Source organism: Ensifer sp. (assembly GCF_035999185.1).
Taxonomy (GTDB): Bacteria; Pseudomonadota; Alphaproteobacteria; order Rhizobiales; family Rhizobiaceae; genus Ensifer.
Genome location: NZ_DASYHB010000109.1, coordinates 1 through 55,130 on the forward strand (window position 1 = coordinate 1; position 55,130 = coordinate 55,130).

Below are 55,130 nucleotides of genomic sequence, written 5' to 3' on the forward strand. Positions count from 1 at the left end.
ATAGGACCGCTGCATTTCCTCGATGATGGAAATCGGCTCGATGCCTGGCGGAGTTTTTCCGCCGCCGGGGGTGCTTTGCTCAGTCAATGGTGATCACGATCTTTGTTCAGAATCAGTCGGATATTTATAGCGGATTGCCACGGGAAGCGCCAATTTCCGGCCCTTCGCACCATGTGCCCGCAAACCTGTGAAGATGCCTCTGTAACACGTTGATTCGCTGCATGATTCGCTCGAAAGTCCTGCCCCGGACCCGGTGCGCCATGCAGCAGTTGTGAACAGTCTTTTGCCGTCGGAGCAGGCTTTTCTAGGGCATCGCGCCGCAAATCGGAAGCCCCGCGGCTGCAATCCCCCTTCCGCCACTGAAATGAGGCCTCACCCGCCCACAGACATTGCTCATTAAGTCATTGCTGAGACTTTGTTTGCCGCCCTCTTTCCAACCCCTTGCCGCTTGCCTAACAATGCGCCTCTGTCACCGGGAAAACCCGGGGCGAAATCCGGAAGGGGAAACGGATGTTCAATGTCGACCTCCTGGTCAATGCGCTCACCACGCTTCTCGTCACGCTCGATCCGCCGGGCCTCGCGCCGATCTTCCTGAGCCTGACGGTCGGCCTCAGCCGACAGGAGCGCTTTCAGGTGGCCACACGCGGCTCGCTGATCGCCTTCTTCATTCTCGCGGCCTTCGCCCTCTTCGGCAACAGCATCCTCGGCCTGCTCGGCATCTCGATCGGCGCCTTCCGTATCGCCGGTGGCCTGCTGCTGTTCTGGATCGCCTTCGAGATGATTTTCGAGAAGCGGCAGGAGCGCAAGGAAAAGACCGGCGAGAATGCGACGGTCAAGGACCACATTCACAACATCGCGGTATTTCCGCTGGCCCTGCCTCTCATTGCCGGGCCCGGCGCAATCTCGGCGACGATCCTGCTTGCCGGCTCGTTCCCAACACCCATCGAGCGCACGCAGCTCCTGATCGTCATCGCGCTGTCGATGCTCAGCCTGTTTCTGGCGCTGGTCATCGCCGAGCGCGTCGATCGCTTTCTCGGCGTCACCGGCCGCGCCATCCTCACCCGCCTGCTCGGGGTCATCCTAGCGGCGCTGGCGGTGCAGTTCGTCGTCGATGGCGTGAAATCGGCAATGGCACTCTAGTCCGCCTGTCCGTCTTTACGGGCGGCAAACAGTAGACAACAAAAAACGCCGTGTCCTTCGACACGGCGTTTCGTTGTCTGCGTGATCGCTTTGCGATCAGAACGGAATGTCGTCATCCATGTCGCGCGAGAAGCCACCGCCTTGGCCGCCCTGACCACCCTGGCCACCGCCCGAGCGTCCGCCGCCGGAGGACTGGCGCGGCTGCTGGTCGTAGTCGTCGTAACCACCGCCACCGTAGTTGCCGCCGCCGCCGAAGTCGCTCGAACCGCCGCCGCCACCGCCACGGCTGACGCCGCCGCCTTCGCCACGACCGTCAAGCATTGTCAGCGTCGAATTGAAGCCCTGCAGCACGACTTCCGTCGAGTAACGGTCATTGCCGTTCTGGTCCTGCCACTTGCGGGTCTGCAGCGCGCCCTCGATGTAGAGCTTGGCGCCCTTCTTGACGTACTGCTCGACGACCTTGCAGAGGCCTTCGTTGAACACCACCACTTGGTGCCACTCCGTCTTTTCCTTGCGCTCGCCGCTGTTGCGGTCGCGCCAGGTTTCAGAGGTGGCGATGCGCAGGTTGGCAATCGGCCGGCCATCCTGCGTGCGCCGGATTTCCGGGTCAGCCCCGACGTTTCCGATCAAGATTACCTTGTTGACGCTTCCAGCCATGTTGCTTTTCCCGTGGTTTCACCGGGCCATGGGCCCGGCTTGGAATTTCAAGAGCGCGCATCTTAGCGGCCGGATGCCGCCGATACGCCCCGCCTCGCACATAATCCACAACAGTTTTGGTCGTATTATGGATGATTTGTTCTTTATTTGTTCTAGTATTTGGCTATGATCCTGTCAACCGACTCGAATTGGCCGCCTGTTTTGCCGATTGCGCCTCGACATGGGCGTTGGCGTCATTACATAGGGGGCTTTCAACCGACATGCAAAAGCTGGCTTCCGATGAGTGAACTCAAGACCATCTCCATTCGTGGTGCGCGCGAGCACAATCTGAAAGGCATCGACCTCGATCTGCCGCGCAACAAGCTGATTGTGATGACCGGACTATCCGGCTCCGGCAAGTCGTCGCTTGCCTTCGATACGATCTATGCCGAGGGCCAGCGCCGTTACGTCGAAAGCCTGTCGGCCTATGCGCGCCAGTTCCTCGAGATGATGCAGAAGCCGGACGTCGACCAAATCGACGGTCTGTCACCGGCGATCTCGATCGAGCAGAAGACGACCTCGCGCAACCCGCGTTCGACCGTCGGGACCGTCACCGAGATCTACGACTATATGCGCCTGCTGTTTGCGCGTGTCGGCGTACCCTATTCGCCGGCAACCGGCCTGCCGATCGAAAGCCAGACCGTCAGCCAGATGGTCGACCGGGTTCTCGATTTCGGCGAAGGCACGCGTCTCTATATCCTTGCGCCGCTGGTTCGCGGTCGCAAGGGCGAGTACAAGAAGGAACTCGCCGAACTGATGAAAAAGGGCTTTCAGCGCGTCAAGGTCGACGGCACCTTCTACGAGATCGCCGAGGTTCCCGCACTCGACAAGAAGTACAAGCACGACATCGATGTGGTGGTCGACCGCGTCGTCGTCCGGCCCGATCTTGCCTCGCGCCTGGCCGACAGTCTTGAAACCTGCCTGACGCTGGCCGATGGTCTCGCCGTCGCGGAGTTTGCCGACAAGCCGTTGCCGCTTGAGGAAACGGCTGCCGGCGGTTCGGCCAACAAGTCGCTCAACGAAACCCACGAGCGCGTGCTGTTTTCGGAAAAATTCGCCTGCCCGGTCTCCGGCTTTACGATCTCGGAGATCGAGCCGCGTCTGTTCTCCTTCAACAATCCCTTCGGCGCCTGCCCGACCTGCGATGGTCTCGGCAGCCAGCAGAAGATCGACACGGCGCTGATCGTTCCGGAGGAACACCGGACGCTGCGAGACGGCGCGATTGCGCCCTGGGCCAAATCCTCCTCGCCCTACTACAACCAGACGCTCGAAGCGCTCGGCAAGGTCTTCGGCTTCAAGCTTGGCAACCGCTGGGACGAACTGTCCTCCGCCGCACAGAACGCGATCCTGCACGGAACCGAGGAAAAGATCGTCTTCCACTACGAGGACGGAGCCCGCTCCTACAACACCACCAAGAATTTCGAGGGCATCGTGCCCAACCTCGAGCGCCGCTGGAAGGAAACCGACAGCGCCTGGGCGCGCGAGGAGATCGAGCGCTTCATGTCGGCAGCTCCCTGCCCGGCCTGCGCCGGTTTCCGACTGAAGCCTGAAGCGCTCGCGGTCAAGATCGACACGCTGCACATCGGCCAGATCACCGAGATGTCGATCCGCGTTGCACGCGACTGGTTCGAGGCGCTGCCGGCGCGGCTCAACACCAAGCAGAACGAAATCGCGGTGCGCATCCTCAAGGAAATCCGCGACCGCCTGCGCTTCCTCAACGACGTCGGCCTTGAATATCTGAGCCTGTCGCGCAACTCCGGCACGCTGTCGGGCGGCGAAAGCCAGCGTATTCGTCTCGCGTCGCAGATCGGCTCGGGCCTGACCGGGGTCCTCTACGTGCTCGACGAGCCGTCGATCGGCCTGCACCAGCGTGACAACGCTCGCCTGCTCGAAACGCTCCGTCATCTGCGCGACATCGGCAACACCGTGATCGTCGTCGAACACGACGAGGACGCGATCCTGACGGCTGACTATGTTGTCGATATCGGCCCTGCCGCCGGCATCCATGGCGGCGAGGTCATTGCGCAAGGCTCGCCGGCCGACGTCATGGCCAATCCGAAGTCGCTGACGGGCAAGTATCTCTCCGGCGAACTTTCGGTCGCGGTACCGGGCGAGCGCCGCAAGCCGAAGAAGAAAAAGGAAATCACCGTTGTCGGCGCACGCGCCAACAACCTGAAGAATGTCACTGCCTCGATCCCGCTCGGCGTCTTCACCGCCGTTACCGGCGTGTCGGGCGGCGGCAAGTCGACCTTCCTGATCGAGACGCTCTACAAGGCCGCCGCCCGCCGCATCATGGGCGCGCGCGAAAACCCGGCTGAACATGACCGCATCGACGGCTTCGAGCATATCGACAAGGTCATCGACATCGACCAGTCGCCGATCGGCCGCACGCCGCGATCAAACCCGGCCACCTATACCGGTGCCTTCACCCCGATCCGCGACTGGTTCGCCGGTCTGCCGGAGGCAAAGGCGCGCGGCTACCAGCCGGGCCGCTTCTCCTTCAACGTCAAGGGCGGCCGCTGCGAGGCCTGCCAGGGCGACGGCGTCATCAAGATCGAGATGCACTTCCTGCCGGATGTTTACGTCACCTGCGACGTCTGCCACGGCAAGCGTTACAACCGCGAAACGCTCGACGTGCACTTCAAGGGCAAGTCGATCGCCGACGTGCTCGACATGACCGTCGAGGAAGGTGTCGAGTTCTTTGCCGCAGTCCCCTCGGTGCGCGACAAGCTCGTCACTCTCAACCAGGTCGGTCTCGGCTACATCAAGGTTGGGCAGCAGGCCAACACGCTCTCGGGCGGCGAAGCCCAGCGCGTCAAGCTCGCCAAGGAACTGTCGAAGCGCTCGACCGGACGCACGCTCTACATCCTCGACGAGCCGACAACCGGCTTGCATTTCCACGACGTAGCCAAGCTACTTGAAGTCCTGCATGAGCTCGTCAACCAGGGCAATTCCGTCGTCGTCATCGAGCATAACCTCGAAGTCATCAAGACCGCCGACTGGGTCATCGACTTCGGCCCGGAAGGCGGCGACGGCGGCGGCGAAGTTATCGCCAAGGGTACGCCGGAAGAGGTGGTGAAGGAGAAGCGTTCCTACACGGGCCAGTTCCTGAAGGAGCTGCTCGAGCGCCGACCGATGAAAAAGGTCGAGGCGGCGGAGTAAACGCCTGGACTGGCCAGCGACCAGAAGGAGTTCCCCGGCATGTTGCGGCTTGCTCATCTGGAGGACCTGGCCGCCGTGCAAGGCGTGACGGCGGCGGCCTACGAGCCCTATCGGGCGCTGCTCGGTGGGCCACCGCTACCGGTGACCGAAGACTACGCGCCGCGCATCCAACGCGGCGAGGTCTGGGTGTGGGAGCAGAAAGCTGCAATTTCGGCGCTGGCGGTCTTCGAACGGCACGCCGACCACCTGATGATCTTCAGTCTTGCCGTTGCGCCGGCCTGCCAGGGCCAAGGGCTTGGCATCCAACTGCTGAAGTTCGCGGATGAAAAGGCAGCCGAATGGGGCTTGCCGGAGGTGCGGCTCTATACCAATTCACGCATGGAGCGAAACATTGCGCTCTATTGCGCCTATGGATTTCAAGAAACGGGTCGCCGACCCAATCCCTATCGTCCAGGATGGACACTCGTGGACATGGCGAAAACGATCAAAGACTGAACGAAAGCGGCCATATGCTGGCTGCTGTTGAGGAGGATGGCATGGCAAATTCCGGGAAGATCCGCGTGGGCATCGGCGGCTGGACGTTCGAGCCGTGGGAGGGCACCTTCTATCCCGAGACGCTCGCGAAGAAGCGGCAACTCGAATTTGCCGGCAAGGAGCTGCGGGCGATCGAGGTGAACGGCACCTACTATTCGTCGCAGAAGCCGGCGACCTTCGCCAAGTGGGCGTCAGAGGTGCCGGAGGATTTCATCTTCTCGCTGAAGGCCAGCCGCTTCGTCACCAACCGCAAGGTTCTCGCGGAAGCCGGTGAATCCATGGAGCGATTCCTGACGCAAGGGTTGACCGAGCTCGGCCCTCATCTCGGGCCCATCCTCTGGCAGTTCGCGCCAACGAAGAAGTTCGAGCCCGAGGATTTCGAGAGCTTCCTGAAGCTGCTTCCCGAAAAGCAGGACGGGCTGCCCCTTCGCCATGTGGTCGAGGTGCGCAATCCGACGTTCCAGGCGCCGGACTTCGTGACGCTCCTTGAGAAGTACAAGGTCGGGGTCGTGCTCGCCGAACACGCGGATTACCCGATGATTGCCGATGTCACCGCCGATTTCGTCTATCTGCGCCTGCAGAAGGGCAGCGACGCGATCGAAACCTGCTACGCCCCCGACAAGCTCGATTTGTGGGCCGAGCGCGCCAAGGTGTTTGCGGCCGGCGGTGAGCCGGACGGTCTTGAAAAGAGCGCGCCCGACCGCAAGGCCGCCAAGCAGGCACGCGACGTGTTCGCCTTCTTCATCACCGAGGGCAAGGTCAACGCCCCCAATGGCGCCCGCGAACTGCAAAAGCGGGTCGATTGATTGTGACGGGATCGGCCGCGCGTTCCGCGGCCGTTCCCGTTTATGGCAAGGAACCGGCCATGCCGCTCATTCTGGCGACGCCGATGGGGCCGCCGGGGTCGAGCTGGGTGGCGACACCGGCTGGCAGGCCCATAGCGCGAGCCAAAATGGCGACGTTTAGGGCCTTCTAAAACGAATCACCGCGCCACCCCATATCGCTTTCCCTTACGCAACCGAGCTTGCCGTTACGGTTGGTTTTTATGCTGGTTTTTACCCGTCAAAATTTTGATCCGGCGCCAACCGTTGCGGCAGCCTCACAGGCAACCTTCGGAAGTGCCTGATTTTCATGGTATTGGCCGATGTCCCCGTTTTCCACAGCCGACCCACACAACATCTAGCGCTCAAACTTCCGTCATAAACCACCCCTTGACGCCCCCCGACGATTCACGGTTAATGGATTTCACGTTGCGACGGCGGCGGACCGGATTGTTTAGAGCCCGGTTCATCTCACCAAATCGGCGGTCCTGAAAGGCGGCAAGTCATGGTTTTCACCATGCGGTCGCCGTGAGGATTTCTGTGCGGTTTTTGGGGGCTGCCGGGGCAATATTTGGCTGGCATAAAGATGCTGTTAACACTATATTTAGTGCTTGCAGCCAGCCTATCTCACAAGATACAGGGTCACCCAGCAATGGGTTTCTCTCAAAGCACGGAAGCTGAGACTGGCTGCGGGATACCCTCGCGGCCGGGCGGGGATAACTGCGCCTGTGGCGGGCGCGCGGCAACACGAAGGACCAGGGACAATGAAGATCGAACGTCGTTTCACAAAGGCCGGGCAATCCGCCTATGCGGAGATCGAATTCCGCAAGGCTACGAGTGAAATCAAGAACCCCGATGGTTCGATCGTCTTCCGTCTTGCCGACATCGACGTCCCGGCTCAGTTCAGCCAGGTCGCTGCCGACATTCTCGCCCAGAAGTATTTCCGCAAGGCCGGCGTTCCCGCCAAGATGAAGCGGTTCGAGGAGAATGACGTCCCCTCCTTCCTCTGGCGTTCGGTTCCCGATCAGGACGCGCTGAAGGCGCTGCCGAAGGAAGAGCAGTACGGTTCCGAAACCGATGCCCGTCAGGTTTTCGATCGCCTGGCCGGCACCTGGGCCTATTGGGGCTGGAAGGGCGGCTATTTCGACACCGAGGAAGACGCCTCCGCCTTCCAGGACGAGCTTGCCTACATGCTCGCCACCCAGCGCGTCGCGCCGAACTCGCCCCAATGGTTCAACACCGGTCTGCACTGGGCCTATGGCATCGACGGTCCCGGCCAGGGCCACTTCTATGTCGACCCCTTCACGGGCAAGCTGACCAAGTCCAAGTCGGCTTACGAGCATCCGCAGCCGCATGCCTGCTTCATCCAGTCGGTCGCTGACGATCTCGTCAACGAAGGCGGCATCATGGATCTCTGGGTGCGTGAAGCGCGCCTGTTCAAGTACGGCTCGGGCACCGGCTCCAACTTCTCGCACCTGCGCAGCGAAGGCGAAAAGCTCTCGGGCGGCGGCAAGTCCTCCGGTCTGATGTCGTTCCTGAAGATCGGCGACCGCGCTGCCGGCGCGATCAAGTCGGGTGGCACCACCCGCCGCGCCGCCAAGATGGTGGTCGTCGACATCGACCATCCGGATATCGAGGAATACATCAACTGGAAGGTCAAGGAAGAGCAGAAGGTTGCAGCCCTCGTCACCGGCTCCAAGGTTGTCGCCAAGCACCTGAAGGCGATCATGAAGGCCTGCGTCAACTGCGACGGCACGGACGATGCCTGCTACGACCCGAAGCAGAACCCGGCGCTGAAGCGCGAGATCCGCGCTGCCAAGCAGGCGCTGGTTCCGGAAAACTACGTCCAGCGCGTCATCCAGTTCGCCAAGCAGGGCTACAAGGACCTCGAGTTCAAGACCTACGACACCGACTGGGATTCGGAAGCTTACCTGACGGTTTCGGGTCAGAACTCCAACAACTCGGTCTCGATCAAGGACGACTTCCTGCGCGCCGTCGAAGCCGATGGCGATTGGCACCTGACCGCCCGCAAGGACGGCCGCGTGATGAAGACGCTCAAAGCCCGCGACCTCTGGGAATCGATCTCCTACGCCGCATGGGCGTCTGCCGACCCGGGCCTGCACTTCAACACGACGATGAACGACTGGCACACGAGCCCTGCCGCCGGCCCGATCCGCGCGTCGAACCCGTGCTCGGAGTATATGTTCCTCGACGACACCGCCTGCAACCTCGCCTCGCTGAACCTTATGATGTTCAAGGATGCGGCGACCAAGCGCATCAACATCGCCGACTACGAGCACGCCGTCCGTCTGTGGACCATCGTCCTCGAAGTATCCGTCATGATGGCGCAGTTCCCGTCCCGCGAGATTGCAGAACTCTCCTACGAATACCGCACGCTCGGTCTCGGCTACGCCAACATCGGCGGCCTCTTGATGTCGTCCGGCATTCCCTATGACTCGACCGAAGGCCGTGCAATTGCCGGCGCGCTGACGGCGATCATGACCGGTGTCTCCTACGCCACGTCTGCCGAAATGGCTGAGAAGCTGGGCCCGTTCCCGGGCTTCGCGCCCAACCGTGACAACATGCTGCGCGTTATCCGCAACCACCGCCGCGCCGCCTATGGCGAGACGACCGGTTACGAGGCGCTGTCGGTCAACCCGGTCGCCCTCATCCATGCCGACAACCCGGACCAGGACCTCGTCATCCACGCCATGAGCGCCTGGGACAAGGCGCTGGAACTCGGCGAGAAGCACGGCTACCGCAACGCCCAGGCAACGGTTATCGCGCCGACCGGCACGATCGGCCTCGTCATGGACTGCGACACGACCGGCATCGAGCCCGACTTCGCACTGGTGAAGTTCAAGAAGCTCGCCGGCGGCGGCTACTTCAAGATCATCAACCGCGCCGTACCGGAAGCGCTGCGTTCGCTCGGCTACAGCGAAAGCCAGATCGCCGAGATCGAGGCTTACGCGGTTGGCCACGGCAACCTGAACCAGGCGCCGGCGATCAACCCGTCGACGCTGAAGGCCAAGGGCTTCACCGACGAGAAGGTGGAAGCGGTCAACGCTGCGCTGAAGAGCGCCTTCGACATCAAGTTCGTCTTCAACCAGTGGACGCTCGGCGCCGACTTCCTCAAGGGCACGCTGAAGGTCACCGACGAGCAGCTCGGCGCGATGGACTTCAACCTGCTTGAGCACATGGGCTTCTCGAAGAAGGACATCGAAGCGGCCAACATCCACGTCTGCGGCGCGATGACGCTCGAGGGCGCACCGTTCCTCAAGAACGAGCACCTGCCGGTCTTCGATTGCGCCAACCCCTGCGGCAAGATCGGCAAGCGTTACCTCTCAGTCGAAAGCCACATCCGCATGATGGCCGCGGCCCAGCCGTTCATCTCGGGCGCGATCTCCAAGACGATCAACATGCCGAACGAGGCGACCGTCGAGGACTGCAAGAACGCCTACATGCTGTCGTGGAAGCTGGCACTGAAGGCCAACGCGCTCTACCGCGACGGCTCCAAGCTGTCGCAGCCGCTGAACGCCTCGCTGATCGAGGACGACAAGGACGAGGATGCGCTGGAGGATCTGATCCAGGCGCCCGCCGCCGCTCAGGCCGTGACGATCACCGAGAAGATCGTCGAGCGCGTCATCGAGAAGGTGATCCGCGCCCGCGAAAAGCTGCCGAACCGCCGCCAGGGCTACACCCAGAAGGCTGTCGTCGGCGGTCACAAGGTGTACCTGCGCACCGGCGAATTCGGTGATGGCCGCCTCGGCGAAATCTTCATCGACATGCACAAGGAAGGTGCCGCCTTCCGTGCGATGATGAACAACTTCGCCATCGCCATCTCGCTCGGCCTGCAATATGGCGTGCCGCTCGAAGAATATGTGGAGGCCTTCACCTTCACCAAGTTCGAGCCGGCCGGCATGGTCCAGGGCAACGATGCGATCAAGAACGCGACGTCGATCCTCGACTACGTCTTCCGCGAACTCGCTGTGTCATACCTTGGTCGCCACGACCTTGCCCATGTCGACACGTCGGATTTCAGCAACACCGCGCTCGGCAAGGGTATCCAGGAAGGCAAGACCAACCTGATCTCGACCGGCTGGACCCGCGGCTACAAGCCGACCATCGTCGGTGGTACCGGTGACCGCACGGGCAGCGAGCCGAAGGGCTCGGCAACGACAGCCCCTGCCCGCGCCTCGTCCGGTGCAACCGTAACGGCGATTGCCGGCAACACGGTACGCAAGATCGAGACGACGACGGCCATCGCAACCTCCGAAATCGTCGCCTTCAAGCGCGACTACGAAGAGCGCGCCGCCGAACTTGCCGAAGAGATCGCCGAGGAAACGGCAGAGGCGGTCACGGAAGTGACGGCTCTGTTCTCCGACAAGGCGGCCGCCGAAGCCGCGTCGGCGAAGACCGACGCCAAGAAGGTGGAAGCGGAACGCCGTGCCCGCTCGATCATGCAGGGCTACACGGGCAACATGTGCACCGAGTGCCAGAACTTCACGATGGTGCGCAACGGCACCTGCGAGAAGTGCGACACCTGCGGCGCGACCAGCGGCTGCAGCTAAGTCTTGACGACACCGCCGCCGATGATGGCAGCCAGGCGATTTCGTTAGAAAAGCCTGGTTGTCCCGGACAAGACGTTTGCCCAGGGGCGTTGAGCCGTGCCCCTGGGCTTTTTCATGCGCGCAATCGGCGCGTCCATTGGTGCCTGTGTGGCCAACGTCGCCATTGTGGAAGCCGAGTGCCACACCCGCTCGATCATGCAGGGCCACACCGGCAACATGTGCACGGGCGCCAGACCTTCACGGCGGTTCGCAATCGGCGCCTGCGAAAAACGCGACATTTGCGTCGCGACCAGCGGCTGCAGCTAAGGGATAGAAAACCGGGGGTAGTATTGGCGGTCCGCCGCTCCATCACTCTGATTTCAAGGAGTGACATCGTCATGTTGCAACAAAGGGTCTCCAGCACTTCAACCGGCGCCCGCATGTCCGACGACCGGGAGGCTACTTTTCTATACGCTCAATCATTGGGGCGGCTTCTGAGAAATAAAGACGCCAATGCAACCTTGTGTAGGTCAATGCGGTTGCTAAATACTGTCTTGTACGATCAGCAGAACAAGGTGTCGCAAAGCACTTCGCGCGCGACGCATTAAGTGGGAGAGTGTGAATGGGTTTGTTGGATGGGCTCCTTGGCCATGGCTCGACCGTGGATCCTGCGGACCTGAATAGGCGGCTCGATGGTGTGCTTATTGAAGGAGAGCAGGCACAGCTGGCCTTCAAGGTTATCCGAGACTTCTTCGTCTTTACCCAGTACCGAGTGATCCTCGTGGATGTTCAGGGAATGACTGGAAGCAAGGTCGACTACGTGTCCATTCCCTATAGGGCGATAACCCGGTTCAGTGTCGAGACCGCGGGCACGTTCGATATGGATTCGGAGCTGAAGATCTGGGTTTCCGGCTCCAGTGCCCCGATCGGCAAGACGTTGAAAAAGGGGACGGACGTCCGAGGAATTCAACGAGCCCTCGCGACTGCGGTGCTGCGGTAGCCCGGCCGCCTCACGGGGACTGAGTCGGCGTACCGCGAACACCTCAAACGCGGAATCCCTATCTGGAGCTTCGGTGCGGTTCTCCTAAAAGCCGAGGCCGCAGAAGAAGGAGCGCGGCGCATTCCCGGGTACCCGCCCTGGAAATGCCATTCACCGAGTTGCTTCCCTGAAAGCCCCGGGTTGCGCTCCCTGCCGCATTCGCCATCATCCGTAACGCCGGCTGCCGTTCACGTCCTTGCCGATGATTTCCCGGATGATCGTCAATGTTTCCTTGGCCGCCTCCTTGGGGGCGAGCGCTGTATCGGCGACGTTGCTGACCAGTTTCGTCATGTCGTGGTCGATATCCTTCTCCGCCCAGCGCTTGCCCTTGGCGACGGTGATATAGACCGAGTAGGCGTGGTGCATGGTTCCCGGCCGCTCGCCGATGATGTGGAGAATACCGCGGAAACTGTTGGGATCGGCATTTGCAAACAGCATCTCCCCGATCCGGTAGCCAGCCCGCACCCTGCCGCCGGTGACCAGGATGTCCTTCTCGCTCACCGTGACGCCGGCATCTCCGAGCAACCTGCGCATCTCTTCGAGATAGGGCGCCAGGTGCCCGTCATCCATGATCGCCTTGGCGTTCAGGCCATCCGAAATGACGATCTGACCTTTGGGCATATCGTCTTTCCAGGACGCCCTTAACCGTTCAATCTCGTGGACGGAGTCCGGGCTCAGCGCTTCCCCGGTGGTCGGGTGCGCGATGTAGTCGTTGCGATCCTTCGACAGGGTTCGGACCGAGACGACGTTGGGTACGGCCGCAATAAACTCGGGTGTAAGTTCGGCCCACAGCGATTGTTTGGCGTCGTCGTAGAGACCTTTCACTTTCGTCGCGAGCGCAGGGTTGAGATCCCAAATGTTCTCCCCGTGCCCTGTTACCAGGTCGACGCCTCGTGCTTCGACCTGCGCCATCATTTGCCGGCCCTCTGCGTAGACCGCCTCCCTTGCCCGCTTGTCACCCTTGGCGAGACGGTACTGGTAGTAGACCCAGAGGGGATCGCCATAGTTTGACGTGTAGGTGTCGTCGTTGGCGACGATCCCGATGCGCTTGTAGAAATCCCACATGGCGTCGTTGACCTTGAAGCCAAATTTGTCCCTCACGCGCACATGGTCCTGAAACGCGGTCGTGAGGTAACTCAACATCGGGTCGTTCTTGGTGGGGAGCGCAATCAGATAGGCCGGATTGGCCGGCATGATCTGGTCCTGGCACCAATCGAGGTCGTCGAGGCTGACGGTCATGTGCAGGGTGGTGCATATGTCGAGGCCGATGGTCAGCCCGTGCAGCTTGCCCATCACCATGTCTTCGAGACAGCAGCGCACCAGTTGCTCACGGCTCTTGAACACCTCCGGACCGATGAAGCCGGCTACGTCGTTGACATGGAGCCATGCGCCCTCGGGCTGCACCTTCGCAAGCTCCATGCCGACAGCCCGGCTGAATCCGTATTTTCGCGACTCGAGCACCATCATGTCGACGCCATTGGCCACGCCGTTGGTGAACTCCGAGCCCTGCCCGGTTTCGAAGTAGAGCCCATACCTTTGTCCCGCCTTCGCGTGGGCGTACTTCAGGATCTTCTCGTTCGTGATGTCGAAGATCTTGTTGCAGTCATCCGTCCCGGCAAGGCTCTGGAATACCGTGGCGACAGTGCCCGGATAGCCTTCGTCGACCTCTGCCTGAACGTCGATGTGGGCAAGCACACACCATGGAATGACATCGCCGAGCTTGAACGTGTCCACGACGTCCTTGAGCGCGCGCTCGACGGTGACGACACTGGCGACCGTACTGTCTACCGGGTTCGTGCCGATGACGATGTCGCCCGTGGCATAGGAAAACGCATCGAACACCTGCCACATGATGTCGTCGGGGTGATCGGTTGGCGAATTCGGCTGTATCCGTGCCCCCATGTACCCCTTGGCGCCCAGCTTGGTGCCGGGCATGACATTGAAAATCTTCTGGCTGACGGCGATCAGCTCATCGTTGCTCATCAGTTTTGGCACGCAGCCGATGGTATCGCTGGTCAGGCCATTCATGACGCCCTTGATCTCATCTTCCGATCCGCTCAGAAGAAATTCCTTCAACTGGCCCATGGTCCAGTCCTTGACCTTCTCATGCTGGGCTTCGTCCGTGGTTTGCCAGATCAGTCGCTGCAGATCGTCTTCAAGCAAGGGGTGACGGTAAAGGTCGCCGATCTTCGTGTTTGCCAGAAGCGCCCGAGCATGGCTCCGCGAGCTCTCGTCCCCCGCCCCTACGCCGATGGCCTGGTCGCCCTCCTTGAACGCGTTCGCACAGCCCAGCACCTGCCGATAGGTCGTCTGATCAAAACCGCCCTTGACCCGATTGACGTAGGCGAAGACATCCTCACCCTGCTTCACCCCGTCAATCACCAGGGCGTCCTGAGGCGCGGCGCGTGCAAGGTGGCTCGACGTGGCGAGTGTGGCGGCGGCAGTGCCTGCTACCAACAGCAGGTCTCTCCTCGACAGTCCATCATGCTGGTTCGAAAACAGGCCTTTGCTCATTGCCATTTCCTTTCTGCAAAAGGTCTATCGGCATTTCGCTTAGCGGTGTCGGTAAGGCATGTCACAGCGCCTGCCTGTGTAACGGCGCATGGAAAATCGCGTCGATCGCAACGAGCAATCGGCAAATGGAGCGGCGCAGTAACTATCGTGGTCTGATGGCGATCTGCCCGTCGATCCTGCCCGCTTCGATGCCCTGCACGACGTCGCAAGACCGCAGCGCGTTCGTCAGCTGCCCCTCATGACTGTCAGCCTAAACCTGCAAGCACGGTTCGACAATGGATCGCGCTTCAAGGTGCAACCCAGGGCCACACGCAGCGACTGAGGGCGCTTGCTCTCCTTGGCAGGCGCAAAGGTTTTTTAAGGGGAAGACCTGCGCTTAAGTCGCTGCACTGCGAACGGTCGTCCCTTGCATGGAATGCGATCTGTTTGAACGCCGCAATCTTGCGTCAGCGGCACGCCTTGACGATCTGCCGAACCTGACGTTTCATTGACCGCAAGGGGCCGTAGCTCAGTTGGGAGAGCGCCGCAATCGCACTGCGGAGGTCGAGGGTTCGACTCCCTTCGGCTCCACCACCGTTTCTTTCGTGTCTAATTTGATAGCAAATTCAGCGTCTTGTTGTGAGTGCCTGAAACGTGAGTACCCAAGAAAGTACCCACGGTGAGTACCCAAGAGCGCGGACGGTACCATCCTCGTTAGATGTCGTCGTGCCGTTTCCGCTTTGGCTGGAAGTAATGGTCGATGATCGCAGAGGTGTTTGTAGCGTCCGAGTGACCGCCGCGCACCGCATCCGTCAGAAGAACAGCAACGGGCAGCGCCGGGACGATCTCCAAACCCAACCGCCGCAGGGCTGTCGGTGCCGGAACCACATAGACCCGGTTCACGCTCTTCTCTGTGGCATCCAAGAGGCGCTCCTGTTCCTTCATCATTGCGTCCAGAGGCTCTTCCATGTCGCCGATGATCTCAGGCTCCCAACGTGAGGTGAAGCTGAAGACCGTATCGTAGCCAGCCGGGACAGGCGCATCCTGCCACTCGCTCCAGTCCGCAGCCTTGGCAAGCTCTTGGCTCCATGGGCGCGTCCTGTCGGTCATGACGAGGTGTAGTTCGTGCGGGTTCATTCTAATGTTCTCCATTGCAAATCACTGGGTGTCTAAACCCGGACGTGCATCTATGGAGCGCCTGAGCCGCCGTCAATCCATGAGATAGTAAATTATTCAATTAAATCATTGCGTTAGTGAAATCATCCCGCCAGTGCAACTATCTCAACAACGTCTGAAAGAACCGCAACGCCCTGCTGCGCAGGAGACAGCAGAAGGGACTGCTCATCGTTAGGGTGCGAATAGTTGCACCAGCGGGAACAATTCTATGCGTTGGAAAAAGATGGGGAGGGCTCTGGGTAGCCCGAGAGATTTCCTTGACGATTTCCGAGGCGTACCAGCCCATCATGAAGGCCGGGAGCCAGGACGAAATTCTGGGGGAATGCTGGTTGATGATCACGGGACCGCAGCAGCAAGAGCTGCGCCGAGGTTGCTCATATCGATCTCAAGTTCGACTTGACGTTGAAAGTCTGTGGTGTGAATTGTCATCTCCTAAACTTGGAGCCATTGCCGTTATGGTGCGGTTCAATCTTGGAAGGGAAGTGAGCCACGCATGGAATACGTTCAGAAACTGATTCAGAATCCCTTCGTTTCTCTTGTTTTCGCTCTGGTGATAAGCTTCGGATTTGCAAAATACTCGTACAAGATCAACTACTTTACTAAGGCAAGATACAAGAAGTACCTGATCAGAAAGATCGTACGCACGAAGTTTGTTCTCTTCGGAAGAAGGGATGCTTTCATTGTAGCTGTATTGCTTAGGGCGGCGTTGATCACATCGTCGGCAGCGTTGTTAGCTACGCTCATGACGTGCTTCTATTTGTCAACGCTGCACCAGTCGTCGTTCCAAAGCGAGGGCGCGGCTAAGGTTGCGCGTTGGGGGCTAATGGCCCTCGTTGCGGCGGGCGCCTTCCTACACTTCGGCGGCATAGTCGGCCTCATGAGAGAGCTACAAGTCCTGCTGAATCCAACCCACGCGCTTTATAAGCTGAGACGAGAGATAAAGTCGTCTGACAAACGAGAGTTACTGGCGGACAGTGAAGTCGCACATTTCGACAGACTTCTTGATCTCATGGAAGCCGATCTTCCCAAACTAAGCCGTATGAGCATAGTTCCGGGGGCGGAACCGGATGAAGCCACACTTCCACCTATCCCAGAGGGGGAAAGCGTGGCCACCGTGCCCCGAAGCTCGGCCGAGGATCAGGTCGTGTCCAAGCTATCGTAGGAAACCTCCATGGCCTTGAACACCAGCTCGTCCTCGGTCATCGCCCCGGAGACGACATGTTCTTCGCCGTGGATGTAGCCGCCGTCCTTGCGGATCGCGGGGAGGACCACCTTGGTCACCCAGTTCTGGAAGTCCTTGGCCTCGCGCTTGTCAGACCGCATGATCAGCTTGAAGAGGCCGCTTTCGGAGACAAACTTCGAGCCGGTCCCACGGTTACCACTGATCCGGTGAGTGGTAACTTCGTCAGCGTCGAGGGTCCTCAGGGCGTTGTAGACGTTCACGCTTCCGTCCGACTTAACCGAGTAGCCGATGGACAGGCAGACATCAGCCGCCACGAACCACGGCTCGCCCCCGATCTTCGCCGTGCGGACTTCGTGATCCTTGAACATGAAGAGGGTTGTTTCAGTCATTGGTGCTCCAGTGGTCGTTCGTGTCGTTCGCCGCCGATGGCAATGGCGAGGGTCCGAGCTGCGGATGCAGCCCGGGGCGTGTCGACAATGATTTCGAAGAGAAGTTGCTTGGTGTCGCGATAGGACAGACCGGCACGGTTCGCGAGGATGTGAATGCCGGTCCTGTTCTCGGCCATCAGTTCGTCGGGACGGCTGCGGTCGGGTTCGGCGTCGGAACCGGAACCGTGGCCGGAACCTGCGGCAGCACCTCTTCCTTCTTCTCGGTGATGTCCTCGACGATGTCAGAGGCGAACCAGCCCATCATGAAGGCCGGGAGGAACGACGACATCCCTCCCCGGACCGGACTGCTACTGGACCATAGACCGTTCCCTCAGCAGTCTTTAAGTTGCATCGTGCAGCCGCGCTATATCGTTAAAGAGTGATCAAATATGCTGACTGAGAACGAGGAAGAACGCGAAACCGTATCCAGCTATTTCCTTGGACAAGCGCCTGACCTCGAAATCACGTTCATGCAAAAGCTCTACTCTGAGCATGTCCTGAACCACGTTCACGATGTCTGGGATGTACACACCAACAAGGACAGGTGGTGGGTGATAACGAACCCCACGAACCTTTACTCGCAGGAGCAGTTTCCCAACCTCGATTACGCATTGACCTTTCATATCGGCTTATGTCTGAGGATACCGAGAACCCTGAAGCAACGCCGTCAGGATAGACGGGTTCTCCCGTTTGGCGCTGTCTTCAAAGAGCTTGAAGCAGCAACTTTGGCACTGTCTCAGGCCACAAATGTATCCGGCTATCAATCCGTCGGGATGCGCAGCCGCGAAACTCTGCTCTCGTTTATTGCTATAGCTCAGGATTGGTTCGAGCCTGAGGACGGCGCCGAGACGCCAAAGAGGGCCGATTTCAAAGGGTGGTCGGAACTTATCTTCGATACTCTTCTACCGGGGAGAGATCAAAAGGATCGTCGCCGCCTTTTCAAAACCTTGTCTAAGGAGGCTTGGGATTTCGCGGCGTGGCTCACCCACGCAAAGTCTGCGACTTGGCGGGACGCTGAAGCCTGTCTCTCGACAACAGAACACGTCATAGGTTTGGCGAGTTCATTGTTGATCTTGTGGATGAGGGAAGTCCCAGAGGCTTGTCCAGATTGTGCCTCCCCCAATCTCGAACCCGAAGAAGGTCGAAATCTTGAGACACCGGAAGTGGTTTGGGAGCGACCAACCTGCGCTGACTGTGGTTGGACGGGGAAGGCTGTACCGATAGATGAAGAGGAGCCAAGTGAACAACTGCGGGAGATCATCCAAAGCTACAGCGCGATTGAGCAAGGAGACGAATGCATCATCCCCACGGTGCCGCTCAGGAGCCTAACAAGACCCGGCGATAACTGAGTGGAAAATGACACCGATGCAGACGCCAAGGGACAAAACAAGCTGATCCAGCGGCTGTGGCCCCGGGCCGGGAGGCCAGCGTGTTACTGCCGGTCCGCGCCAAGGAAGCGCTTCAAGATCTTCTGATGTCCTGTGCCCTCCGAAAGGTGCTAACCCCTCTGGAAAGCGCCTTCCGCGTCAGGATATGGGCGATATTCCTGGCCCCGCACCCAATAGACCGTCAGGCCACTTTCGACGTGACGGCGCTGACACTTTATATGGAGAAGGGTCACTTCATCGCCTCTCAGGGGGCAAACCTCGTTGCCGGTGTTCACACCCACGGCAAACATCATAATTCTATGTGATCTTACGGCGAAATTCGGGATCCGGCCCTCGCCACGCTGAGGGATGAAGATCATTGCGCGTCCGGTGCGAGCCATCCGCCCTAATCATCGTAGCTATTGCTGGGAAAGCAACGTGCGTCGGAAAGCGTTGACAGGCTTCCCTCAGGACCTCATACGCCCAAGCATCCCATTCAACGTTTCCATCCGCTGATCTCACGTTGTCGAGACATCTTATGGCATACTGTTGCAACCAGACACTGTCGGGGCCCATGCAAGACAGGCCGTCTATTTCGCGGCTCTCATCCACGGGCAGTTCGTGGAGTGTAAGAGTACAGACCTCTCCGGAACCCTCCGCGTACCAGCTGATTAGCCTCTGAGGCTGCTGGACGCCCAATTCCTTTTGTTTCGCCAGATTTTCCGCGAATAGCTGGGGAGCGATAGATCGTGCCGCTGCTAAGTAATCTGAGCCGTTCTGCCGCGCAGTCACCATCTGCTTCGCGAACTCGGTACGGTCGATATTTTGGCCACCGACAGCAAACGCCGAGCCATCGAAGGGTGAGTGTAATTTTACAATGGGACCGAGGTTTTTCTGGAGGATAAAGTCCCAGCGACAGCTATCCGCCGCAAGAAAGATGAAGGCAGAGGAACGATAACTTAAGATGACGGTCATGCGGGGGGCCCAATTTTCGCTCGAATTTATGACAGACCCAGCGGCGACCGCAAGGGAGCGTCAAACGCTCTCACGCCGATTGCCACGCATTGACGCAACCTCTCAAACGGACCGGCAGCCGGGTGCCTGAACGCACAGCCTGTAATGAGCATATGCCAGTGGCTGGAGCGACAGGAGACGTTGCCGTAGGCGGCAATGAGGCGGCACCTGAGTCTCCCGGCACCAATGTAGCCCCAAGCCGCTAACCCATCTGAGATGCCCCTACCGCATCAGGGAATGGGCGATGCTTCAGCCCAAGTCTTCAACGCTCGATCTCTCTGGAAGACGGGGATGTGTCCGTCCCTGACGAGGGCCTTGCGGATGACGTGGACCTTCCCGCTCGGGTCGTGCCCAAGGTCAACGAGCTTCCGGCACAGCGGGGAGATCGGCCCCTTGGTGGTTCTGCGGTTCCGGTTGGAGGTGAGATCGACCGTGAGGCCGCTTTCGACATGACGGGCGACAAACGAGCCGATCAGTTCAATTGTGTGCATGGCGGTGATGACCGCAGGGATCAATTCAGGATACCTTTCCTGTTGGTGATGTTGATATGGGGGCGCACTCGACATCGCCCCGAGACCGGCATTCTTTGTGATGCGGTAGAGCCGATTTACGAGCGCTGTGGGTTTGGCTGGGCGTTGACACCAGAGACGAACCGGAGCGCGTCGATGGTCACTACCGACGCCAGTGGCTGGAAGCATTGTCGGAGGCTGTCACAGATCGCCCTGGGCAAAGACGAAAGCGTAACTCCGGGTGTCCTCAGGCCGACTACTGGTCAGGAGGGGATCGCTGATCCTCCTCATTACGGATCAGACCTCGGTGTGGACGGTGGAAGGCTCTCGCGTGGATGCCACGATGGACCACCTGCGAGAGGGAGCCTCAGGACAGCCCAAGGCAATGACGCAGGTGTGGACCGTGGTTCACTGCGGTGGGGCTCTGGTCAGGGGAAGGAGTGGTGATGACACCCTCCTCGGTATCAAGGGAACCGTAGTCAGGGACCCTCAGGCCACCAAGGCTCTAACCTAAGTGTATAACTATAGATGAACCCCCGGCGTACCTACTGTTGTCCCTATTGCCCGGAGCGGTGCCAGCCACTGGCGTTGCGGTACGCCTCTCGCCGCTCGTCGAACTTTGCCCCGTTGATCTCGACAAGCTCCATCCGGTCGGCATCAGGTGGCATGTTTGATCGGGCGATCCGCTTGGCTCGGCACAATCGTTTTGAACGGAAGATGGACTGACGACCATCGCTCAGGGTCTCGTCTCCGTCGAAGTACGTCACCGCGAAGTAGCGGACTGGTCGGTATTGCTTGATCTTGTTGGTCGGTGTCATGGCGGCGGTTTCTTTCGGCGAGGTCGATGGGATGGAAGGCGGTGCGACATCAAAATGTGGCACAGATGACCCAATGGCCCTCGCTTTCGTGACGGGCGCAAAGGACACAGCAGCCCTTACTGCGCCAGAACCGGGATATTTCTGCATCCCAAAAGGCGTCACCAATGGCCAAATCAAAGACGTCGTCTGCAACTGGCTCGGGAGCAACCCAGCGGAACGGCACAAGCCCGCCGCCTATTTGACGATCACGGCGCTTCGGCAAACCTGGGCTTGCGATTAGGCGGCGGCAGTCTCCGCGTAGTTGGTCAAATCCGGCAGCTTCACGGCCTCGACACACTGACGGGCCTGTTCCAATAGCGGTCCAGCGGAATAGACGCCCAATGTGATACCGTTTCGCTTATGGCCGATGACAGCGGCGATGATGCTTTCTGGCTGTCCCGCCTGTTCTGCCTTAGTCGCGAACCATCGGCGAAACGAGTGGAAGTTGACGAGGCTCCGGCGCTTCCCTTCCCGCTGATCGTCTACGCCAACGTCTCGCCTGTAGTCGGTGAATTGGTTCGATGTCTTGAATGAGCGCTCCCGGAGTGAGCTGGATTTCTTCGGCCCGGGCCACTCGGGAAAGATGTCGTCCTTGTCTTCCTTGCCCTCAGACCTCCTCGCAACGATCTCTGCCAGATCAGGATGGATTGGACAAAGGCGTGACCCCGGTTCCTTCTTCTGGGGCTTGAAGGTGAAGCTGTCATTCTGGCAGTCTTTCACCTTGAGGCAAACGATGGCATCCAGTCGCGCTCCTGTAAGCGCGCCAATTCGCATAACGTCGTGCATGGCTTGGGGCGCGGGTCCCAAGAGCAGCTTCCGCATCTCCTCGTCCGTGAACGGGCGTTCCTTGTCGTCGGTCGTCTGTAACGGCATCTTAAATCGACGGCCTCGCCATATGTTGGCGTCGACCTCATGTCGCCCTTCCAGCCAGCCCCAGTAGACGGAGAGGCGACCAATGTACTTGTTCAGGGTCGCAGGGTGCGACTTGCCAACGAGGCCGGGAAGATCGTCACAGAACCGGACAGCCTCCCGTTTCGTGATGGCCTGAAGGTATGACGGCACACTATTCGCCTCGCACCAATCCTTCAGATACTTGATGGCCCGTTTGTCGTCGGCGGCTGTTCGGGCTTTCACCTGAGACGCAGACATGTACTTCGTATGGTGGAAATCGATCGGCGTCCTCTTTCCCTTCGCCACGACGAGGAACTCCATCGCGAGGGCGTCACGCTCCGGCTCGTAGATGGGGGTGCCATGGTCCCCGGTCTCTACTGGATCGCCAGCCAGAACCTCGGCATAGTCCTCAATCGCGTCATCCACCCGTTCGCGCTGCTCGGTACCGAAAGCTACCAGTCTTTGCAGAGAGAGTCGCCGCGCCTCCTCCATGGCTTTCACCCGGGCGCTGGCAAGAGCTGCTTCCTTCGAGACATTCAGACGCCTCGCTTGATCGATGGTCGCTCTAAACTCTGCCACAACGTCCCACTTCAGGCGGTTGGCCTCGCTGAGGCTATCCGTCCCCAAAGACCGCTTCAGTTTCGTCCCGAGCTTTCCCTGGAGTTGCCTCGGCACGTTGAAGACCACCCGCCACTTGCTGCCGTGTACTTCGAGATATCTGGTATCGGCTGACGATGGGGCTGGCATGAAATCCTCGGTGAGTACCCAAAAAAGTACCCAGACTTAGTCCCAAAGACTGTTGAAATTCAACAACAATTTGAAAAGAAACGAGAAAAGAGGTGGAAAGGTTGCCCTCCCTTCGGCTCCACCATTCGCGCAAATGCCGCCAGATCCATCGCAGGACCAGACACCGCCTACCCCGCAAGTTCAGCGGATCGAGCTGATCGCGTACCGCGAGATAGGACCGGAGGTCGCGCCCGACCGGACGCCGGTCAAAGGCTGAACGGATCGCGGGACGAGCGCTTTTCACTTGGTGCGCCGAAGGGGTCGCTCTTCTTTTCTTTCGACTTGCGCCCCTCGTCAGCGATGATCTCGTCAACGGCGCTTTGGCACTTCATCAGTTCTTCGGCCGCAGGGCCGGTGCCACGCAAGCTCAGATGCGCGATAACTCGATCTTCGAAGGCGATTGCAAGCGAGCGCTTGCGCACGAAGCCGGACAGGAATTCAGCGTCGGTGATGTTCACAAACAGGAATTTTCCATTCTCGTTGCCAGCGGCGGTGGCCTCGGCGCTCCAGGGATCGCTCTTGTCGAACCGGAACGTCAGGTCATAGTCCTTACCGGCCTCCAGAGACTTCCAGTCGTCACTCGCAAAACTCATGTAGAGCGGCGCCTCCGACCCCTTGGGGTAGAACCCCAGTCGCAGGCTGACCCCGCCTTCAAAAGACGACGTGATAAAACAGGAGCCCTCCATCGATCGATCGGAGGCCACGCTCCATTCACCGACGTCCTTCCACTTGATGATCTCGGACTCTTCGGCCACGGCAGGCGCCGCAGCCATCAGACAGACCGCCAATCCCATCAACAACTTATGCATGTCCGCCCCCGATTGCCCGTCCGATGAAGTCGCACGCACCCTTCCAGCGTGCAATCTTCTTCCATCACCAGTTTAGGAATATTCTCACAACAGTCCAGCCGCAAGCGTCCGTCTCACATTGCAAAGGGGTCCTTCGACGATTTCGTGTCGCCTCCCCCGGCAAAGGGATCCTTGCTCGGCGTGTTGTCTCCGGTGCCGGCAAAAGGATCGGCCGGTTGCCCACCGTTCGGAATGAGCGCATTCACCGCCTCCTGGCACTTGAACATCTCGCTGACAGCCTTCATCGAATCACGAAGACTGAGGCTGGTGATCACCCGCCCCTCGAACGACAGCGCCAAGGTGTTCCGGCGCACGAACTCGGTAAAGAATTCCGTGTTGGAGAAATTGACGACGAGCGCCCTTTGACCGGTCAATTCGAGACCGAAGGCGACGGTCGGCCACTGCCGGCCGCGATCGAGCTGCAGCACGACCTCATACTCTCTTTGCGGTTCGATCGATTTCCAATCGGCGCTGCCGACGGAAAGAAACGCGAGATTCGCCGAGCCCCTCGGATAGAACCCAATTCGCAGGATCGCACCGGCATCATAACCTGTCGCGGCGTAGCAGGAGCCTCCAAGGGACGGATCCGATCCGATGGTCCAGGCGTTCACCCGTTTCCAAATGTTCGACCGCCCCTCTTCAGCGGATGCAGCACCCGTCGTAACCAGCAGACCAAGAAGAACAAGCGACAATCTATACATGTAGGCACCCCATTTTCCCTGCAAAGTATAGGATTCGCGTGCCCTGTCGAGACGGCAACCGAGATGCACGACTGGCAATTGCACCATGCGCGCCGATGCCGCTTCACGGCCATTGTGGCCCCGGGGTCACGGCGCCACCGCAAAGAGCTGTTGAACACGCTGGTGTGACCGGCATGCTTGCTGGACTTCGGAACGAAAGCACGGTTCACATCGTTAACCGTCGTCGATCCCCCACCAATTGGACTGTTCACGTGCTAGCCGCTCTGCTTATCGCTTCGATCGTAGCCTCACCGAACATGCCGGGTATCAAGCTCAGCGCCGCTACGGTGGACGAATTGCAGACAGATTTCGAATCGGCCGTGCCCTGTCACCAGATCGACGGGCGCAACGTCTGGAAAGGCGCGCTTGCCTATTACATCCAGTCCTTCATCTATGAGGGCGACAAGCCAGTGGCGACCGACGCGGCCGATGCCGTGCTGCCCGAAGACAACAGCGCCGAGACGGTCAAGGAATTCGAAGACGCCTGCTCAGGCAGTCAGCCGGTCTGAGCCCACGTGATTCGCGGGACGCGAATCACGGACCTGCAGCGCCGTTTCCCGCGGAACAGCGGTCGCCAACCTAATCCCTCGTCCATCCCAAAACAGGCAAAACGCTCACTTCTTAGCCATTTCGGCTGCCACCGGCACCGATCGGCGCTCCAGCCGCCGCCATTCACGGAATTTTAGGCACTTGCAGAACACATATGGAACAGATAGTGTCTGTTCTTGATTTGTTTCATGCCTCTCTGGAGCGTGCCATGCTGACCCGCAAGCAACAGGAATTGCTTCTGTTCATTCACGAACGAATGAAGGAATCGGGCGTACCGCCATCCTTCGACGAAATGAAGGATGCACTCGACCTTGCATCGAAGTCCGGTATCCACCGGTTGATCACGGCGCTCGAAGAACGCGGCTTCATTCGACGCCTTCCAAACCGGGCACGCGCGCTCGAAGTCATCAAGCTTCCTGAGGCCTATGCTTCCAGCCAACAGCAGCCGCGTCGCGGTTTCTCGCCAAGCGTGATCGAGGGCAGCCTCGGCAAGCCGCCTGCAGCACCCCCTGCCCCGCCGAAGCCGGCGCCTGTCGCCGACAATACTTCGGTCTCCGTGCCGGTCATGGGCCGGATCGCCGCCGGCGTGCCGATCTCAGCGATCCAGAACAACACCCATGACATTACCGTGCCGGTCGACATGATCGGCAACGGCGAGCATTACGCGCTTGAAGTCAAAGGCGATTCGATGATCGAGGCCGGCATTTTCGACGGCGACACGGTGATCATCCGCAATGCGACGACGGCCAACCCCGGCGATATTATCGTTGCGCTCGTCGATGACGAGGAAGCCACACTGAAGCGCTTTCGTCGCAAGGGCGCATCGATTGCGCTTGAGGCGGCCAACCCGGCCTACGAGACGCGGATATTCGGACCCGATCGCGTGAAGATCCAGGGCAAGCTTGTCGGGTTGATCCGGCGCTACCATTAAGCCCACCAATTTCGAGTGCTAAAAAAACCTCGCTGCAAGGATGCAGCGAGGTTTTCTTTTGGCCGGGCCATACGGGCCTTACTCGTGGATCGTGTATTCGCCGAGCTCGCACAGATCCTGCGTATCCTCGGTCGTGTCGAGGCCCGAGCCTTCCTCGAACTCGAAGCGCATGTCGTATTTGCAGACGTCACGGCCGTCGGCGATCGTGATTTCCATGTTTTCGCCGGGGTTCAGAACCTGGCGACCGAAGACATCGTCTTCCCATTCATTGACGCCCACCGGGGACGTGTAGAAGTTCGTGAGAACCGCACCTGTGTTGTTCTTCAACTTGAAGACCAGGTCTTCCGCGCGCGCTTCCAAGGTGGTCGTGGCGAAGCATGCCAGGGCCATCAGGACAAGTTTCGTCTTCATATATGCCATTGCCTCCGTTTTTGATGTGGACGGACGCTACCGGTGCGGCTGATATCAGCGGAGTCATCGTTCCCCCTCTACCGATTCACCGAGCGATAATATCCGACCGGAACATTGCAGGCCTGGCTTGCGCGGGCGTGTGGAGTCGTCGTCGCATCGCATGGATTGCAGTGGAAATCGGGTTTGGCTGACCGCATCGAGGGCGGCAACCGGCCACACGCGGTCGACGCCCGCTACACGTGGCGATGTTATCGTATGACGAAAGGCCTTCGCTGTGGAAAGCGCACGCCCGAGAAATCTGCTTTGTGTTTTTCCGGAAAAGCCTCTTGCGGTTTTTCTGCAATCATTCTAAATCCGCGCCAACGCTCGGTTATCCAAGCGGTGAGGCCTCGTGGCGGAGTGGTGACGCAGAGGACTGCAAATCCTTGTACCCCGGTTCAATTCCGGGCGAGGCCTCCAAAAATCTTCACCTTACATAAAAGAGTATCGCAGTCGCCCTATGGCGACGCGTCGAGCAGCAGCGCCTACTGGGTCAGCACCAGGGCGTCGCGTGCCCTGTCCATGGCCGCACGAGCCCCTCGGATACAAGCTGCCCCCCGATCGACTGACTACCGCGGGTGACGAACCGCAGCTTTTCGCCATCCTTGCCACTCGGCCTGCCGCTGGCTGCAACCAGCCTGAAATCGCCTGCATTCAACAGCTCGCGCAGGCGCTGCTTGGCGTAGAAGCCGCGCGAACGCTCCTTGTCGCAGCTTGCCTGGCGAATTCGTGGCGCGTCGATGTCCGCCACGCGGATCGTCTCACCATGGTAGAGGAAGGTGGCGCCGTCGATGACGCAGTTGTCGGTGCGGATCCCGCAGAAATAAAACTGGTCCGTCCGGATGGATGCCGTGCTCACGACCTCGTTCGGCCGCACCACCGGCGTCGGAGCCGTGACGCCGACGTTGACGGCCGGCACCGGCGCGGCAAGTGCTACTTTCGTGGCCGGTTTGGCCGCGTGGCTTTCCGCTTGCCGCCCGGGACGCTCGTCTGCCTTCTGAGCGGCACGAACGGGCTTCGGCCTTGATTCCTGTTGCGATGTGAAGGCCATCACGTCCGAGACCACGGGCCAATGCCGCAGCTCGGAGCGATGATCATAGGCGACCACGCCGCCGATCGTGAGTGCGGCGGCCAGATACCACGGTGCCATCCCGCCTGATTTGCTGGCGCTGCGGCCCGAGCTCTTACGTCGACGTTTGGTAGTGGCTTTGGCCATGCGTCCCCATCCTGATTCGCGACTGCATTATGGGGCTGATGCGTTGCCGAAACGTTTTCGGCAGGCTCCCCAATGATAGGCGGGAAGCTTCGCAGTACCCGCAAACGGCATGACATCGGGAGATGAGGCACCGGCCTCGGCGGTATCAGATGAGGGCTGCATCTTTCGTTGGTGACGTTGCTCGGTGGCGTCGGGCCATCATCCCTTCGAGGAATTGGCCCGGCCGCGCCAGCGCGCCCACCAGACGGCAAGACGGCGACGGCGGCGACGCACGGAAGGGATATCATGCGAAAGCACGATAAGGCCGAGCGGGACCATCCAGAAACCGAGCACCGGCAGAAAACCGAGAAAGCCGCAGAACACCAGGAGCGAACCCAGGAGGATACGCAGCAGTGGCGAGTCGGGCAGCGCTATGCGCCATTTGCCGAGCACGATCTGCCGTGTCTGCGGATCAATGCCAAAATGTGTCTGCTTCCTGTTTTTGTTCATCATTCCCTATCCGGCGTATTTTCCCACAATTGGGGACTTCTCCACAGCCTCGCAACCGAACTTGTCATTTTTTTTGAAAAAACCGCTTGGCAAATCAGAAAAGCATGCGTATTAGCAGCCTCACTTCTGAAGCGCACAGCGAAACAGCGGCGCGGATGATCCCTGGTAGCTCAGCGGTAGAGCATTCGACTGTTAATCGACAGGTCGCCGGTTCGAATCCGGCCCGGGGAGCCACTTTCTAAAAGAGCCATTTGCAGAGATGCGAATGGCTCTTTTTCTTTTTGCACCTATGTTCTCCAGGTGACCAATCCCCAATCTCAAACGGTACCCATGACAAAGGCAGCGACCGCGCCCATCATCGTCTGGTTTCGCAAGGACCTGCGCCTTGCCGACAATCGCGCCCTTGCAGCAGCAGCAGGCGAGCGCCCCGTCATCCCGCTTTATATCCGCGAGCCGGCCGAAAGCGGCAACGGTCCGCTTGGCGCAGCGCAGCTCTGGTGGCTGCACCATTCGCTTGAGGCCCTCGGCGGACGGCTGGCGCGACGTGGTTCGCAGCTCATTCTGCGTTCAGGAAATCCGTCTGACGTGATCGGCGAGCTTGCCCGAGAGACCGGCGCAGATCGCATCTATTGGAACAGACGCTACGACCCCAACGGCATCGCCACCGATACGCCGCTGAAGACCGCGCTCGCAGCCCAGGGCATCCACGCTGAGAGTTTTTCTGGTCAGTTGCTGCATGAGCCAATGCGCCTGCTCACGACGACGGGCGGGCCTTACCGCGTGTTCACGCCATTCTGGCGCGCGCTTGGGTCCAAAGGCGAACCAGCGTCGCCGATCGACGAGCCGCAATGGCTGACCGCGCCGCAAGCCTGGCCGCGGTCGGAACGGCTCGCCGATTGGTCGCTGTTGCCGACGAATCCCGACTGGGCGGCGACATTTTCCGAAGTGTGGACGCCAGGTGAGAAGGGCGCCGCCGCTCGCCTCGACGACTTCATCGACGGCCCGCTCGACGACTACAAACGCGACCGCGACTTCCCTGGCGTCGACGGCACCTCGTTGTTATCCCCACACCTCGCCTTCGGCGAAATCTCGCCCGCGCAAATCTGGCACGCGACAGCGCGGCTGCCGGCCGACGCCGGCGACGGCGTCGCCACGTTCCGCAAGGAACTGGCGTGGCGTGAATTCTCCTACCATCTGCTGTTTCACCACCCGGAGCTCCCGCATCGCAATCTCGACCGCCGATTCGACAGCTTCTGCTGGATGAACGATGAGGACGATTTCACCCGCTGGGCCACGGGCATGACCGGCTATCCTATTGTCGATGCGGGCATGCGCCAGCTCTGGCGGCATGGCTACATGCACAATCGGGTCCGCATGATCGTCGCGTCCTTCCTCATCAAGGACCTCTTGATCGACTGGCGGAAAGGCGAAGCCTGGTTTCGCGACACGCTGCTTGACGCGGACCCGGCCAACAACGGGGCAAGCTGGCAGTGGGTCGCCGGGTCAGGCGCCGACGCGGCACCCTTCTTCCGGATTTTCAACCCGCTCCTCCAGGGTGAAAAGTTCGATCCTGACGGCCACTACGTCAAGCGTTTCGTGCCTGAACTGGAGCGCCTTGCCGCCCGCTATGTCCATCGTCCCTTCGCGGCCCCGGCGAGCGCTCTTGAAGAGGCCGGCATTACCCTTGGCAGCACCTATCCGAAGCCGATCGTTGACCATGCCGTGGCGCGCGACCGTGCCCTTGCCGCCTTCCGTGACATCACCAGCGCGGCGAGAAAGGCCTAGGGAGCTAGAGCCCTCCGGTAGAAATTCCTCAGTTGGCGTTTTGGCCGATTGAAGCTAGGCTCACGTAACGGATGCAACAGCTTGAAGGGGTGGTGTATGCGTAACCTGGATGCCGACTTTGCCGCGTTCGACGGAGCGGTTGAGCTGTCCTCTGACAATCTCGCAACGACCTTGGGGGATTTCCCGCTGAAGGCGCGGATGGTGCTTGGCGCGCTGGTGCACCTTCAGGCGGGAACGCTGATGCTCTCCACACCCGACGGCCGCAAGCTGGTGATCAACGGCACTAGAGCAGGCCCCCGCGCCATTCTGACGCTCAACAACTGGAACTTGCCGCAGCGCGCCATGTCAGGCGGCACGATCGGCGCTGCCGAAAGCTACATAGATGGCGACTGGGATAGCCCCGATGTCGGCGCCTTTCTCGAGCTTTTCCTCGTCAACGCCGAGATTGGCCGAAACTTTCCGAACCGGGCGCGCGGCCTGCTGCGCCTCCTCGACAAATTCCTGCATTGGCGCAATGCCAACACTCGAGCCGGCGCCCGCCGCAATATCTCCGCCCATTATGATCTCGGCAACGCCTTCTACAGCGAGTGGCTCGATCCGAGCATGACCTACTCATCCGCGCTTTACGGCACCGGCGCCAACGACCTGCGCTCCGCCCAGAGGGCCAAGTATCGAGCGCTTGCCGAAGCGACCAATCTGCGTGCCGGCGACCATGTGCTCGAAATCGGCTGCGGCTGGGGCGGTTTTGCCGAATTCGCGGCAACCGAGATCGGCTGCAAGGTTACCGGGCTGACGATCAGCCGGGAGCAATTGGCCTTTGCCCGAGAGCGTATGCGCCGAACCGGACTCTCAGACCAGGTTGAACTCAAGCTTCAGGATTATCGCGAGGAAAACGGTACCTATGACCGCATCGTCTCAATCGAGATGTTCGAGGCCGTCGGCGAACGGTTCTGGGGAACCTACTTCGCGCAGCTCAAGCGATGCCTGAAGCCCGGCGGCAAGGCTGGGCTTCAGATCATCACGATCAAGCCGGAAGCCTACGAGGAATACCGCTCCAATCCGGATTTCATCCAGAAATACGTCTTCCCGGGCGGCATGTTGCCGACGCGCGAACATCTGATCGAGCTTGGCCGCAATGCCGGCCTGCGCATGATCAACGACTTCGGCTTCGGCATCGATTATGCGCGCACGCTTGGCGAATGGCGGGAGCGGTTCTGGTCTGTCTGGAACAGGCTCGAGCCACTCGGCTTCGACCTGCGATTCAAGCGGCTATGGGAATTCTATTTCTACTACTGCGAAGCCGGCTTCCGCTCCCGCAATATCGACGTCCGGCAGATCGTTTTCGAATGAGAACGGTTGCAGCGCGTCTTTACCCCGTGTCGTTCAACGCTTAAGACGCCATCCAATCCAAACTGTTTTGAAGGTACCGCATGCGTCTTGCATGGTTTTTCCTCGCGCTCGCGATTGCGACCGAAGTGGTGGGCCTGACGGTGATGAAGGCCGCTTCGGCAAGCGGCTCCTATCTCGGCCACATCGTCATGTACGTCTCGATCGCGCTTTCCTATGTCTTCCTGGCCAAGGCGGTGAAAACCATCTCGGTCGGCGTCGCCTATGCCATCTGGGAAGGCTCGGGCGTGGCGATCATTACATTGGTCTCCGTTTTCGTCTTCGGCCACGTGCTGACGGGTCGGGAGATGCTGGGGCTTTCTATGGCCATCATCGGCATCCTGCTCGTCAACGCCGGCGAACACCACGAGGAAGAGGACGTCCCCGCTGAAGGAGCAAGCAATGAGCGCGCCTAGCATCTATTTTGTACTCGCCGTGCTCGCTGGAATTCTCGACGTCGGCGCCAATCTCGCGTCAACGAAATCGCAAGGGTTCGCTCGGAAGGGCTGGGGCGCGTTGTCGATCCTGTTGGTGCTGGCCGCCTTCGCCCTGCTTGCCGAGGCCACCAAGGGCATGGAGCTCGCGATCGCCTATGCCGTGCTTGGCGCCACGGGTATCTTCGGGACAGCCATCTGCGGACGCCTGCTCTTTGGACAGAAGCTGAAGCCGATCGGCTGGGCCGGGCTTGCGATGATCTTCGGCGCGGTTCTGGTGCTTCACACGGCCTGACGGCGGCGTTCGCCGGGGCCGGCATGCGTCGTCTCCTTCCCGGCCTCCGTGCGGCTTCGGGTCAACCACGTGAGCAGTGCAAAGTAGAGGCGATAGGGCAAGAGGTGCATGAGCTTCACCGCATAGGCAAGGCGACGCGGGAAGGCCACTTCAAAGCGTCGAGACTTCAAGCCGGTGACGATCCGGCCAGCCGCGTCCTCATCGCTGACGACGGCGCTCCTTGGGAAGCGGAGGCGCTGCGTACCTGGCGTATCGGCTAAGCCGGGATTGATGATTTGAAGCCGGATGCCGAGCCGGTCGAGATCAAACTTCAGGCTTTCGGCCATGTTGATCAACGCTGCCTTCGTCGCTCCATAGGCAGCGCTCGTCGGCAAACCGGCATAGCCGGCGATGGACGAAACAATGGCGATATGGCCATAACCCTGCGCCTTCATATGCGCGACGGCCGGCAAAAGACAATTGACGACGCCGTTGAGGTTCACAGCGAAACTCTTCTCGAAAACGTCGCGATGCAAATCATCGCCCCTGACGGGGATCGCGACCCCGGCGTTGAGGACGACGAGAGACAGATGGCCGTGATCGTACTCGATCGCCGCCAACACGCGCTCCATGTCCTGTGGATCGGTGACATCACCGTCGAGGACGGTGATCCGCCCCTCGCCAGCAGCTTCGTGCTGCAAATTCACCAGCTTTTCATGGCTCCTTGCGGTGACCACGACCGAGTAGCCTTCGCGTACCAACCGAATCGCCAGGGCACGCCCAAGCCCCGCACTCGCACCGGTAACCCAAGCCAGCCTCTGTTCCGTTTTCGTAGGCACTGCACTCATCACATACTCCTCGGCACGCGCCGGGAAACACGCACGCATCTTATGGGGCGGGCCACACCTATCGCCCCAAGCCCGATCCTCTCTCCAAAGCCGCACTCTAAGCCGTTGAACGCCTCATCTCCTGGAGACGATTTTTGTTCGGGACAGAGCGGCGGCGAAACGCTATTTCTTGCCTGAACTGCAGGCTGAGCCGAAAACACGCCAACATTTCGGCGATCCGAAATCGTTGTCGAAAATCGCTGGTCGCCGCTCATTTTTACCTGGTACGTGCCGCCCTGCTCCGGCGTCTGTCCTCAAACACGAGGTTCTGCAAATGGCCATTCTACCGTCCGTCCTCGAAGCGATCGGCAACACGCCGTTGATCCGGCTGAAATCCGTGTCGGAGGCGACGGGCTGCACGATCCTCGGCAAGGCCGAGTTTCTGAACCCCGGACAATCGGTGAAAGACCGTGCGGCACTCTCGATCATCCGGCATGCGGAACGCACCGGCCAGTTGCGGCCCGGCGGCGTCATCGTCGAGGGCACGGCCGGCAACACCGGCATCGGTCTTGCGCTCGTCGGTCAGGCGCTCGGCTACCGCACCGTTATCGTCATTCCGGAAACCCAGAGCCAGGAGAAGAAGGACGCCCTGCGGCTGCTTGGCGCCGAACTCGTCGAAGTGCCGGCCGTTCCCTACAAGAACCCTAACAACTACGTGAAGATTTCTGGCAGGCTCGCCGAGCAACTGGCAAAGACCGAACCGAACGGCGCCATCTGGGCGAACCAGTTCGACAATGTCGCCAATCGCGATGCCCATGTCGAAACCACGGCGCCCGAAATCTGGCGGGATACGGACGGCAAGGTCGATGGCTTCATCTGCGCTGTCGGGTCGGGCGGAACGCTTGCTGGTGTGGCGCAAGGCCTGAAGGCAAAGAACCCGGCCATCAAGATCGGCCTGGCCGATCCGCAAGGGGCAGCGCTCTACAATTTCTACGCCAACGGCGAGCTGAAGTCCGAGGGGAGCTCGATCACCGAGGGCATCGGCCAGGGTCGAATCACCGCCAATCTGGAAGGCTTCACGCCGGACTTTTCCTATCAGATTCCCGATTCGGAAGCCGTCCCTTACGTCTTCGACCTGATCGAGCACGAGGGCATCTGCGTCGGCGGTTCGACCGGCATCAACATCGCCGGGGCCGTCAGGCTCGCCAAGGACCTCGGTCCGGGACATACGATCGTGACGATCCTCTGCGACTATGGTAACCGCTATCAATCGAAGCTCTTCAACCCGGACTTCCTCACGTCCAAGGGACTGCCGGTCCCGACCTGGTTGAAGACGTCTTCCAACATTGCAGTGCCATACGAATCAGTTGGATAGGAATGCGATGACCAGGACCGTGACTGCCCTCTTTCGAGACGATTTCTACCTCTCGACCTGCGAAGCAAACGTCACGGGAATCCTGGAAGATGGCGGGATCGAACTCGACCAGACCTGCTTCTACGCGACCTCAGGCGGACAGCCCGGTGACACGGGCTTCCTGGAGCGTGCCGACGGCAGCCGCATCGACATCGCGGTCGCCCGCCATGGCGAAACCAAGGACATCATCATCCATGTGCCGGCCGAGGGGCAGCCACGGCCTGATGTGGGTGAGAAGCTCGTTCTCCACATCGATTGGCCGCGCCGCTACCGGTTGATGCGCATGCACACCGCATGCCACCTGCTCTCCGTCGTCTGTCCCTACCCGATCACCGGCGCGTCGGTCGGCGAAGACGAAAGCCGTGTCGATTTCGACATGAGCGAGACGATCGACAGGGACGAAGCGACCGCCGCCCTGATGAAGCTCGTGGAGGAGAACCACCCGGTCTATCTCCAGTGGATCACCGACGAGGAGCTGGTGGCCAATCCCGGCATCGTCAAATCGAAGAACGTGCGTCCGCCGATCGGCCTTGGACGCGTCAGCCTTGTCTGCATCGGTGAAAATTCGGCGATCGACAGCCAGCCCTGCGGCGGCACCCATGTGTCCGAGACCCAGGAGGTTGGCGCCATCCACATCTCCAAGATCGAGAAAAAGGGCAAGGAGAACCGCAGGTTCCGTATCCGCTTCGGCACAGCCGAAGATCGTGCATCAGTCTGAGTAGGAGTTGCGACCGTGACCACCAACAAAAGCGCCTTTGTCGTGTCTGCCGATTGGCTTCAGGAGCGCCTCGGCGATCCGTCGATCCGGATCCTCGACGCCGCCTGGTATCTGCCGGCACAGAACCGCAACCCGAAGGCGGAGTACGACGCCGGACACATTCCCGGCGCCGTCTTCTTCGACCAGGACGCGATCGCCGACCACACCAGCGGCCTGCCGCACACCCTGCCCTCGCCCGAAGCTTTTGCCGAAGCCGTAGGCGCACTGGGTGTCAGCGAGACGGACACGATCGTCGTCTATGACGGCCCCGGCATCATGACGGCGCCACGCGTCTGGTGGGAATTGCGCATCATGGGCGCCAAGAACGTTTATGTGCTCGACGGCGGCATGGACGGCTGGAACAGGGAAGGCCGTCCTGTCACCACCGAGGCGCCCTCGCCCAAGCCGGCCACGTTCAAGACGAGCTTCACGCCGGCGGCCGTCACCTCGCTAGCCGGAATGAAGGACATCGTCGCGGGCGGCTCCGTCCAGATTGCCGATGCCCGCGGTGCCGCGCGCTTCTACGGCGAGGAACCGGAGCCCCGCGCTGGCCTGCGCTCTGGCCGAATGCCGGGTGCACACAGCCTTCCTTCGGGCGTCTTTTCAGAAAATGGCAAGCTCAAGGATATCGAGGCGCTCCGCCAGACCTTTGCCGACGCAGGCGTCGATCTTACAAAGCCCGTGGTCACCACGTGCGGTTCGGGCGTGACAGCCGCCATCATCACGCTGGCGCTGCAGTCGCTCGGCCATACCGACAATACGCTTTATGACGGCTCCTGGTCTGAATGGGGCGGTCGAGCTGACACGCCGGTCGCTACCGGTCGAGAGTGATATCATGCGCACCCCGAAGCTCGCCTCACTGACGGCGCATGTAACCGAACTTGAAATGACGGCGCCGCCGAAGCAGAGCCTGCCGATGCCGGTCAATATCCAGACCGCTATCCTGCGCGTCTCCGACATTCCGCTCAGCTACTATCGTTTTCTCTACCTGCGGGTCGGCCGGCGTTGGCACTGGACCGAGCGGCTGCGGATGAGCGACGACGAACTGGCGGCAGTGCTTGGCGACAAGCGGACAAGTGTGACGGTGCTCTACGTCAACGGTGCTCCGGCCGGCTTCTTCGAGTTGCACCAGGGCGAAGACGACGTGGTCGAACTGGTCCATTTCGGGCTGATGGAACATGCGCTCGGCCTCGGCCTTGGCAAATGGTTCCTGCTGCAGACGCTGTTTGCCGCCTGGGCGCTGAGCCCGAGCAAGCTGACGGTGACGACCAACAGTCTCGACCATCCGCGCGCGCTGCAACTCTACCAGCAATTCGGCTTCTCGCCGGTTGCGACCCGCGAGGCAACCGTCGAACCTTTGACTGACGCCGAACTGCTGACGTTGGCCCAAAACCTCTGACGAAGCCGGCGCGGCAAGTTTCGGGTGTCGAAACGGTCGCGCCCGGTGCACTCTCCTGATCAAACACGTCAAACGTATCAAGGAGATGCACGATGTCGTTGCGCTATATTCCCGTGTCCTCTGAAGAGGCTCGTCGCCTCCGGCAGGGCGGAAGTGACGCCTACGGCAATGCCCCGGAGCGGCATATTTCCGACGGCGATGGTGTGCCCTGCCGTCACTGCCTGGGCTATGTTGATGCCGGAGAACCCTATCTGATCTTCGCGTTTCGACCGTTTGCCTCGCTGCAACCCTATGCCGAGACCGGTCCTGTGTTCATGCATGCCGAGGAATGCCCGATGCATGACGGCGCGAGCTTGCCGCAGATCCTGAATTCGCGCGCCAACTATCTTTTGCGCGGATACAGCGAGGACGAGCGGATCGTCTACGGCAGTGGCGACGTGGTTGACCGAGAAGAGGTCGAAGCCCGCGCGAAGGCGCTGCTGGCACGGCCGGATGTCGCGTCCGTCCACGTGCGCTCGACCAAATACAATTGCTACCAATGCCGGATCGTCAGCGCCTGAAACAGCCGGCCCGGCATTTCTGCCGGGCCGACATATATTCCGTCAGGCGACGTTCAGCACCGCCTCGGGCGCAAAGGCGTCGTAGCCGAGCGCTTCGGCGACAGGCGCGTTGGTGACACGACCGCGGTGCACGTTGAGACCGGCGCGAAGGTGCCTGTCCTCGGCAATTGCCTTCAGACCCTTGTCGGCGAGCTGCAGGCCATAGTGAAGCGTGGCGTTGTTCAGCGCATGCGCCGACGTCACGGGCACCGCACCCGGCATGTTGGCAACGCAGTAGTGCACGATCCCGTCGACTTCGTAGGTCGGGTCGGAATGCGTCGTTGCATGCGAGGTTTCGAAGCAGCCGCCCTGGTCGATCGCAACGTCGACGATGACCGCGCCCTTCTTCATGCCGGTCAGCATTTCGCGGGTGACGAGCTTTGGAGCGGCAGCGCCCGGAATAAGCACCGCACCGATGACGAGATCGGCAGAGAACACTTCCTCTTCCAGCGCGTCGATCGTCGAATAGCGGGTGTGAACACGACCGGCAAAGAGATCGTCGAGCTGACGCAGGCGCGGGATCGAGCGATCGATGATGCTGACGTCGGCACCGAGGCCGGCAGCCATGCGCGCAGCATGCAGGCCGACGACGCCGCCACCGATGACGGTGACCTTGGCCGGAAGCACGCCGGGAACGCCGCCGAGCAGGATGCCGCGACCGCCGTTGGCCTTCTGCAGCGACGTCGCGCCCGCCTGGATCGCGAGACGGCCGGCCACCTCCGACATCGGCGCCAGGAGCGGCAGGCCACCCCGGTCGTCAGTCACGGTTTCATAGGCAATGGCGGTGACACCGGAGTTCAACAGGCCCTTGGTCTGTTCCGGATCTGGCGCCAGGTGCAGGTAGGTGTAGAGAATCTGGCCTTCGCGCAGCTGAACCCATTCCGAGGGCTGCGGTTCCTTGACCTTGACGATCATGTCCGACTTTTCGAACACGTCCTTTGCCGTCGCGACAATTTTCGCGCCAGCGGCACGGTACGCATCGTCATCCGCGCCGATCCCTGCCCCGGCCTTGGTTTCCACGATCACCTCGTGGCCATGGGCAACATATTCACGCACCGAGCCGGGCGTCAGGCCGACACGATATTCATGGTTTTTGATTTCCTTCGGGCAACCGACACGCATGCTTGCGTTCCTCTCCTGTTTTCGGCGTTCCGCCGCTTATGTCTAGGCATTCAGCAAAACACGCGGCGAACCGAATGTCCTTGCAAAGACATGATCGGCAGAGCAATGATTTCGAAGAAAATTGCGGGAAATGACGTGTGATTGGGAGAAAACACGAATGAGCGAACTCGACACCATCGATCATGCGATTCTGCGCATTCTCCAGCAGAACGGCCGCATATCGAATGCCGACCTCGCCGCAAAGGTCGGTCTCTCTCCCTCGGCCTGCTCTCGGCGGGTCGATATCCTGGAAAAGTCGGGAACGATCGCCGGCTATCATGCGCGCATTGCCCACAAAGCGCTCGACTACCAGATCATGGTGATCGTCCACATTTCCCTGTCCGGGCAGTTCGCAAAGACGCTCGCCGAATTCGAGGCTGCGGTGAAGCTCTGTCCGAACGTGCTTGTCTGTTATCTCATGTCGGGTGAGTACGATTACATATTGCGGGTCGCTGCCAAGGACCTGCAGGACTATGAGCGCATCCACCGCGACTGGCTTTCGGCCCTGCCGCACGTGGTCAAGATCAATTCCAGCTTCTCGCTGCGGGAAATCATCGATCGGCCGAACGTCGGCATCTGACGTTCCGCTATCGGCCAACGACGCAGTTGCGACCACGACCCTTGGCGGCGTAGAGCCGCAAGTCGGCTCCAGACAGCAGGTCTTCGATGGCAGTGCCATCTTCCGGGGTCGACGAGAGACCGATGCTGGCCGTGACCGGTCGACCGTCCGGGGTCGAGACCTGGTCGGAGATTGCCATCCGGATTTCATCCGCACGCCGCAATGCGTCCCCGTGGATCATCGCCGGGCAAAGGATCACGAACTCCTCGCCACCATAGCGGTACAGCCGATCGACCGGACGCAGTTTCGATTTCACCGTTTCGACCAGACGCTGCAGGACACGATCACCCTCGAGGTGACCGAAGCGGTCGTTGACGCCCTTGAAGTGGTCGACGTCGATGATCATCAAAGTGACCGCGGCATTCTCACTACTCGCTGCGCGCAGCATCTGCGGTGCCTCGATTTCAAAGCGGCTGCGGTCGAGCGATCCGGTGAGCGTATCCTGCCCGGAGCGCGACAGCAGATCCTCGTAGCGCTCGCGGAACGTCAGCGTGTTGAAGATGTCGCCAAGCGGCCGGTCCGACATGGCAAGTGACGGATGGCGCGAGAGGTTGAGGTAAAGGCCGACTGCGACGGCATAGAACGGGGCCGCCAGCATCTTCGCCATCCAGCCGCCCCAGAACACTTCTGCCGGCGCCCCATTCCACCAGCGAAGCGCCAGATAGAAGGCGGCCTGGTCAAACGTCAAAACGGCAATGCCGCAGATCAGGAAACGGATCGTCGCGAATCGCCGCAGCCAACGTCCCAACCGCTCATAGAGCAGGATGATCATCAGCGAATCGAAGTAGAGGATCGTCGTACCCCACACCATCAGCCACCCCATCTCGTCGATGAAGGCGATGTCGGCGGAACGCTCGGCGACGATCGACACGGTGTCGTGTTGGCGCAGCAGCAGGCTGAGCGCCACGGTCAGGAAGTTGCCGGCGAGCAGGCCGTAGATCGGTTGGCGGACGGTTGCCGCATCCTCTTTCACATAGAGCAGCAGGATCATCATCAGCTTGCCGGAGAAGAGAACGGCCGAACCGGGTGAAATCACCCCGAAAGGCAGCTGCACGTAAAAGACGGCGGCCAGGTAGGTTTCGATGAAATGCATCACGCCGAGTGCCGCGACGAAGACGCCAAGGCCCAATCGCGCACGCAGATGCAGGAGCCCGATCATCGCCGTGACGTAGACCAGCGCCTCGCCGACGAAGAGAAGAAGGTTGGCGTTTGGCATGTGCTTGAAAAAGTTCCGTTTCCTGGCGCAGCGTTAACCAGGAAACTTAAAGAAAACTTTACCGCGAGCCGGCGGAAGCGCTGCAACGAAGTGCAAAAATCCGCCGCTTTCGAAAACCATCTCTTTCCGGCATAGTCGCCGCCAACCCACCGTGGTTCGCTTTCCAGCGAACAAAACTCCGGATTGTATTTACCCCCGGGATCGCCCCGGTTTCTTGATCAATGGAGGACAGCATGACATCGATGACACCCCCGCTTCACCTCACGCGCCGCTCGCTTCTGGCGGGGGCTGCGGCCACCTCGGCGCTTGTCATGTTGCATCCGTTCTCTGTTCACGCCGCAGCCAACCAGGCGCATCTGAGAATCATGGAAACCACGGACCTGCACGTCCATGTCTTTCCCTATGATTACTATGGTGACAAACCCAACGACACGGTAGGCCTCGCACGCACCGCCTCGATCATCGGCGCCATCCGCGCCGAAGCAACGAACTCAATTCTCGTCGACAATGGTGACTTCCTCCAGGGCAATCCGATGGGCGACTACATCGCCTATCAGCGCGGCATGAAGGACGGCGATGTTCACCCTGTTATCGCAGCCATGAACGTGCTCGGATACGATTGCGGCACGCTCGGCAATCATGAGTTCAATTACGGCCTGGACTTCATGTTCAAGGCGCTGAGCGGCGCCAACTTCCCGCTTGTCTGTGCCAACCTCACGAAGGGCGCGCTTGCCGCCAGCGCGCGCCAGGACGAGCTGTTCCTGAAGCCCTATGTCATTCTCGACCGCAAGGTGAAGGATGGCTCCGGCCAGGAACACGAGGTCCGCGTCGGCCTGATCGGGTTCGTGCCACCGCAGATCATGACCTGGGATGCCAAGCACCTCGAGGGCAAGGCCAATGCGCGCGACATCGTCAAGGCGGCCGAGGCCTGGGTCCCGCAGATGCGCGAGGAAGGCGCCGACATCGTCATCGCCCTTTCCCACTCCGGCATCGGCCAGCAGGCCTACGCCGAAAATCTCGAGAACGCCTCCGTACCGCTGGCTGCCATCGAAGGCATCGACGCGATCGTCACCGGTCACAGCCATCTCGATTTCCCCGGCCCGAAATTCAAGGATATCGCCGGTGTCGACAACGAGGCGGGGCTGATTTCCGGCAAGCCTGGCGTCATGGGCGGTTTCTGGGGCTCGCATCTCGGCCTGATCGACCTGCTTCTTGAACGCGAAGGCGGCGCCTGGCGCGTCGTCAGCTCGACCAGCGAAGCGCGGCCGATCTATCGTCGCGAGGAAAAGAAGGTGATCGCCGAGGTCGGTGACACGCCCCAGGTTCTCGCCGCCGCGCAGAAGGACCACGAAGCGACGCTTGCCTATGTGCGCACGCCGGTCGGCAAGACGAGCGCTCCGCTCTACTCCTATTTTGCCCTGGTCGCAGATGATCCCTCGGTGCAGATCGTCAGCCAGGCGCAGACCTGGTACATCAAGGACATGCTGAAGGAAACGGAGTACCGCGATCTGCCGGTGCTTTCGGCGGCAGCGCCCTTCAAGGCTGGCGGTCGCGGCGGCGCCGACTACTACACCGACGTTCCCGCCGGTGACATCGCGATCAAGAATGTCGCAGACCTCTATCTCTACCCGAACACCGTCCAGGCCGTGGTCATATCAGGCGAGCAGGTGCGCAACTGGCTGGAGATGTCGGCCGGCATCTTCAACGAGGTCAAGCCTGGCTCATCGGACGCGCCGCTGATCAACGGCGGCTTTCCGTCCTACAATTTCGACGTCATCGACGGCGTTACCTACCAGATCGATCTCTCCGTGCCGCCGAAGTTCGACAAGGACGGCAACACGATCAACGCATCCTCGAACCGCATCAAGAACCTGCAGTTCGACGGCAAGCCCATCGATCCGGCACAGAAATTCGTGGTTGCCACCAACAACTACCGGGCTGGCGGCGGCGGAAACTTCCCCGACGTCACTGCCGACAAAGTCGTGTTCGTCGCACCGGACACCAACCGCGATGTCGTCGTGCGCTACATCATCGACCAGGGCACGATCAACCCGTCGGCCGACGCCAACTGGACCTTCGTCCCGCTGGCAAACACGAGCGCAACCTTCGACAGCGGCCCGAAAGCGCGGCAATTCGTTGCGCAAGTGAAGGGTGTGGCGATCGAGGACGCCGGTGACGCTGCTGAAGGCTTCGCCCGTTTCCGGATCAAGCTTTGAGTTTCACGTCGATCTGGACCGGGCCGCGCGCTTGCGACGGCCCGGCCCATGAAGCCAGACGAACGGGAACTGCAGCCGGCCCGGCGGACGCCGGGACGGTGCCGTCAGCACACAGCGCGTTGATCCGCTGTGTCAGCAAAGTCCAGCAAACATCTGGAAAACTGGAAAATTAGCGACTGGCGACCAGTCAGACCTGACGCGACGGGGCGTCGTCGGAGAACAATGACGGCCCGGTCTGGTCGATGATCTGACGGCCCTTGCGAAGGGCGGCATCGACAGAATCCTGCTCGGACGTGAAGAGATCCGCGCGGATAAAGTTACGAACCTTGGTCACGCCTTCGGGCGAAACCTTCTCGATGCTGCCGGCCAGGCGAAACTGCGAGCCTTCACGCATCGGCGTGGCGCGGATGGTGCAGTCGGCATAGGCCTCCGCCTTCCCGGGCGCTGCTTGCGCCTGATCTTCGGAGGTGCCGCTACGGCCGAACAATTTCGAGAAAAACGATGCCATGTTCAAGACTTAGTCGCCGAGACCGGTGCTGTCAAAGCCTATCTGCCGATATTCAACGCAACGGGTTCATCAGCCCTAGATGATGAGGTTCGACAAAATCTCGTTCTCGGTGATGTCCTGGTAGCGCAGTCCGGCAGCGTCGAACCGTGCCTTCAGCAGCGGGAAGTTTGCCGCCTGCCTGGTCTCGATCCCGATCAGGATCGAGCCAAAGTTGCGCGCCGATTTCTTCAGATATTCGAAGCGTGAAATATCGTCTTCGTCACCGAGAAGATTGAGGAAGTCGCGAAGCGCGCCGGGCCGCTGTGCCATGCGCAGGATGAAGTACTTCTTGAGGCCGGCATGACGCATTGCGCGTTCCTTGACGTCCGGCAGGCGCTCGAAATCGAAATTGCCGCCGGAAACGACAGCGACGACGGTTTTGCCAATCAGGGCTTCGGGTGCCAGTTCCTCAAGGGCGGTGATCGACAGCGCTCCGGCCGGTTCCAGCACGACGCCCTCGACATTCAGCATGTCGATGATCGTCTGGCAGATCGCATTCTCCGACAGCAGCATCACCTGATCGGCGGAGAAGCGCCGGAGTGCCGCAAAATTCAGATCGCCGATCCGTCCAACGGCGGCACCGTCGACGAAATTGTCGACCTGATCGAGGGTTACGACGCTGCCGGTTTCAAGGCTCTCACGCAGGCTGGGTGCGCCGGCGGGTTCGCAGAAGATGAAATGATCCGCGGCAACCACGTCCTTGAGGTATCCCGTCACGCCGGCGGCAAGGCCGCCACCGCCAACCGGCAGAACAACAAGATCGGGCGTGACGCCATCTGGCAGTTGCCAGGCAATCTCGGCAGCCACACTTGCCTGTCCCTCGATAATGTCGGCGTGATCGAAGGGCGGAACCATGACGCCGCCGATCGCTTCGACGTGCTCGCGCGCTGCCTTGTAGCACTGGTCGAAGATGTCGCCGATGAGCTTGATGGTGATAAACTCGCCGCCGAACATGCGGGTCTTGTCGATCTTTTGCTGCGGGGTGGTCACGGGCATGAAGACGACGCCCTGCACGCCGAAGTGGCGGCAAACGAAGGCGAAACCCTGGGCATGGTTTCCAGCCGATGCGCAGACGAAGGTTTTGCCGGACGCGCCGGCTCCGATCGCCTTGCGGAAAAAGTTGAAAGCGCCACGGATCTTGTAGGAGCGAACGGGCGACAGGTCCTCGCGCTTGAGGTAAATGTTGGCGCCGTAGCGCGCGCTTAAGTGCTCGTTGAGCTGCAGCGGCGTCGGCGGGAAGATCTCCCGCAAGGCTTCGGTTGCGGTTTCAACATCGTGCTTCATTGTGCGCCGTCATCCATTGAAGTGGTCGATGGTCGTCGCTATTGCACATTGCAACGGGTGAAGCCATCGCTTTGACACGAATCGGGGCGCCGTGAACAATACGGCCGTACCCAATTCGGCCGGCACGCCCACAACACTTTCCGGGAAAACCAACGCTTGAACGCAACCCTGATCCGGCATGCTGTGCATATCTCAGCGATCCTCGGCATCTACCTCGCCTGTGCGATGCTGGTGCCGGCGATGGTCGACCTTTATTACGGTCACCCGGACTGGCAGATCTTTGCAGCCTCGTCCTTCCTGGTCGGCGGCTTGTCGCTTGCGACCTTCATGGCGACCCGCATGGGCCCTCCGCCGTTCTCGAAGAAGTTCGGCTTTGTCCTCGTCAACATGCTTTGGGCCGTCTTCTCCGTCGTTGGCGCAATTCCTCTGTGGCTATCTTCACTCAAGCTCGGTTTTGCCCAGGCGCTGTTTGAATCCGTATCGGCGATCACCACGACCGGTGCGACCGTGATCGTCGGCCTTGACGATGCGCCGCCGGGGCTGCTTGTCTGGCGCTCGCTTCTGTGCTGGCTCGGCGGTATCGGCATCGTCGTGCTCGGCCTCTTCATCATCCCGTATCTCAGGGTCGGCGGCATGTCGTTCTTCAAGATGGAGTCGTCCGACACCAGCGACAAGCCTTTTGCCCGGCTCGCCAGCTTCAGCCGCGCCTTCCTCGCCGTCTATGTCACCATCACGCTTCTGTGCACGATCGGCTATTTCCTGACCGGCATGAACCGCTTCGACGCGATCAACCATGCGATGTCGACGGTCGCGACCGGTGGATTTTCCACTCATGACGCATCCTTCGGCTATTTCGGCAGTATCCCGCTCTTGTGGACCGCCACCTTCTTCATGGCGCTTTGCAGCCTGCCCTTCTCGATCCTGATCGTGCTGGTCGCGCGCGGCAGGCTCGACGCGCTGCGCGATCCTCAGATCCTCGTTTTCCTCGGCTATCTCTCGGCATTTTCGATCGCCGTCGCCGTCTACCACCGGCTTGTCAACGGCGTGGAATTCCATCTGGCGCTGGCGCATTCCTTCTTCAACATCACCTCGATCCTGTCGACCAGCGGCTATGCGAGCCAGGATTACACGCTTTGGGGGCCGTTCGTGGTGGTGGCCGCCTTTGTCGCGACCTTCATGGGCGGCTGCTCCGGTTCGACCGCCGGCGGCATCAAGGCCTATCGCTTCATCGTGCTGTTCAACGCCATCCGCTCCGGGCTCAACAAGCTCGTCTATCCCAACGCGATCTATGCGGTGCGTTATGGCAGGAACACAGTGGATGCCGACACACAGCGCGCCATCTTCCTGTTCTTCATCACCTACATCCTGTTGTGGGTCTTGGGCAGTCTCGCCATGGGCGCGCTCGGCTATGATCTCGTCACCGCCACCTCGGCCGTCATCACGTGCCTTTCCAACGTCGGCCCAGGCCTCGGCAACATTATCGGCCCCGCCGGGAACTTCTCGACGCTTCAGGATCCGGAACTTTACCTTCTCTCGCTCATGATGCTGCTCGGTCGTCTGGAAGTCCTGACGGTACTGGTGATTTTGACGCCGGTCTTCTGGAAGCATTGACCATTTGCGCGCCAGCCCTATCGTCTTGACTCGATGCGGCAAATGCCGACAGTCGGTCGAGATGGGCGATGGGGGAACGTCATGGTGAAACATCTGCTTCTTCTGGCGGCGCTGGCCGCCGCCGCAACGCTGGCTGCAAGTCCCGGCACCCGTGCCGGGCCGCTGGTCGATGCGGCGGCAGAGGCCGAGAAGCTCGCTTCATCCGGCGATGCGGCGAAGGCCCATGACCTCCTGCGTCAGGCAATGAGCGATTTCTCGCAGACGCTGCCCTTTGCGATCGGCAAGGCGGTGTTCGTCTCCAGTCCTCCGACCGGCTATGCCATGTATCAGCCGCGCGACGGGCTTGTGTTCAAATCGGGAGAGTCGCTGATCTCCTACATCGAGCCGATCGGCCTCAGCTGGAAGGATGCGGCAACAAGGGGCAAACTCGAGAGCCACTTCACCGTCGACTTCGATATCCTCAACCCGAAGGGCGACGTTCTTGCCGGACAGAAGGCATTCGGTGATTTCACATTCACCGGCTACCTCAGAAACCAGGAAATCTATGCGACGCTGACGATCGATGTTTCCGGGGCGCCTGCCGGCGACTATGTGCTGCGCTTCCATTTCAACGATATCAACAGTGGCAAGAGCGCCAGCGTTGATCAACCTTTCAAGATTGCCGGACCGTAAGAGACCATGCCCCATTCCGTGACGACGATCGGCTTCGACGCCGACGATACGCTTTGGCAGAACGAGCAGTTCTTCCGCCTGACAGAGGCACGTTTTGCCGAACTCCTCAGCCCGCATACCGATACCGAGCATCTGTCCGACCGGCTTCTTGCAGCCGAGAAGCGCAACCTCGGGCTCTATGGTTTCGGTATCAAGGGTTTCGTCCTGTCGATGGTTGAGACCGCCGTTGACGTAACCGAGGGCAAGGTCCCCTCCTCCGTCATCGCCGAAATCCTGGCGGCCGGCCGCGACATGCTCGTCCACCCCGTCGAGCCGTTGCCGCATGTCAAGGAAACCCTCGCTGCACTCCACGGCCAGTTCCGCCTGGTCATGATCACCAAGGGCGACCTTTTCGATCAGGAGCGCAAACTCGCCGCTTCCGGCCTTGGCGACTATTTCAATGCCGTCGAGATCGTCAGCGACAAGAATGCCGGCACCTACGAGCGCATCTTCAAGCGTCACGGTGACGGCGCCGCCAAAAGCCTGATGGTCGGCAATTCCTTGAAATCGGACATCGTTCCAGCACTCGATGCAGGGAGCTGGGGGGTCTATGTCCCGCATGCGCTCACCTGGTCCTTCGAGCATCACGACAAGCCGGAGACCCATCCGAGGTTTCGCGAGATCGAGGATCTCGGCGGGCTGAGCGTCGTCCTGGAACGACTGACCCCTTAAGCTGCAAAGCCGGCAACAAATGCCTGAGCGATCGACAATCACAGGCTGAAACATTAGCTACCGCAAGCGAACCACCCTACTTCCCACAATTGGTTTCAGTTGGGGGAAGAGCGTTCGCGCAATTGTTTGGTGCAGTGATCGTGATGGTGCTGGTAGGCACGTTGATTGGGTGGCTATTGCGAAAAGTCTCGGCATTGAGCGTCTTCACGTCGCGCCTGGCGGGATTGGCTGTGCTGGTGGTCGCGGCGCCCGCGTTCTACTCGTTCAATTCAGGGAGCCCTTTTGCCGAGGCCTTCGTCACTTACGGCCTTGGGGCGCTGATTGCGGCTGGCGTCTTCTACTTTCTCAAGTCGCGTCAACAACGCGCTTGAGCGTTCTCCACCCTCGAAGCGCTCCCTTGCCCTTGACTGTTCCCGTCGAGTGTTTGATCTAGGGATCATGCGGGCGTGGCGAAACTGGTAGACGCAAGAGACTTAAAATCTCTCGGCCTTGGCTGTGCGGGTTCGATCCCCGCCGCCCGCACCAGACACCGGACTTTCAGACATATTTTTCGGCATAGCCAACCACTCGCGGTGGCCGCGAGAGGTTTTCTCTGGGGCACGCCCGTTCAGTTGTTGTAATAGTAGCAGTCACACTCGGCGCGATAGGCATCATCATGCCAGACGCGAACGGCGAGTTTCGTCGCGCATCCCTGATTTTCCAGCCTGAGGCCGAGAAGCGAGACCGCTGCCGCCTTGGAATTCGGGGCGTCCACCTCGATTGCCGATCCGACCTGGTGGACACCCTGCCGCGGGGTCCAGGTGAAGATCTGAACGCTGTAGTGCATCGATTACCCTCCATGGAGAAGATTGTGTGCACGCGTTGCCGCTCAAGAACGCCGGAGCAAGCCGCTCGCAAGCGGAACAACCGGTAGCGGAAAGATGGTCCAGAGTGTCCTGCCTTCGCGTGGAACCACCGGAGGCAGAAAGATGCCCTAGAGCCAGATCGTCAGAGCGCTCTTTGTGTGTTCATGTGAACGCACGACGCTCCAAACTCACGTTCTGAAGCGCCTTTATTGCGTTCCTGCGAACGCGCGGCGCTCTCGTGTTCGCAATGAGCCAGTCGTTACAGGCTCTTCAACCGTCGTCCACGGTTGCCTCAGGTCGATCGCCGCCATCTGTGTGCTCGAAGTGCCAGTGGCCTTCTTCGTCCTGAAAACTGATATCTTCGTCGTCGCCACCGACCTGTTGCTCGGCGGCGACGGCCTTGGCAGCGGCAAGCGCCATTTCGCGGCTGGGAAAGGGTTCCGAATAGGCGTCGGCGGCCTTGTAGGCCCAGCCTCCGTCATGAGGAACGATGGAGTAAGTAATCCGCGCCATGTTTCTCTCCCGATAGCCCGAAGACGCTACGGTCCCCGGTGGGCCGTTGCCGCACGACCCTGAATTTCCTCCTCGTCAGTGGCATGCTCATGCCGAACGCGGCGGATATTACCACAAGTGTGGTACGGATTGCCACATTCGCGAATCACCCGGAAAGGCTAAGCGGCTTACAAGAAAGGCGGCCCCTTCCGGCGCCGCCTAACCACATGATTCGACTGATTTCAGTCTGATCAGACCGCGAGCTTCGCGGCAATTTTGGCCACGTGTGCGCCCTGGAAACGTGCTGCTTCAAGTTCGACCTCGGAGGGCTGGCGCGAACCGTCGCCGCCGGTGATCGTCGAAGCGCCATAGGGCGAGCCGCCCTTGATCTCGTCAACGCCCATCTGCCCCTGGAAGGCATAGGGAAGACCGACGACGACCATACCGTGGTGCATCAGTGTCGGAATGAAGCCGAGGATGGTCGATTCCTGACCGCCGTGCTGGGTGGCCGATGACGTGAAGACCGAGCCTACCTTGCCAACGAGCTTGCCCTTCATCCACAGGCTGCCGGTCTGGTCGATGAAATTGCGCATCTGCGAGGCAACGGTTCCGTAGCGCGTGCCCGCGCCGAAGATGATGGCGTCATATTCGCCCAGTTCTTCCACGTTGGCGATCGGCGCTGCCTGGTCCAGCTTGAAGTGAGACGCCTTGGCAACCTCATCCGGCACCAGTTCGGGAACGCGCTTCACGTCGACCTCCGCCCCCACCGACTTCGCGCCTTCAGCCACGGCGTAGGCCATGGTTTCGACGTGTCCGTATGCCGAATAGTAGAGAACGAGAACCTTGGCCATAAATTGCTCCTTTGGATACAAGCGATCCCACTTGATCACTGCTGCAAGGAAGATTTATCAAATTGCAGCCGGCTGCCAGGAGTGAGCAGGGAAACAGACTGTTCTCTCATCTCGAACAATAAACACTTACTGTTAAATGATTATCTTAAACAACCAGGATATCCCGATGAGCAGCACAAAAGTTGTCACTGCCGCCATGGTCGCCATTGGCGACGAACTTCTGTCGGGCCGGACCAAGGACAAGAACATCGGCCACCTCGCCGATATGATGACCATGGTCGGAATTGACCTCAAGGAAGTGCGGATCGTCGCCGACGACGAGGCCGCAATCGTCGAGGCCATCAACGCGGTGCGCAGCCGGTACGACTATGTGTTCACCTCCGGCGGCATCGGCCCGACGCACGACGACATTACAGCCGACGCGGTTTCGCGTGCTTTCGGCGTCGAATGCATCTACGAGCCGGAGGCGATGGCGCTGCTCGGTGCCATGTACGAGCGACGCGGCATGGAATTTACCGATGCGCGCAAGCGCATGGCGCGCATGCCGCTGGGCGCACGCCACATTCCCAACCCGGTTTCGACGGCGCCGGGCTTTGCGATCGGCAACGTGCACGTCATGGCCGGCGTACCGCAGGTGTTCCAGGCGATGCTCGACGCGCTGCTGCCGGGCCTACAGGTCGGCTCTCCCTTGCTTGCCCGGACCGTGCGCTCGCCCTTCGGCGAAGGCGACATCGGCAGCCCGCTGACGGAGGTGCAGAAGAACCATCCGGAGACGAGCATCGGCTCCTACCCGAAATTCGACGGCAAGCATTTCTCGACCGATATTGTCGTTCGAGCCCGTGACACAGAGGCGCTGGAGGCGGCGGAAGCCGCAGTCCAGGCGATGATCCAGGCAATCGCCGATGCGCGCGCGAAGGGATAGACACGAGGCCCTTGCACTTTTGGCCTCAATGCCGTTATTGCATGTCGGCAAATCAGGATGACGCGTTTCCGCCTGCCCGATCTGCCGGACGCTTCGCCTTACCCTCGTTCAGACAAGCCGGAGCCTACCCCATGTCGCTGCCCGATAAAGCCTTCCCCGTTTCCTGGGACCAGTTCCACCGTGATTGCCGCGCACTCGCATGGCGGCTTGCCGACAACGGCCAGGAATGGCGTGCGATGGTCTGCATCACCCGTGGCGGCCTGGTTCCGGCTGCCATCATCTGTCGCGAACTCAACATCCGGATGATCGAAACCGTCTGCGTCGCGTCCTATCACGACTATGACTCTCAGGGTCAGATGAAGGTGCTGAAGGGCATTACGCCGGAGATCGCCGAGAATGGCGGCGAAGGCGTACTGATCGTCGACGACCTGACCGACACCGGCAAGACCGCCGCCGAAGTGCGCGCCATGCTGCCGAAGGCACATTTCGCCGCCGTCTACGCCAAGCCGAAGGGCCGGCCGCTGGTCGATACTTTCGTTACCGAAGTCAGCCAGGACACCTGGATCTACTTCCCCTGGGATATGGGCTTTACCTACCAGGAGCCGATCGCCAAGGGCACCCGCGGCTAAGGGCCAAGTTCCTCCGACGATTGTGCAGAGATGTGGCCGCCCCTCCCGTGGCGGCCGCTTGTTTTTCTGCCGCGGTCAATCGCGTGGCCAAGTCAGGCGAGTGGAGAAATGGCGCCGATCAGCGTCTCGGCGGTCAACCCCTGCCCCGCCCTGTTGCCTGCCGCTCCATGCCGCCAGACCGCGGCTGCGGCCGCCTCAAAGGCCGGCATGCCCTGAGCCAAATGTGCGCCGGTGATGCCGGCAAGCACATCTCCCGAACCAGCGGTTGCCAGCCATGGCGGGGCGTTGCCATTGACGACCACCCGCCCGTCCGGAGCGGCGATCACCGTATCGGCTCCCTTGTAGACGATAACCGCATGGCTGAGACGGGCGGCGCTTTGCGCCTTCTCGATCTTGGAAAGCGCGTGATCGCCGGCGATGTCGGGAAACAGGCGCGCGAACTCACCCTCGTGCGGTGTCATGACCATCCGCCCTCCGCGGCTCGCGAGCGCCGAGAAGAGCGCATCGCGGTTCTCCTGGAACGAGGTGATGCCATCGGCATCGAGCACCAGCGCGCGGTCGCACAGAGCAAGCGCAAAGTCCCTCGTTCTCTTGCCGATGCCGAAGCCAGGTCCAAGGACGAAGCTGCCAAGGCGGCGGTCCCGCAGCCATTTCTCCAGATCGCGCTTGCCGTCCACCTCCTTGACCATCACCGCGGTCAAGTGAGACGCGTTGATGCCGAGCGCCGCCTTGCCGGATGCCACCGTGACCAGACCGGCGCCCGCCGCAAGGCCGGCTGCGGCAGCCAGGCGCGCCGCGCCCGTGCCCTGCCGATCGCCTGAAAACACAACGAGGTGTCCCCGCGTGAACTTGTAAGTCGAGAGCGTGAGTTCGCCTCCAAACCCTGACCAAGCCGACGGAGCGTTAAGCCGGAAAGAACCGGCGCCCGCCATGACAATGCGCGCGGGGATACCGATGTCGAAGACCTCGAGCGTGCCGCAGAAGGAACGACCGGGCAGAAGCCAATGGCCGGGTTTCGGCGCCATGAAGGTCACCGTGTGGCAGGCCGCAAAGGCGGCGCCGCGGACCTCTCCGGTGCGCCCGTCTATACCTGTCGGCAGATCGACTGCGATGACCGGAAGTCCACGATCGTTGACCGTATCGATGACGCGGATGACGTCGTCGGGCAGCGCGCGCGATAGACCCGCACCGAAGAGAGCGTCGACAACGACATCGCCTGGAGCAGGCTCGAAGAGACCAAGCGGCGTCACCGCTTCGGGCCACAGCGACCGGGCCCGCGCCGCATCCCCCCGCAGTGTCGCGGGATCGCCGTGCGCAAAGAGAGCGACCGTGGCGCCGCCCTGCCTGAGCGCAGCCGCCGCGACATAGCCGTCGCCACCATTGTTGCCGGGACCGCAAAGCACGACGAAACGGTTGGCCTGCGGAAAGAGACGCATGGCGGCGGCTGCAACCGCCATTCCGGCGCTCCGCATCAGCATGAAGCTGTCGATGCCGGATTGTGCAGCAGCCCGGTCTATTGCTGCCATTTCTGCCGGGGTGACCAACAGGTGATGAAGTTTGGAGCGCATACCTCAGACTTATCCATGTCTGACAGCGTGAGGCAAGCGCCGGCAACATGATCATATTTTATGCATTTGCCTATAATTGTTGCTCAAATAACGAGCGCAAACTGCGAACCGGCAGTAGGCAAGGAGGAAGATCGGGCATCTTTCGATCGAAAATCATAAAAATTAGGCAGACTGCCCGACACCAAGGGCATGGAAATCCAGTGACCGGTGCGCCCGCAGCAATTTTTTTGTCATTTCGACAGATTTTCGCAGAAAAACTGGCATGCAACGTGCATATTCAGGGCGAGCGGGCATGATCCTGCTTTAAAGGGAGAAGCGGAGAGACATTTTCTCATGAAAAAGATCGAAGCGATCATTAAGCCCTTCAAGCTCGACGAAGTGAAGGAAGCCCTTCAGGAAGTCGGTCTGCAGGGCATCACCGTCACGGAAGCCAAGGGCTTCGGGCGGCAGAAGGGTCACACGGAGCTGTATCGCGGCGCCGAATATGTGGTGGACTTCCTGCCGAAGGTTAAGGTCGAAGTCGTGCTGGCGGATGAAAACGCGGAGGCCGTTATCGAGGCAATCCGCAACGCCGCACAAACCGGCCGCATTGGTGACGGAAAGATTTTCGTTTCCAATGTGGAAGAAGTCATCCGCATTCGCACGGGCGAAACGGGCCTCGACGCCATCTGATATCACGGGCCGTCCGGCCCGGTTTCTTTTCAAACCTCGTCATCTCAAAGAGGGAATTACGGCAAATGACGACTGCAAGCGATATTCTGAAGCAAATCAAGGACAACGACGTAAAGTTCGTCGACCTGCGCTTTACCGACCCGAAGGGTAAGCTGCAGCACGTAACGATGGACGTCGTCTGCGTCGACGAAGACATGTTCGCCGACGGCGTCATGTTCGACGGTTCCTCGATTGGCGGCTGGAAGGCCATCAACGAGTCCGACATGGTGCTGATGCCCGATCCGGAAACAGCGCATATGGACCCGTTCTTCGCGCAGTCGACGATGGTCATCATCTGCGACATTCTCGACCCGGTCTCCGGCGAATCCTACAACCGCGACCCGCGCGGCACGGCCAAGAAGGCCGAAGCCTACCTCAAGGCATCCGGCATCGGCGACACCGTCTTCGTTGGCCCGGAAGCCGAATTCTTCGTCTTCGACGACGTCAAGTACAAGGCCGATCCCTACAACACCGGCTTCAAGCTCGACTCCTCGGAACTGCCGTCCAACGACGACACCGACTATGAGACCGGCAACCTTGGCCACCGTCCGCGCGTCAAGGGCGGCTACTTCCCGGTTCCGCCGATCGACAGCTGCCAGGACATGCGTTCGGAAATGCTGACGGTTCTGTCCGAAATGGGCGTGACCGTTGAAAAGCACCACCACGAAGTGGCTGCTGCCCAGCACGAGCTCGGCGTCAAGTTCGACGCGCTCGTTCGCAACGCCGACAAGATGCAGATCTACAAGTACGTCGTGCACCAGGTCGCCAACGCCTATGGCAAGACGGCAACCTTCATGCCGAAGCCGATCTTCGGCGACAACGGCTCGGGCATGCACGTTCACCTGTCGATCTGGAAGGACGGCAAGCCGACGTTTGCTGGCGACGAGTATGCGGGCCTGTCGGAAACCTGCCTCTACTTCATCGGCGGCATCATCAAGCATGCCAAGTCGCTGAACGCGTTCACCAACCCGTCGACCAACTCCTACAAGCGCCTAGTCCCGGGCTACGAAGCGCCGGTCCTGCTCGCCTATTCGGCACGCAACCGTTCGGCTTCGTGCCGCATTCCGTTCGGCACCAACCCGAAGGCCAAGCGCGTCGAAGTCCGTTTCCCGGACCCGACCGCCAACCCCTACCTCGCGTTTGCAGCCATGCTGATGGCCGGCCTCGACGGCATCAAGAACAAGCTGCACCCGGGCAAGGCCATGGACAAGGACCTCTATGACCTGCCGCCGAAGGAACTGAAGAAAATCCCGACCGTCTGCGGCTCGCTGCGCGAAGCGCTCGAAAGCCTCGACAAGGATCGCAAGTACCTGACCGCCGGCGGCGTGTTCGACGACGACCAGATCGACTCCTTCATCGAACTGAAGATGCAGGAAGTGATGCGCTTCGAAATGACGCCGCATCCGGTCGAGTACGACATGTACTACTCGGTCTAAGACCATGCGGACCGGCGGCAACAACATTGTTCCGGTCCGTCATCGTCACGAAAAGCCGGCGGCTCCTTATCGGGCCCGCCGGCTTTTCTTTGAGGTCGAGCCTGCGAACAGGCACCATGTCTTGGACCCGATGTCGGGGTGCGCCGGCGCGACTTGGGGAATTGTGTGATATTATGCTGACAGCAACTTTTACGCGTTCAGACGGCGCCAGTGCATGCAACTGATCAACGGAGGGTGAAAGGAGTCCCCTATTGATGTTTTGGGTGCGCCAACCCAGATAATCTCCTGAAAGGATGTGTTGCGTCATGAAACAAAGAAACGCCAAATTCGAGATCGGACAGGTGGTTCGCCATCGGATTTTCCCGTTCCGCGGCGTCATTTTCGACGTCGACCCGGAATACGCCAACACCGAAGAGTGGTGGAATGCCATTCCGCAGGAGATCCGCCCAAGCAAGGATCAACCCTTCTACCACCTGTTCGCCGAGAACGACGACAGCGAGTACGTTGCTTATGTCTCCGAACAGAACCTGGAGTTCGACGATAGCGACCGGCCCATGCGCCACGCTCAGGTCGACGCGCTGTTCGACAAGGATGGCATCGGCCACTACAAGCCGAAGACGACGACGTTCCGTCACTAGACCCGGCGACGTTCAGCCACCCGATTGGCTACTCGTCGCACAAAATAAAACGCCCGGACGCAAGGTCCGGGCGTTTCTTTTAAACTCGCGAAGGATCGCTTAGTTCTGCTTGGCAGCCTTCTGGGCTTCTTCAAGCTTCTTGCGGGCGTCTTCGGCCTTCTTCTGCATTTCTTCCTGCAGCAGGCGCTGACGTTCTTCGAGCTGCGACTGCTCGATCGGCTCGCCGTCGAATACGCCGGTGAAGCCGGTGAGGACCA

At 60.4% G+C, this 55,130-nt stretch carries 56 protein-coding genes and 4 tRNA genes (1 of these 60 running past the window's edge); 36 read left to right on the plus strand and 24 right to left on the minus strand.

Annotated features, from left to right (window positions below):
* Positions 1–510 precede the first annotated feature (510 nt).
* On the plus strand, positions 511–1,140 hold the full coding sequence (locus VGO04_RS12005; protein WP_327496185.1) for a MarC family protein: 630 nt from the start codon (positions 511–513) through the stop codon (positions 1,138–1,140).
* A 96-nt stretch (positions 1,141–1,236) separates the two neighbouring features.
* Here the strand turns inward: VGO04_RS12005 and VGO04_RS12010 are convergent, their stop codons facing one another.
* Positions 1,237–1,797, minus strand: a complete 561-nt coding sequence (locus VGO04_RS12010) for a single-stranded DNA-binding protein (protein ID WP_327496186.1) — start codon at positions 1,795–1,797, stop codon at positions 1,237–1,239.
* Positions 1,798–2,076: 279 nt separating this feature from the next.
* Between VGO04_RS12010 and uvrA the strand changes: the two genes are divergently transcribed.
* From uvrA to VGO04_RS12035, 5 genes are all read left to right on the plus strand, one after another.
* Positions 2,077–4,998, plus strand: coding sequence for an excinuclease ABC subunit UvrA (uvrA, locus tag VGO04_RS12015; RefSeq protein ID WP_327496187.1), 2,922 nt, complete (start codon positions 2,077–2,079; stop codon positions 4,996–4,998).
* 39 nt (positions 4,999–5,037) lie between these two features.
* Positions 5,038–5,493 (plus strand): N-acetyltransferase, encoded by a 456-nt coding sequence (locus VGO04_RS12020; RefSeq protein WP_327496188.1) that lies wholly within the window; start codon positions 5,038–5,040, stop codon positions 5,491–5,493.
* A gap of 41 nt (positions 5,494–5,534) precedes the next feature.
* On the plus strand, positions 5,535–6,338 hold the full coding sequence (locus VGO04_RS12025; protein WP_327496189.1) for a DUF72 domain-containing protein: 804 nt from the start codon (positions 5,535–5,537) through the stop codon (positions 6,336–6,338).
* 779 nt (positions 6,339–7,117) lie between these two features.
* Positions 7,118–10,924 (plus strand): vitamin B12-dependent ribonucleotide reductase, encoded by a 3,807-nt coding sequence (locus VGO04_RS12030; RefSeq protein ID WP_327496190.1) that lies wholly within the window; start codon positions 7,118–7,120, stop codon positions 10,922–10,924.
* 601 nt (positions 10,925–11,525) lie between these two features.
* On the plus strand, positions 11,526–11,903 hold the full coding sequence (locus VGO04_RS12035) for a PH domain-containing protein (protein WP_327496191.1): 378 nt from the start codon (positions 11,526–11,528) through the stop codon (positions 11,901–11,903).
* 204 nt (positions 11,904–12,107) lie between these two features.
* Here VGO04_RS12035 and VGO04_RS12040 read toward each other — a convergent pair whose 3' ends face one another.
* Entirely contained in the window at positions 12,108–14,456 is a 2,349-nt protein-coding gene (locus tag VGO04_RS12040) for an ethanolamine ammonia-lyase (RefSeq protein ID WP_327496192.1), read from the minus strand.
* A gap of 497 nt (positions 14,457–14,953) precedes the next feature.
* Between VGO04_RS12040 and VGO04_RS12045 the strand changes: the two genes are divergently transcribed.
* Positions 14,954–15,029: transfer RNA gene (locus VGO04_RS12045), tRNA-Ala, on the plus strand.
* A 120-nt stretch (positions 15,030–15,149) separates the two neighbouring features.
* On the opposite strand, the gene VGO04_RS12050 is transcribed toward VGO04_RS12045, so the two are convergent.
* Positions 15,150–15,572, minus strand: a complete 423-nt coding sequence (locus tag VGO04_RS12050) for a hypothetical protein (RefSeq protein ID WP_327496193.1) — start codon at positions 15,570–15,572, stop codon at positions 15,150–15,152.
* Positions 15,573–16,104: 532 nt separating this feature from the next.
* Here VGO04_RS12050 and VGO04_RS12055 point away from each other — a divergent pair.
* Complete coding sequence (locus tag VGO04_RS12055) at positions 16,105–16,773, plus strand: hypothetical protein (RefSeq protein WP_327496194.1); 669 nt, start codon at positions 16,105–16,107, stop codon at positions 16,771–16,773.
* On the opposite strand, the gene VGO04_RS12060 is transcribed toward VGO04_RS12055, so the two are convergent.
* Genes VGO04_RS12060 through VGO04_RS12070 form a run of 3 tightly spaced genes read right to left on the minus strand, consistent with a single transcriptional unit; the run spans position 16,749 to position 17,511 of the window.
* Positions 16,749–17,183, minus strand: a complete 435-nt coding sequence (locus VGO04_RS12060) for a BRO-N domain-containing protein (protein ID WP_327496195.1) — start codon at positions 17,181–17,183, stop codon at positions 16,749–16,751. The genes VGO04_RS12055 and VGO04_RS12060 overlap by 25 nt on opposite strands.
* Positions 17,180–17,359, minus strand: coding sequence for a hypothetical protein (locus VGO04_RS12065; RefSeq protein WP_327496196.1), 180 nt, complete (start codon positions 17,357–17,359; stop codon positions 17,180–17,182). The genes VGO04_RS12060 and VGO04_RS12065 overlap by 4 nt, the downstream gene beginning before the upstream one ends.
* Positions 17,359–17,511: a hypothetical protein gene (locus VGO04_RS12070; protein ID WP_327496197.1), complete on the minus strand. Its 153-nt coding sequence runs from the start codon at positions 17,509–17,511 to the stop codon at positions 17,359–17,361. The genes VGO04_RS12065 and VGO04_RS12070 overlap by 1 nt, the downstream gene beginning before the upstream one ends.
* Before the next feature lie 100 nt (positions 17,512–17,611).
* Between VGO04_RS12070 and VGO04_RS12075 the strand changes: the two genes are divergently transcribed.
* Together VGO04_RS12075 and VGO04_RS12080 are read left to right on the plus strand one after the other, a co-directional pair.
* A complete protein-coding gene (locus VGO04_RS12075; RefSeq protein WP_327496198.1) occupies positions 17,612–18,571 on the plus strand; it encodes a hypothetical protein in 960 nt (319 codons plus the stop codon).
* Positions 18,572–18,651: 80 nt separating this feature from the next.
* Complete coding sequence (locus VGO04_RS12080; RefSeq protein ID WP_327496199.1) at positions 18,652–18,915, plus strand: hypothetical protein; 264 nt, start codon at positions 18,652–18,654, stop codon at positions 18,913–18,915.
* A 918-nt stretch (positions 18,916–19,833) separates the two neighbouring features.
* Here the strand turns inward: VGO04_RS12080 and VGO04_RS12085 are convergent.
* Positions 19,834–20,118 (minus strand): hypothetical protein, encoded by a 285-nt coding sequence (locus VGO04_RS12085; RefSeq protein WP_327496200.1) that lies wholly within the window; start codon positions 20,116–20,118, stop codon positions 19,834–19,836.
* Between the two features lie 551 nt (positions 20,119–20,669).
* Positions 20,670–20,930, minus strand: coding sequence for a hypothetical protein (locus tag VGO04_RS12090; protein ID WP_327496201.1), 261 nt, complete (start codon positions 20,928–20,930; stop codon positions 20,670–20,672).
* A gap of 73 nt (positions 20,931–21,003) precedes the next feature.
* On the opposite strand from VGO04_RS12090, the gene VGO04_RS32950 reads away from it, so the two are divergent.
* Positions 21,004–21,210, plus strand: a complete 207-nt coding sequence (locus VGO04_RS32950) for a Rap1a/Tai family immunity protein (protein WP_414650536.1) — start codon at positions 21,004–21,006, stop codon at positions 21,208–21,210.
* On the opposite strand, the gene VGO04_RS12095 is transcribed toward VGO04_RS32950, so the two are convergent.
* From VGO04_RS12095 to VGO04_RS12105, 3 genes are all read right to left on the minus strand, one after another.
* The gene (locus VGO04_RS12095) at positions 21,207–22,607 is read right to left on the minus strand and encodes a DUF6538 domain-containing protein (RefSeq protein WP_327496202.1); all 1,401 of its coding nucleotides are present in this window, start codon (positions 22,605–22,607) and stop codon (positions 21,207–21,209) included. The two genes, VGO04_RS32950 and VGO04_RS12095, sit on opposite strands and share 4 nt — an antisense overlap.
* Before the next feature lie 245 nt (positions 22,608–22,852).
* Positions 22,853–23,455 carry a hypothetical protein gene (locus VGO04_RS12100; protein WP_327496203.1) on the minus strand — a complete coding sequence of 201 codons (603 nt, stop codon included), beginning with the start codon at positions 23,453–23,455 and terminating at the stop codon, positions 22,853–22,855.
* A gap of 113 nt (positions 23,456–23,568) precedes the next feature.
* Entirely contained in the window at positions 23,569–24,282 is a 714-nt protein-coding gene (locus tag VGO04_RS12105; protein ID WP_327496204.1) for a hypothetical protein, read from the minus strand.
* A gap of 164 nt (positions 24,283–24,446) precedes the next feature.
* Between VGO04_RS12105 and VGO04_RS12110 the strand changes: the two genes are divergently transcribed.
* A complete protein-coding gene (locus VGO04_RS12110; RefSeq protein WP_327496205.1) occupies positions 24,447–24,743 on the plus strand; it encodes a hypothetical protein in 297 nt (98 codons plus the stop codon).
* Positions 24,744–24,991: 248 nt separating this feature from the next.
* Positions 24,992–25,714, plus strand: a complete 723-nt coding sequence (gene lexA / locus VGO04_RS12115) for a transcriptional repressor LexA (RefSeq protein WP_327496206.1) — start codon at positions 24,992–24,994, stop codon at positions 25,712–25,714.
* Positions 25,715–25,792: 78 nt separating this feature from the next.
* Here lexA and VGO04_RS12120 read toward each other — a convergent pair whose 3' ends face one another.
* On the minus strand, positions 25,793–26,125 hold the full coding sequence (locus VGO04_RS12120) for a hypothetical protein (protein ID WP_327496207.1): 333 nt from the start codon (positions 26,123–26,125) through the stop codon (positions 25,793–25,795).
* A 385-nt stretch (positions 26,126–26,510) separates the two neighbouring features.
* On the opposite strand from VGO04_RS12120, the gene VGO04_RS12125 reads away from it, so the two are divergent.
* Positions 26,511–26,584: transfer RNA gene (locus tag VGO04_RS12125), tRNA-Cys, on the plus strand.
* A 73-nt stretch (positions 26,585–26,657) separates the two neighbouring features.
* Here VGO04_RS12125 and VGO04_RS12130 read toward each other — a convergent pair.
* A complete protein-coding gene (locus VGO04_RS12130; protein ID WP_327496208.1) occupies positions 26,658–27,380 on the minus strand; it encodes a thermonuclease family protein in 723 nt (240 codons plus the stop codon).
* Positions 27,381–27,578: 198 nt separating this feature from the next.
* Positions 27,579–27,869 (minus strand): hypothetical protein, encoded by a 291-nt coding sequence (locus tag VGO04_RS12135; protein WP_327496209.1) that lies wholly within the window; start codon positions 27,867–27,869, stop codon positions 27,579–27,581.
* 159 nt (positions 27,870–28,028) lie between these two features.
* Here VGO04_RS12135 and VGO04_RS12140 point away from each other — a divergent pair.
* The 5 genes from VGO04_RS12140 (at position 28,029) to VGO04_RS12160 (ending at position 31,769) form a co-directional block, all read left to right on the plus strand.
* A tRNA-Asn gene (locus VGO04_RS12140) sits at positions 28,029–28,103 on the plus strand.
* 96 nt (positions 28,104–28,199) lie between these two features.
* Positions 28,200–29,654: a deoxyribodipyrimidine photo-lyase gene (locus VGO04_RS12145; protein WP_327496210.1), complete on the plus strand. Its 1,455-nt coding sequence runs from the start codon at positions 28,200–28,202 to the stop codon at positions 29,652–29,654.
* Positions 29,655–29,750: 96 nt separating this feature from the next.
* The gene (locus VGO04_RS12150; protein WP_327496211.1) at positions 29,751–31,004 is read left to right on the plus strand and encodes a cyclopropane-fatty-acyl-phospholipid synthase family protein; all 1,254 of its coding nucleotides are present in this window, start codon (positions 29,751–29,753) and stop codon (positions 31,002–31,004) included.
* An 80-nt stretch (positions 31,005–31,084) separates the two neighbouring features.
* Positions 31,085–31,456 carry an SMR family transporter gene (locus VGO04_RS12155; protein WP_327496212.1) on the plus strand — a complete coding sequence of 124 codons (372 nt, stop codon included), beginning with the start codon at positions 31,085–31,087 and terminating at the stop codon, positions 31,454–31,456.
* Positions 31,443–31,769: an SMR family transporter gene (locus VGO04_RS12160; protein WP_327496213.1), complete on the plus strand. Its 327-nt coding sequence runs from the start codon at positions 31,443–31,445 to the stop codon at positions 31,767–31,769. The genes VGO04_RS12155 and VGO04_RS12160 overlap by 14 nt, the downstream gene beginning before the upstream one ends.
* Here the strand turns inward: VGO04_RS12160 and VGO04_RS12165 are convergent.
* Complete coding sequence (locus VGO04_RS12165) at positions 31,757–32,596, minus strand: SDR family NAD(P)-dependent oxidoreductase (RefSeq protein ID WP_327496214.1); 840 nt, start codon at positions 32,594–32,596, stop codon at positions 31,757–31,759. The two genes, VGO04_RS12160 and VGO04_RS12165, sit on opposite strands and share 13 nt — an antisense overlap.
* 313 nt (positions 32,597–32,909) lie before the next feature.
* Between VGO04_RS12165 and VGO04_RS12170 the strand changes: the two genes are divergently transcribed.
* The 5 genes from VGO04_RS12170 (at position 32,910) to VGO04_RS12190 (ending at position 36,705) form a co-directional block, all read left to right on the plus strand.
* The gene (locus VGO04_RS12170; protein ID WP_327496215.1) at positions 32,910–33,950 is read left to right on the plus strand and encodes a cysteine synthase A; all 1,041 of its coding nucleotides are present in this window, start codon (positions 32,910–32,912) and stop codon (positions 33,948–33,950) included.
* 7 nt (positions 33,951–33,957) lie between these two features.
* Positions 33,958–34,707, plus strand: coding sequence for an alanyl-tRNA editing protein (locus VGO04_RS12175; protein WP_327496216.1), 750 nt, complete (start codon positions 33,958–33,960; stop codon positions 34,705–34,707).
* A 15-nt stretch (positions 34,708–34,722) separates the two neighbouring features.
* Positions 34,723–35,577, plus strand: a complete 855-nt coding sequence (gene sseA / locus VGO04_RS12180; RefSeq protein WP_327496217.1) for a 3-mercaptopyruvate sulfurtransferase — start codon at positions 34,723–34,725, stop codon at positions 35,575–35,577.
* 4 nt (positions 35,578–35,581) lie between these two features.
* Complete coding sequence (locus tag VGO04_RS12185) at positions 35,582–36,145, plus strand: GNAT family N-acetyltransferase (protein ID WP_327496218.1); 564 nt, start codon at positions 35,582–35,584, stop codon at positions 36,143–36,145.
* A 92-nt stretch (positions 36,146–36,237) separates the two neighbouring features.
* Positions 36,238–36,705 (plus strand): DUF1203 domain-containing protein, encoded by a 468-nt coding sequence (locus VGO04_RS12190; RefSeq protein WP_327496219.1) that lies wholly within the window; start codon positions 36,238–36,240, stop codon positions 36,703–36,705.
* Between the two features lie 42 nt (positions 36,706–36,747).
* On the opposite strand, the gene ald is transcribed toward VGO04_RS12190, so the two are convergent.
* Positions 36,748–37,866, minus strand: coding sequence for an alanine dehydrogenase (gene ald / locus VGO04_RS12195; protein ID WP_327496220.1), 1,119 nt, complete (start codon positions 37,864–37,866; stop codon positions 36,748–36,750).
* 157 nt (positions 37,867–38,023) lie between these two features.
* Here ald and VGO04_RS12200 point away from each other — a divergent pair, with 157 nt between their 5' ends.
* Complete coding sequence (locus VGO04_RS12200; protein ID WP_327496221.1) at positions 38,024–38,485, plus strand: Lrp/AsnC family transcriptional regulator; 462 nt, start codon at positions 38,024–38,026, stop codon at positions 38,483–38,485.
* 7 nt (positions 38,486–38,492) lie between these two features.
* Here the strand turns inward: VGO04_RS12200 and VGO04_RS12205 are convergent, their stop codons facing one another.
* Positions 38,493–39,740 (minus strand): GGDEF domain-containing protein, encoded by a 1,248-nt coding sequence (locus tag VGO04_RS12205; RefSeq protein ID WP_327496222.1) that lies wholly within the window; start codon positions 39,738–39,740, stop codon positions 38,493–38,495.
* 233 nt (positions 39,741–39,973) lie between these two features.
* On the opposite strand from VGO04_RS12205, the gene VGO04_RS12210 reads away from it, so the two are divergent.
* The gene (locus tag VGO04_RS12210; protein ID WP_327496223.1) at positions 39,974–41,956 is read left to right on the plus strand and encodes a bifunctional 2',3'-cyclic-nucleotide 2'-phosphodiesterase/3'-nucleotidase; all 1,983 of its coding nucleotides are present in this window, start codon (positions 39,974–39,976) and stop codon (positions 41,954–41,956) included.
* Between the two features lie 187 nt (positions 41,957–42,143).
* On the opposite strand, the gene VGO04_RS12215 is transcribed toward VGO04_RS12210, so the two are convergent.
* Positions 42,144–42,464: an HlyU family transcriptional regulator gene (locus tag VGO04_RS12215; RefSeq protein ID WP_327496224.1), complete on the minus strand. Its 321-nt coding sequence runs from the start codon at positions 42,462–42,464 to the stop codon at positions 42,144–42,146.
* Positions 42,465–42,539: 75 nt separating this feature from the next.
* Positions 42,540–43,787: a threonine ammonia-lyase gene (gene ilvA / locus VGO04_RS12220; RefSeq protein WP_327496225.1), complete on the minus strand. Its 1,248-nt coding sequence runs from the start codon at positions 43,785–43,787 to the stop codon at positions 42,540–42,542.
* Positions 43,788–43,943: 156 nt separating this feature from the next.
* Here ilvA and VGO04_RS12225 point away from each other — a divergent pair, with 156 nt between their 5' ends.
* The 5 genes from VGO04_RS12225 to VGO04_RS12245 all read left to right on the plus strand — a co-directional run bounded on the left by VGO04_RS12225 (position 43,944) and on the right by VGO04_RS12245 (position 47,306).
* Positions 43,944–45,398, plus strand: coding sequence for a TrkH family potassium uptake protein (locus VGO04_RS12225; protein ID WP_327496226.1), 1,455 nt, complete (start codon positions 43,944–43,946; stop codon positions 45,396–45,398).
* 81 nt (positions 45,399–45,479) lie between these two features.
* Entirely contained in the window at positions 45,480–46,070 is a 591-nt protein-coding gene (locus VGO04_RS12230; RefSeq protein WP_327496227.1) for a hypothetical protein, read from the plus strand.
* Positions 46,071–46,076: 6 nt separating this feature from the next.
* Complete coding sequence (locus VGO04_RS12235; protein ID WP_327496228.1) at positions 46,077–46,781, plus strand: HAD family hydrolase; 705 nt, start codon at positions 46,077–46,079, stop codon at positions 46,779–46,781.
* Between the two features lie 122 nt (positions 46,782–46,903).
* Positions 46,904–47,152, plus strand: coding sequence for a hypothetical protein (locus tag VGO04_RS12240; protein WP_327496229.1), 249 nt, complete (start codon positions 46,904–46,906; stop codon positions 47,150–47,152).
* Positions 47,153–47,221: 69 nt separating this feature from the next.
* Positions 47,222–47,306 (plus strand) — tRNA-Leu (locus tag VGO04_RS12245).
* A gap of 82 nt (positions 47,307–47,388) precedes the next feature.
* Here VGO04_RS12245 and VGO04_RS12250 read toward each other — a convergent pair.
* From VGO04_RS12250 to wrbA, 3 genes are all read right to left on the minus strand, one after another.
* The gene (locus VGO04_RS12250) at positions 47,389–47,607 is read right to left on the minus strand and encodes a hypothetical protein (protein WP_065373703.1); all 219 of its coding nucleotides are present in this window, start codon (positions 47,605–47,607) and stop codon (positions 47,389–47,391) included.
* 289 nt (positions 47,608–47,896) lie between these two features.
* Positions 47,897–48,139, minus strand: a complete 243-nt coding sequence (locus VGO04_RS12255; RefSeq protein WP_327496230.1) for a DUF2188 domain-containing protein — start codon at positions 48,137–48,139, stop codon at positions 47,897–47,899.
* Positions 48,140–48,369: 230 nt separating this feature from the next.
* Positions 48,370–48,969, minus strand: a complete 600-nt coding sequence (gene wrbA, locus VGO04_RS12260; protein ID WP_327496231.1) for an NAD(P)H:quinone oxidoreductase type IV — start codon at positions 48,967–48,969, stop codon at positions 48,370–48,372.
* Positions 48,970–49,135: 166 nt separating this feature from the next.
* Here wrbA and VGO04_RS12265 point away from each other — a divergent pair, with 166 nt between their 5' ends.
* On the plus strand, positions 49,136–49,891 hold the full coding sequence (locus tag VGO04_RS12265) for a competence/damage-inducible protein A (RefSeq protein WP_327496232.1): 756 nt from the start codon (positions 49,136–49,138) through the stop codon (positions 49,889–49,891).
* A gap of 131 nt (positions 49,892–50,022) precedes the next feature.
* Complete coding sequence (gene gpt / locus VGO04_RS12270; protein ID WP_327496233.1) at positions 50,023–50,520, plus strand: xanthine phosphoribosyltransferase; 498 nt, start codon at positions 50,023–50,025, stop codon at positions 50,518–50,520.
* Positions 50,521–50,612: 92 nt separating this feature from the next.
* Here gpt and VGO04_RS12275 read toward each other — a convergent pair whose 3' ends face one another.
* Positions 50,613–52,088: an NAD(P)H-hydrate dehydratase gene (locus tag VGO04_RS12275; protein ID WP_327496234.1), complete on the minus strand. Its 1,476-nt coding sequence runs from the start codon at positions 52,086–52,088 to the stop codon at positions 50,613–50,615.
* Positions 52,089–52,421: 333 nt separating this feature from the next.
* Between VGO04_RS12275 and VGO04_RS12280 the strand changes: the two genes are divergently transcribed.
* The 3 genes from VGO04_RS12280 to hspQ all read left to right on the plus strand — a co-directional run bounded on the left by VGO04_RS12280 (position 52,422) and on the right by hspQ (position 54,873).
* Positions 52,422–52,760 (plus strand): P-II family nitrogen regulator, encoded by a 339-nt coding sequence (locus tag VGO04_RS12280; protein ID WP_003528058.1) that lies wholly within the window; start codon positions 52,422–52,424, stop codon positions 52,758–52,760.
* A gap of 65 nt (positions 52,761–52,825) precedes the next feature.
* A complete protein-coding gene (glnA, locus tag VGO04_RS12285) occupies positions 52,826–54,235 on the plus strand; it encodes a type I glutamate--ammonia ligase (protein WP_057255946.1) in 1,410 nt (469 codons plus the stop codon).
* A 305-nt stretch (positions 54,236–54,540) separates the two neighbouring features.
* Entirely contained in the window at positions 54,541–54,873 is a 333-nt protein-coding gene (gene hspQ, locus VGO04_RS12290; protein ID WP_065777968.1) for a heat shock protein HspQ, read from the plus strand.
* Positions 54,874–54,972: 99 nt separating this feature from the next.
* On the opposite strand, the gene VGO04_RS12295 is transcribed toward hspQ, so the two are convergent.
* On the minus strand, positions 54,973–55,130 hold the end of the coding sequence (locus VGO04_RS12295) for an invasion associated locus B family protein (protein ID WP_327496235.1). It continues 469 nt past the right edge of the window; 158 of the gene's 627 nt are visible here — the last part of the coding sequence; its start codon lies off the right edge, out of view; its stop codon occupies positions 54,973–54,975.

What these genes read in the sequence shown, in the direction of transcription:
- VGO04_RS12005 (WP_327496185.1), top strand. Translation starts at nt 511, where the DNA reads ATGTTCAATGTCGACCTCCTGGTCAATGCGCTCACCACGCTTCTCGTC.
- VGO04_RS12010 (WP_327496186.1), bottom strand. Translation starts at nt 1,797, where the DNA reads ATGGCTGGAAGCGTCAACAAGGTAATCTTGATCGGAAACGTCGGGGCT.
- uvrA (WP_327496187.1), top strand. Translation starts at nt 2,077, where the DNA reads ATGAGTGAACTCAAGACCATCTCCATTCGTGGTGCGCGCGAGCACAAT.
- VGO04_RS12020 (WP_327496188.1), top strand. Translation starts at nt 5,038, where the DNA reads ATGTTGCGGCTTGCTCATCTGGAGGACCTGGCCGCCGTGCAAGGCGTG.
- VGO04_RS12025 (WP_327496189.1), top strand. Translation starts at nt 5,535, where the DNA reads ATGGCAAATTCCGGGAAGATCCGCGTGGGCATCGGCGGCTGGACGTTC.
- VGO04_RS12030 (WP_327496190.1), top strand. Translation starts at nt 7,118, where the DNA reads ATGAAGATCGAACGTCGTTTCACAAAGGCCGGGCAATCCGCCTATGCG.
- VGO04_RS12035 (WP_327496191.1), top strand. Translation starts at nt 11,526, where the DNA reads ATGGGTTTGTTGGATGGGCTCCTTGGCCATGGCTCGACCGTGGATCCT.
- VGO04_RS12040 (WP_327496192.1), bottom strand. Translation starts at nt 14,456, where the DNA reads ATGAGCAAAGGCCTGTTTTCGAACCAGCATGATGGACTGTCGAGGAGA.
- VGO04_RS12050 (WP_327496193.1), bottom strand. Translation starts at nt 15,572, where the DNA reads ATGAACCCGCACGAACTACACCTCGTCATGACCGACAGGACGCGCCCA.
- VGO04_RS12055 (WP_327496194.1), top strand. Translation starts at nt 16,105, where the DNA reads ATGGAATACGTTCAGAAACTGATTCAGAATCCCTTCGTTTCTCTTGTT.
- VGO04_RS12060 (WP_327496195.1), bottom strand. Translation starts at nt 17,183, where the DNA reads ATGACTGAAACAACCCTCTTCATGTTCAAGGATCACGAAGTCCGCACG.
- VGO04_RS12065 (WP_327496196.1), bottom strand. Translation starts at nt 17,359, where the DNA reads ATGGCCGAGAACAGGACCGGCATTCACATCCTCGCGAACCGTGCCGGT.
- VGO04_RS12070 (WP_327496197.1), bottom strand. Translation starts at nt 17,511, where the DNA reads ATGTCGTCGTTCCTCCCGGCCTTCATGATGGGCTGGTTCGCCTCTGAC.
- VGO04_RS12075 (WP_327496198.1), top strand. Translation starts at nt 17,612, where the DNA reads ATGCTGACTGAGAACGAGGAAGAACGCGAAACCGTATCCAGCTATTTC.
- VGO04_RS12090 (WP_327496201.1), bottom strand. Translation starts at nt 20,930, where the DNA reads ATGACACCGACCAACAAGATCAAGCAATACCGACCAGTCCGCTACTTC.
- VGO04_RS32950 (WP_414650536.1), top strand. Translation starts at nt 21,004, where the DNA reads ATGGCCCTCGCTTTCGTGACGGGCGCAAAGGACACAGCAGCCCTTACT.
- VGO04_RS12095 (WP_327496202.1), bottom strand. Translation starts at nt 22,607, where the DNA reads ATGCCAGCCCCATCGTCAGCCGATACCAGATATCTCGAAGTACACGGC.
- VGO04_RS12100 (WP_327496203.1), bottom strand. Translation starts at nt 23,455, where the DNA reads ATGCATAAGTTGTTGATGGGATTGGCGGTCTGTCTGATGGCTGCGGCG.
- VGO04_RS12105 (WP_327496204.1), bottom strand. Translation starts at nt 24,282, where the DNA reads ATGGTGCAATTGCCAGTCGTGCATCTCGGTTGCCGTCTCGACAGGGCA.
- lexA (WP_327496206.1), top strand. Translation starts at nt 24,992, where the DNA reads ATGCTGACCCGCAAGCAACAGGAATTGCTTCTGTTCATTCACGAACGA.
- VGO04_RS12120 (WP_327496207.1), bottom strand. Translation starts at nt 26,125, where the DNA reads ATGAAGACGAAACTTGTCCTGATGGCCCTGGCATGCTTCGCCACGACC.
- VGO04_RS12130 (WP_327496208.1), bottom strand. Translation starts at nt 27,380, where the DNA reads ATGGCCAAAGCCACTACCAAACGTCGACGTAAGAGCTCGGGCCGCAGC.
- VGO04_RS12135 (WP_327496209.1), bottom strand. Translation starts at nt 27,869, where the DNA reads ATGAACAAAAACAGGAAGCAGACACATTTTGGCATTGATCCGCAGACA.
- VGO04_RS12145 (WP_327496210.1), top strand. Translation starts at nt 28,200, where the DNA reads ATGACAAAGGCAGCGACCGCGCCCATCATCGTCTGGTTTCGCAAGGAC.
- VGO04_RS12150 (WP_327496211.1), top strand. Translation starts at nt 29,751, where the DNA reads ATGCGTAACCTGGATGCCGACTTTGCCGCGTTCGACGGAGCGGTTGAG.
- VGO04_RS12155 (WP_327496212.1), top strand. Translation starts at nt 31,085, where the DNA reads ATGCGTCTTGCATGGTTTTTCCTCGCGCTCGCGATTGCGACCGAAGTG.
- VGO04_RS12160 (WP_327496213.1), top strand. Translation starts at nt 31,443, where the DNA reads ATGAGCGCGCCTAGCATCTATTTTGTACTCGCCGTGCTCGCTGGAATT.
- VGO04_RS12165 (WP_327496214.1), bottom strand. Translation starts at nt 32,596, where the DNA reads ATGAGTGCAGTGCCTACGAAAACGGAACAGAGGCTGGCTTGGGTTACC.
- VGO04_RS12170 (WP_327496215.1), top strand. Translation starts at nt 32,910, where the DNA reads ATGGCCATTCTACCGTCCGTCCTCGAAGCGATCGGCAACACGCCGTTG.
- VGO04_RS12175 (WP_327496216.1), top strand. Translation starts at nt 33,958, where the DNA reads ATGACCAGGACCGTGACTGCCCTCTTTCGAGACGATTTCTACCTCTCG.
- VGO04_RS12185 (WP_327496218.1), top strand. Translation starts at nt 35,582, where the DNA reads ATGCGCACCCCGAAGCTCGCCTCACTGACGGCGCATGTAACCGAACTT.
- VGO04_RS12190 (WP_327496219.1), top strand. Translation starts at nt 36,238, where the DNA reads ATGTCGTTGCGCTATATTCCCGTGTCCTCTGAAGAGGCTCGTCGCCTC.
- ald (WP_327496220.1), bottom strand. Translation starts at nt 37,866, where the DNA reads ATGCGTGTCGGTTGCCCGAAGGAAATCAAAAACCATGAATATCGTGTC.
- VGO04_RS12200 (WP_327496221.1), top strand. Translation starts at nt 38,024, where the DNA reads ATGAGCGAACTCGACACCATCGATCATGCGATTCTGCGCATTCTCCAG.
- VGO04_RS12205 (WP_327496222.1), bottom strand. Translation starts at nt 39,740, where the DNA reads ATGCCAAACGCCAACCTTCTTCTCTTCGTCGGCGAGGCGCTGGTCTAC.
- VGO04_RS12210 (WP_327496223.1), top strand. Translation starts at nt 39,974, where the DNA reads ATGACATCGATGACACCCCCGCTTCACCTCACGCGCCGCTCGCTTCTG.
- VGO04_RS12215 (WP_327496224.1), bottom strand. Translation starts at nt 42,464, where the DNA reads ATGGCATCGTTTTTCTCGAAATTGTTCGGCCGTAGCGGCACCTCCGAA.
- ilvA (WP_327496225.1), bottom strand. Translation starts at nt 43,787, where the DNA reads ATGAAGCACGATGTTGAAACCGCAACCGAAGCCTTGCGGGAGATCTTC.
- VGO04_RS12230 (WP_327496227.1), top strand. Translation starts at nt 45,480, where the DNA reads ATGGTGAAACATCTGCTTCTTCTGGCGGCGCTGGCCGCCGCCGCAACG.
- VGO04_RS12235 (WP_327496228.1), top strand. Translation starts at nt 46,077, where the DNA reads ATGCCCCATTCCGTGACGACGATCGGCTTCGACGCCGACGATACGCTT.
- VGO04_RS12250 (WP_065373703.1), bottom strand. Translation starts at nt 47,607, where the DNA reads ATGCACTACAGCGTTCAGATCTTCACCTGGACCCCGCGGCAGGGTGTC.
- VGO04_RS12255 (WP_327496230.1), bottom strand. Translation starts at nt 48,139, where the DNA reads ATGGCGCGGATTACTTACTCCATCGTTCCTCATGACGGAGGCTGGGCC.
- wrbA (WP_327496231.1), bottom strand. Translation starts at nt 48,969, where the DNA reads ATGGCCAAGGTTCTCGTTCTCTACTATTCGGCATACGGACACGTCGAA.
- VGO04_RS12265 (WP_327496232.1), top strand. Translation starts at nt 49,136, where the DNA reads ATGAGCAGCACAAAAGTTGTCACTGCCGCCATGGTCGCCATTGGCGAC.
- gpt (WP_327496233.1), top strand. Translation starts at nt 50,023, where the DNA reads ATGTCGCTGCCCGATAAAGCCTTCCCCGTTTCCTGGGACCAGTTCCAC.
- VGO04_RS12275 (WP_327496234.1), bottom strand. Translation starts at nt 52,088, where the DNA reads ATGCGCTCCAAACTTCATCACCTGTTGGTCACCCCGGCAGAAATGGCA.
- VGO04_RS12280 (WP_003528058.1), top strand. Translation starts at nt 52,422, where the DNA reads ATGAAAAAGATCGAAGCGATCATTAAGCCCTTCAAGCTCGACGAAGTG.
- glnA (WP_057255946.1), top strand. Translation starts at nt 52,826, where the DNA reads ATGACGACTGCAAGCGATATTCTGAAGCAAATCAAGGACAACGACGTA.
- hspQ (WP_065777968.1), top strand. Translation starts at nt 54,541, where the DNA reads ATGAAACAAAGAAACGCCAAATTCGAGATCGGACAGGTGGTTCGCCAT.